Annotated in this window: 48 protein-coding genes, 2 rRNA genes and 1 pseudogene (1 of these 51 running past the window's edge); 21 read left to right on the top strand and 30 right to left on the bottom strand. The window is 62.9% G+C overall.

Annotated features, from left to right (window positions below):
* Position 1 precedes the first annotated feature (1 nt).
* The 8 genes from HU737_RS00265 to radA all read right to left on the bottom strand — a co-directional run bounded on the left by HU737_RS00265 (position 2) and on the right by radA (position 11193).
* On the bottom strand, positions 2-1336 hold the full coding sequence (locus HU737_RS00265) for a TolC family outer membrane protein (protein ID WP_186554247.1): 1335 nt from the start codon (positions 1334-1336) through the stop codon (positions 2-4).
* 4 nt (positions 1337-1340) lie between these two features.
* Positions 1341-2687 (bottom strand): HlyD family type I secretion periplasmic adaptor subunit, encoded by a 1347-nt coding sequence (locus tag HU737_RS00260; protein WP_186554248.1) that lies wholly within the window; start codon positions 2685-2687, stop codon positions 1341-1343.
* A gap of 5 nt (positions 2688-2692) precedes the next feature.
* Complete coding sequence (locus HU737_RS00255) at positions 2693-4456, bottom strand: type I secretion system permease/ATPase (RefSeq protein WP_186554249.1); 1764 nt, start codon at positions 4454-4456, stop codon at positions 2693-2695.
* 169 nt (positions 4457-4625) lie between these two features.
* Positions 4626-5243, bottom strand: a complete 618-nt coding sequence (locus HU737_RS00250; RefSeq protein ID WP_186554250.1) for a heme acquisition protein HasA — start codon at positions 5241-5243, stop codon at positions 4626-4628.
* Positions 5244-5326: 83 nt separating this feature from the next.
* Positions 5327-7996, bottom strand: coding sequence for a TonB-dependent receptor (locus HU737_RS00245; protein WP_186554251.1), 2670 nt, complete (start codon positions 7994-7996; stop codon positions 5327-5329).
* A gap of 207 nt (positions 7997-8203) precedes the next feature.
* Entirely contained in the window at positions 8204-9181 is a 978-nt protein-coding gene (locus HU737_RS00240) for a FecR family protein (protein ID WP_186554252.1), read from the bottom strand.
* 68 nt (positions 9182-9249) lie between these two features.
* Positions 9250-9753, bottom strand: a complete 504-nt coding sequence (locus HU737_RS00235) for an RNA polymerase sigma factor (RefSeq protein ID WP_186554253.1) — start codon at positions 9751-9753, stop codon at positions 9250-9252.
* Between the two features lie 72 nt (positions 9754-9825).
* Positions 9826-11193 (bottom strand): DNA repair protein RadA, encoded by a 1368-nt coding sequence (gene radA / locus HU737_RS00230; protein WP_186554254.1) that lies wholly within the window; start codon positions 11191-11193, stop codon positions 9826-9828.
* Between the two features lie 178 nt (positions 11194-11371).
* Between radA and mscL the strand changes: the two genes are divergently transcribed.
* Positions 11372-11791: a large-conductance mechanosensitive channel protein MscL gene (mscL, locus tag HU737_RS00225; protein WP_186554255.1), complete on the top strand. Its 420-nt coding sequence runs from the start codon at positions 11372-11374 to the stop codon at positions 11789-11791.
* 88 nt (positions 11792-11879) lie between these two features.
* Here the strand turns inward: mscL and HU737_RS00220 are convergent, their stop codons facing one another.
* Positions 11880-12656 (bottom strand): ferredoxin--NADP reductase, encoded by a 777-nt coding sequence (locus HU737_RS00220; RefSeq protein WP_186554256.1) that lies wholly within the window; start codon positions 12654-12656, stop codon positions 11880-11882.
* A 205-nt stretch (positions 12657-12861) separates the two neighbouring features.
* On the opposite strand from HU737_RS00220, the gene HU737_RS00215 reads away from it, so the two are divergent.
* Positions 12862-13566: an autoinducer binding domain-containing protein gene (locus tag HU737_RS00215; protein WP_186554257.1), complete on the top strand. Its 705-nt coding sequence runs from the start codon at positions 12862-12864 to the stop codon at positions 13564-13566.
* A gap of 98 nt (positions 13567-13664) precedes the next feature.
* Entirely contained in the window at positions 13665-14789 is a 1125-nt protein-coding gene (locus HU737_RS00210) for a methyltransferase (RefSeq protein ID WP_186554258.1), read from the top strand.
* Positions 14790-14834: 45 nt separating this feature from the next.
* Here the strand turns inward: HU737_RS00210 and HU737_RS00205 are convergent, their stop codons facing one another.
* Genes HU737_RS00205 through HU737_RS00195 form a run of 3 tightly spaced genes read right to left on the bottom strand, consistent with a single transcriptional unit; the run spans position 14835 to position 17457 of the window.
* A complete protein-coding gene (locus tag HU737_RS00205) occupies positions 14835-14990 on the bottom strand; it encodes a DUF2474 domain-containing protein (RefSeq protein ID WP_186554259.1) in 156 nt (51 codons plus the stop codon).
* Positions 14991-15003: 13 nt separating this feature from the next.
* A complete protein-coding gene (gene cydB / locus HU737_RS00200; protein WP_186554260.1) occupies positions 15004-16011 on the bottom strand; it encodes a cytochrome d ubiquinol oxidase subunit II in 1008 nt (335 codons plus the stop codon).
* A gap of 3 nt (positions 16012-16014) precedes the next feature.
* Positions 16015-17457, bottom strand: a complete 1443-nt coding sequence (locus HU737_RS00195; RefSeq protein WP_186554261.1) for a cytochrome ubiquinol oxidase subunit I — start codon at positions 17455-17457, stop codon at positions 16015-16017.
* A gap of 417 nt (positions 17458-17874) precedes the next feature.
* Between HU737_RS00195 and HU737_RS00190 the strand changes: the two genes are divergently transcribed.
* From HU737_RS00190 to HU737_RS00170, 5 genes are all read left to right on the top strand, one after another.
* Positions 17875-19095 (top strand): MFS transporter, encoded by a 1221-nt coding sequence (locus HU737_RS00190; RefSeq protein WP_186554262.1) that lies wholly within the window; start codon positions 17875-17877, stop codon positions 19093-19095.
* Between the two features lie 213 nt (positions 19096-19308).
* On the top strand, positions 19309-20604 hold the full coding sequence (locus HU737_RS00185; RefSeq protein ID WP_186554263.1) for an NCS2 family permease: 1296 nt from the start codon (positions 19309-19311) through the stop codon (positions 20602-20604).
* Positions 20601-21686, top strand: coding sequence for a tRNA (uridine(54)-C5)-methyltransferase TrmA (trmA, locus tag HU737_RS00180; protein ID WP_186554264.1), 1086 nt, complete (start codon positions 20601-20603; stop codon positions 21684-21686). The genes HU737_RS00185 and trmA overlap by 4 nt, the downstream gene beginning before the upstream one ends.
* A 59-nt stretch (positions 21687-21745) precedes the next feature.
* Complete coding sequence (locus tag HU737_RS00175) at positions 21746-22651, top strand: LysR family transcriptional regulator (RefSeq protein ID WP_186554265.1); 906 nt, start codon at positions 21746-21748, stop codon at positions 22649-22651.
* Positions 22652-22754: 103 nt separating this feature from the next.
* Complete coding sequence (locus HU737_RS00170; protein WP_186554266.1) at positions 22755-23192, top strand: cupin domain-containing protein; 438 nt, start codon at positions 22755-22757, stop codon at positions 23190-23192.
* Between the two features lie 77 nt (positions 23193-23269).
* Here HU737_RS00170 and pcaG read toward each other — a convergent pair whose 3' ends face one another.
* Positions 23270-23875 carry a protocatechuate 3,4-dioxygenase subunit alpha gene (gene pcaG / locus HU737_RS00165; RefSeq protein WP_186554267.1) on the bottom strand — a complete coding sequence of 202 codons (606 nt, stop codon included), beginning with the start codon at positions 23873-23875 and terminating at the stop codon, positions 23270-23272.
* A gap of 11 nt (positions 23876-23886) precedes the next feature.
* Entirely contained in the window at positions 23887-24606 is a 720-nt protein-coding gene (pcaH, locus tag HU737_RS00160) for a protocatechuate 3,4-dioxygenase subunit beta (RefSeq protein WP_186554268.1), read from the bottom strand.
* 198 nt (positions 24607-24804) lie between these two features.
* Here pcaH and ypfJ point away from each other — a divergent pair, with 198 nt between their 5' ends.
* The 3 genes and pseudogenes from ypfJ to HU737_RS26475 all read left to right on the top strand — a co-directional run bounded on the left by ypfJ (position 24805) and on the right by HU737_RS26475 (position 27821).
* On the top strand, positions 24805-25698 hold the full coding sequence (gene ypfJ, locus HU737_RS00155; protein WP_186554269.1) for a KPN_02809 family neutral zinc metallopeptidase: 894 nt from the start codon (positions 24805-24807) through the stop codon (positions 25696-25698).
* 203 nt (positions 25699-25901) lie between these two features.
* Positions 25902-26966 (top strand): annotated as a pseudogene (locus tag HU737_RS26480) (methyl-accepting chemotaxis protein); the annotation flags it as partial.
* Positions 26958-27821 (top strand): methyl-accepting chemotaxis protein, encoded by an 864-nt coding sequence (locus tag HU737_RS26475; protein ID WP_372353301.1) that lies wholly within the window; start codon positions 26958-26960, stop codon positions 27819-27821. The pseudogene HU737_RS26480 and the gene HU737_RS26475, both read left to right, overlap by 9 nt.
* 98 nt (positions 27822-27919) lie before the next feature.
* Here HU737_RS26475 and ggt read toward each other — a convergent pair whose 3' ends face one another.
* The 3 genes from ggt to mdaB form a co-directional block, all read right to left on the bottom strand.
* Entirely contained in the window at positions 27920-29587 is a 1668-nt protein-coding gene (ggt, locus tag HU737_RS00145) for a gamma-glutamyltransferase (RefSeq protein ID WP_186554271.1), read from the bottom strand.
* Positions 29588-29716: 129 nt separating this feature from the next.
* Positions 29717-30619: a LysR family transcriptional regulator gene (locus tag HU737_RS00140; protein ID WP_186554272.1), complete on the bottom strand. Its 903-nt coding sequence runs from the start codon at positions 30617-30619 to the stop codon at positions 29717-29719.
* A gap of 100 nt (positions 30620-30719) precedes the next feature.
* Positions 30720-31310 carry an NADPH:quinone oxidoreductase MdaB gene (gene mdaB, locus HU737_RS00135; protein ID WP_186554273.1) on the bottom strand — a complete coding sequence of 197 codons (591 nt, stop codon included), beginning with the start codon at positions 31308-31310 and terminating at the stop codon, positions 30720-30722.
* Positions 31311-31489: 179 nt separating this feature from the next.
* Here mdaB and HU737_RS00130 point away from each other — a divergent pair, with 179 nt between their 5' ends.
* Positions 31490-31804: a putative quinol monooxygenase gene (locus tag HU737_RS00130; protein WP_186554274.1), complete on the top strand. Its 315-nt coding sequence runs from the start codon at positions 31490-31492 to the stop codon at positions 31802-31804.
* Here HU737_RS00130 and HU737_RS00125 read toward each other — a convergent pair.
* The gene (locus HU737_RS00125; RefSeq protein WP_186554275.1) at positions 31794-32558 is read right to left on the bottom strand and encodes a sulfite exporter TauE/SafE family protein; all 765 of its coding nucleotides are present in this window, start codon (positions 32556-32558) and stop codon (positions 31794-31796) included. The genes HU737_RS00130 and HU737_RS00125 overlap by 11 nt on opposite strands.
* 77 nt (positions 32559-32635) lie before the next feature.
* Here HU737_RS00125 and HU737_RS00120 point away from each other — a divergent pair, with 77 nt between their 5' ends.
* On the top strand, positions 32636-33520 hold the full coding sequence (locus HU737_RS00120; RefSeq protein ID WP_186554276.1) for a LysR substrate-binding domain-containing protein: 885 nt from the start codon (positions 32636-32638) through the stop codon (positions 33518-33520).
* Between the two features lie 22 nt (positions 33521-33542).
* On the opposite strand, the gene HU737_RS00115 is transcribed toward HU737_RS00120, so the two are convergent.
* Positions 33543-33950: a type II toxin-antitoxin system HicB family antitoxin gene (locus HU737_RS00115; RefSeq protein WP_186554277.1), complete on the bottom strand. Its 408-nt coding sequence runs from the start codon at positions 33948-33950 to the stop codon at positions 33543-33545.
* A 46-nt stretch (positions 33951-33996) separates the two neighbouring features.
* On the bottom strand, positions 33997-34179 hold the full coding sequence (locus HU737_RS00110; RefSeq protein WP_186554278.1) for a type II toxin-antitoxin system HicA family toxin: 183 nt from the start codon (positions 34177-34179) through the stop codon (positions 33997-33999).
* Between the two features lie 224 nt (positions 34180-34403).
* On the opposite strand from HU737_RS00110, the gene HU737_RS00105 reads away from it, so the two are divergent.
* The 7 genes from HU737_RS00105 to HU737_RS00075 all read left to right on the top strand — a co-directional run bounded on the left by HU737_RS00105 (position 34404) and on the right by HU737_RS00075 (position 40682).
* Positions 34404-35009 (top strand): CDP-alcohol phosphatidyltransferase family protein, encoded by a 606-nt coding sequence (locus HU737_RS00105; RefSeq protein WP_186554279.1) that lies wholly within the window; start codon positions 34404-34406, stop codon positions 35007-35009.
* A 43-nt stretch (positions 35010-35052) separates the two neighbouring features.
* Positions 35053-36810: a bifunctional alpha/beta hydrolase/class I SAM-dependent methyltransferase gene (locus HU737_RS00100; RefSeq protein WP_186554280.1), complete on the top strand. Its 1758-nt coding sequence runs from the start codon at positions 35053-35055 to the stop codon at positions 36808-36810.
* On the top strand, positions 36807-38231 hold the full coding sequence (locus HU737_RS00095) for a dual specificity protein phosphatase family protein (RefSeq protein ID WP_186554281.1): 1425 nt from the start codon (positions 36807-36809) through the stop codon (positions 38229-38231). The genes HU737_RS00100 and HU737_RS00095 overlap by 4 nt, the downstream gene beginning before the upstream one ends.
* A complete protein-coding gene (locus tag HU737_RS00090) occupies positions 38228-38659 on the top strand; it encodes a hypothetical protein (protein ID WP_186554282.1) in 432 nt (143 codons plus the stop codon). The genes HU737_RS00095 and HU737_RS00090 overlap by 4 nt, the downstream gene beginning before the upstream one ends.
* 10 nt (positions 38660-38669) lie before the next feature.
* Positions 38670-39293: a lysophospholipid acyltransferase family protein gene (locus HU737_RS00085; RefSeq protein ID WP_186554283.1), complete on the top strand. Its 624-nt coding sequence runs from the start codon at positions 38670-38672 to the stop codon at positions 39291-39293.
* Position 39294: 1 nt separating this feature from the next.
* Positions 39295-40227: a phosphatidate cytidylyltransferase gene (locus HU737_RS00080; protein ID WP_186554284.1), complete on the top strand. Its 933-nt coding sequence runs from the start codon at positions 39295-39297 to the stop codon at positions 40225-40227.
* A 110-nt stretch (positions 40228-40337) separates the two neighbouring features.
* Complete coding sequence (locus HU737_RS00075) at positions 40338-40682, top strand: cupin domain-containing protein (protein WP_003251579.1); 345 nt, start codon at positions 40338-40340, stop codon at positions 40680-40682.
* A 123-nt stretch (positions 40683-40805) separates the two neighbouring features.
* On the opposite strand, the gene mmsB is transcribed toward HU737_RS00075, so the two are convergent.
* Together mmsB and HU737_RS00065 are read right to left on the bottom strand one after the other, a co-directional pair.
* Positions 40806-41693, bottom strand: a complete 888-nt coding sequence (mmsB, locus tag HU737_RS00070; RefSeq protein WP_186554285.1) for a 3-hydroxyisobutyrate dehydrogenase — start codon at positions 41691-41693, stop codon at positions 40806-40808.
* Positions 41694-41703: 10 nt separating this feature from the next.
* Entirely contained in the window at positions 41704-43230 is a 1527-nt protein-coding gene (locus HU737_RS00065; protein WP_186554286.1) for a CoA-acylating methylmalonate-semialdehyde dehydrogenase, read from the bottom strand.
* 120 nt (positions 43231-43350) lie between these two features.
* On the opposite strand from HU737_RS00065, the gene HU737_RS00060 reads away from it, so the two are divergent.
* Complete coding sequence (locus HU737_RS00060) at positions 43351-44301, top strand: LysR family transcriptional regulator (protein WP_186554287.1); 951 nt, start codon at positions 43351-43353, stop codon at positions 44299-44301.
* 113 nt (positions 44302-44414) lie between these two features.
* On the opposite strand, the gene yfiB is transcribed toward HU737_RS00060, so the two are convergent.
* From yfiB to HU737_RS00020, 8 genes are all read right to left on the bottom strand, one after another.
* Positions 44415-44909, bottom strand: coding sequence for an outer membrane lipoprotein YfiB (yfiB, locus tag HU737_RS00055; protein WP_496198505.1), 495 nt, complete (start codon positions 44907-44909; stop codon positions 44415-44417).
* A 24-nt stretch (positions 44910-44933) separates the two neighbouring features.
* Positions 44934-46184, bottom strand: a complete 1251-nt coding sequence (dgcN, locus tag HU737_RS00050; protein ID WP_186554288.1) for a diguanylate cyclase DgcN/YfiN — start codon at positions 46182-46184, stop codon at positions 44934-44936.
* Positions 46181-46756, bottom strand: a complete 576-nt coding sequence (yfiR, locus tag HU737_RS00045) for a regulatory sequestration protein YfiR (RefSeq protein WP_186554289.1) — start codon at positions 46754-46756, stop codon at positions 46181-46183. The genes dgcN and yfiR overlap by 4 nt, the downstream gene beginning before the upstream one ends.
* 91 nt (positions 46757-46847) lie before the next feature.
* Positions 46848-48917 carry an exodeoxyribonuclease V subunit alpha gene (recD, locus tag HU737_RS00040; RefSeq protein WP_186554290.1) on the bottom strand — a complete coding sequence of 690 codons (2070 nt, stop codon included), beginning with the start codon at positions 48915-48917 and terminating at the stop codon, positions 46848-46850.
* The gene (recB, locus tag HU737_RS00035; protein ID WP_186554291.1) at positions 48914-52591 is read right to left on the bottom strand and encodes an exodeoxyribonuclease V subunit beta; all 3678 of its coding nucleotides are present in this window, start codon (positions 52589-52591) and stop codon (positions 48914-48916) included. Before recB ends, recD begins: the two co-directional genes overlap by 4 nt.
* On the bottom strand, positions 52588-56067 hold the full coding sequence (gene recC, locus HU737_RS00030) for an exodeoxyribonuclease V subunit gamma (RefSeq protein WP_186554292.1): 3480 nt from the start codon (positions 56065-56067) through the stop codon (positions 52588-52590). The genes recB and recC overlap by 4 nt, the downstream gene beginning before the upstream one ends.
* Before the next feature lie 148 nt (positions 56068-56215).
* A 5S ribosomal RNA gene (gene rrf / locus HU737_RS00025) occupies positions 56216-56331 on the bottom strand.
* A 129-nt stretch (positions 56332-56460) separates the two neighbouring features.
* A 23S ribosomal RNA gene (locus HU737_RS00020) occupies positions 56461-56893 on the bottom strand (it continues 2460 nt past the right edge of the window).

Below are 56893 nucleotides of genomic sequence, written 5' to 3'. Positions count from 1 at the left end.
GCTACGCAGGCCCGGCGAAATAGCGATTCAACGCACTCAAGTCTCCGGCATCCAGCACGCCTGCCAAATAGCGCAACTGCACCCACGCCCTTAGATAGTCATGCCGCGCCTGCGCCAGGTCGCGCCGGGCGCCATATAGCTGCTGCTCGGCATCCAGCACATCGAGGTTGACCCGCTCACCGCCCTGCACGCTCTTGCGCGTGGCCTCAACCAACGCCGCAGCGGCATTCACCGCCAGGCCATAGGCACGAATCTTCGCCGTGCTACTGGCGCACAGGTTGAATTGCTTGCGCAGCTGGTTAACCGTATCTCGCAACTGCGCATCGAGCTCATAGCCAAGCGCAGCGCGCTGAGCCTTGGCCTGACGCACCGACGCCGACACCCCGCCGCCAGCAAACAGCGGCACACTCAACTGCAAGCCAATACTGTCGGTGTCATAGCGCTGGTTGTAGGTGCTCTCGGAGCTGGAGCTGGAAATCCCCTTGCTGGCATAGGCGCTCAAACTCGGCATATGCCCCGCCCGCTGTTGCTCGACCGTCTGATCGGCCGCATCCAGCGCATGACGCTGACTGGCAAGCTCGGCATTGTGTGCCACGGCCAGATCGCGCCACTGTTCAAAACGCGTCGGCAGCAGTGGCTGCACACGGAAATCACCCAGCATGGGCGCCAGGTCTTCGACCAGTACCGCCTCGCCGATGATCGCCTCCAGTGCCCGCAGGGCCGCATCGAGGTTATCCCCCGCCTCGATCTCCTGGGCCTGGGCCAGCTCCAGCCGGGCACGGGTCTCGAGCAGATCGGTACGGGTGCCTTCACCGCCCTTGAGCAGGCGCTGGTTGAGGGTCAGCTGTTCGGCATAGGTGCGCCGTTGGGCCTGGGCCAGGGCGATCTGCTCGTTGGCGAACAATGCCTCGCTGTAGGCGCCGAACAGGCGCACCACAAGCTCCTGGCTACGGCCACGAAAACGCTCGTCGGCCAGCGCCGCCTGGGCCACACCACGACGGTACTCACTCCAGGCGGCGTAGTCGAACAGCGGCTGTTGCAGGGTCAGGGTCGAGCTGTAGCTGCGATAGTCCCGTTGCACGGTGCTGTCGCCCAGCGGGCTGTACTGGGTGACTTCGGAGTCATTGCGCGCGCGATTGTAGCGGTACGACAGGTTCGGCAGCAGCCGGGCGCGGCCGATGGTCAGGTTCTCCACCCCGGCATCGCGCTCGGCGATGGCCGCGTGCAGCGTGGGGTCGTTACGCAGCGCCAAGGCGTAGGCATCGCCCAGGTCCAAGGCGTGCGCGGATAAGCTCAGGCCCATCAGCAACGGCCCGAAGATCAACAACGAACGCATCGGGTCATTCCTCCGCCAGGGCGATATGCACCCGGTCGGCCAGCGGCTTGAACAGGTAGTTGAGCATCGAGCGCTCACCGGTACGCACGAACGCTTCCACCGGCATGCCGGGGCGAATGTCCAGGCCGGACAGCTGCTGCAAGGCGTGTTCAGTGACCTTGATGCGCACCTGGTAATACGGCTGCTGGGTCTTTTCATCGAGCAAGCGGTCGGCCGATACCAGCGCCACCTCGCCATCCACCCGAGGCGTGCTGCTCTGGTTGAAAGCGGCGAACATCAGCTCGACCGGCAAACCCGGTTGCAGCTTGTCGACCATCTCCACCGGCGCCCGCGCATCCACCAACAACGGCGCATCGCCGGGGACGATCTCCATCAACTGCTGGCCGCGGGCAATCACCCCGCCATTGGTGAAGACGCTAAGCCCCACAACCGTGCCTGCAACCGGCGCGCGCACCAGGCTGTGGGCCAATTCGAATTCGGCGCTGCGCAGGCGATTGCCAAGGTCTTCGGCACTGGCCTGCATCTCGCTCAACTGCTGACGAACGTCGTTCTGGTTTTCCTGGCGGCGTTGGCCAATGCGTAACTTCAACTCTTGCACCTGGCGGCGGGTGCGGCCGATGTTGCCCAGGTCCTCGGCGATCGAGCCGTTGACCTGGGCCAGCAAGCGCTCGCTGTCGAGCAGGCGATTGCGCGGGATGTAGCCATCTTGGGCCAGCTCACGCAGCCCGCGCAGTTGCTCATCGAGCGCATCACGCTGCGCCTGCTTGCTGGCCAGCGAGCCTTGCAAGCCTTGCAGCGAGGCCTCGGCGCCGGCGATCCCCTCGCCCATGCCGGCCAATTCCATCTGCAGTGCCTGGGCGCGACTGGCGCGCAATTGGCGCTGCGCCTCCAGTACGCTAGCCACCCACGGCGTAGCAGCCTGGGCGCGCAGCGATTCAGGAAAATCAACGCTGGAGCGGCCGTCACGCTCAGCCATCAGCCGCGCCTCAGTGGCCCGCGCGTTGACGTATTGCACCTGCAGCGAGCCCTTCTGCGCCTCAGCCTGGGTCGCGTCCATGCGCAGCAGCACCTGGCCGGCGCCGACCCGGTCGCCATCGCGCACCAGCAGTTGCTCGATCACCCCGCCCGCGACGTGCTGCACCGCCTGGCGACTGCCGGCGACCATCACCGTGCCACTTAGCGGCACGCCCTTGTCCAGCGGCGCCAGCGCGGCCCACAGGATAAAACCACCAAAACCGCCCAAGACCAGCCAACGGCCAAGCCTGGCCGGACGACGCTCGTCGAGGCGCAAAACAGTAGCGGACTCGCCAGGTGTCTCGGCTTTGCGGATGAATGCAGCGTGTACCGTCATGGTCTTCAAGATCTCGGCAGGCCGTAGCTCATGCTCAGGCCAACAGGTGGGCGCGGCGCCGGGCTCGATACCCCAGCGACGGTTGGGCGTGAACGCTGGGCATCCTGGAGCACCCGCGCCGTCGGCCCGTAGGCCTGAAGCTGGCCGCTGTTGAGCATCAGCAGGTTATCGAGCCCGGCCAGCAGTGCGGATTTATGGGTGATCAGGATCAGCGTGCGGCGCTGTGCGCGGACTTTGCCGATGGCCTCGAGCAAGGCCCGCTCGCCAGCCTCGTCGAGGTTGGCGTTAGGCTCGTCGAGCACGATCAACGCCGGCAGCCCATACAAGGCCCGGGCAAGGCCGATGCGCTGGCGCTGGCCGCCGGACAGGCCACTGCCGCCCTCGCCCAACTGGGTGTCGTAACCGGCCGGCAGTTTCAGGATCATCTCGTGCACCCCGGCCAGTTGCGCGGCAGCGACCACCTGCTGGGCATCCACCGCGTCCAGCCGGGCGATGTTCTCGGCGATGCTGGCGGCGAACAGTTGCACGTCCTGCGGCAAGTAGCCGATATGCATGCCCAGCGCGTGCTTGTCCCACAGACGCAGATCGGCGCCATCCAGGCGCACCTTGCCCGCAGCCGGCGCCTGGGCACCGATCAACAGGCGGGCCAAGGTCGACTTGCCCGAACCGGATGGGCCGATGATGCCCAGCGACTCTCCGGCCGGCAGCTCGAAGCCCAGGTTGCTCAGGCAGGGCTTGTTGCTGCCGGGTTGCAGTGCGTCGAGCGCCTCGACGGTGAGTTTGCCGCTCGGCGCCGGCAGCGGCATGCCTGCCGGGCGCGGCGGCTGCGCCTGCATCATTCCACTCAGGCGCTGATAGGCCAACCGCGCCGCGCCCCACTGGCGCCAAGCGCCGATCAACTGATCGATCGGTGCCAGCACCCGCGCCATCAGAATGGAACCGGCGATCATCATGCCTGGGGTGATCAGCTGTTCGATCGCCAGCCACGCTCCCAAGCCTAGTACCAAGGATTGCAGGGCCAGCCGCACGCTTTTGGACATGGCGGTGATCGCTGCGGTGCGCTCACTGCCCAGGTTCTGCCGGGCAAGAAAACCATGATGCAGTTGCGCCCAACGCTCGCGTACCGCACCGAGCATGCCCATGGCCTCGATGACCTCGGCATTGTGCAGGTTGGCGCTGGCCTGTTGGCTGGCTTGCTGGGACAGCTGCCCGGCTTCGGCGAACGGCGCCTGGGTCAGCCGCTCATTGACCCAAGCCAACACCATCAGCACAACCGCGCCGACCACGGCCATCAGGCCAAGCCAGGGGCTGAACAGGAACATCACCAGCAGGTACACCAGGAACCACGGCGCATCGAACAAGGCGAACAGCGCCTGCCCGGTGGCGAACTGGCGCAGATGGGTGAGGTCGGCGAGCATCTGCCCGGCCACCCCGCGCTGGCCGGCAAGGCTCGCCTCATAAGCAGCCTCGAACACCCTGGGGTTCAGGCGCAGGTCCATCTGCGTGCCGAGGCGGATCACCACCTGGCTGCGCACCCACTCCAACAGGCCCATGAACGCGAACAGCCCAAGCACCATCAAGCTGAGCATCAACAGGGTCATTTCGTTGCGCGAGGACAACACGCGGTCATACACCTGCAGCATGTACAGCGCTGGCGCCAACATCAGCAGGTTGATCACCGCAGTGAACAGGGCGACGTTGGCCAAGCCGGCGCGACAGGCCTTGAGCGCCTGCAGCACTTGATTGGCTGCGGCGGGAGCGGTTCGCATTTGATGGAAACCTCATGGCAAGCGTCGATCGGCGATTGCTTTCGCCTGGTCGGCGCCACAGAATTCGCACCACCGCAACCTGGGCCCGGCAAAGACACGGGTTGCGGGGTAACTGCAACAGATCAGCGAATGGCAGGGTCACCCTCCATTCGCTTTTTCATGCCTGGGATCAGGCCGCCAGCGCCAGATCTTCTGGCAGCGCCTGGACCCCCACAGCTTCGGCGGCAAGCGCGCTGGACGGGCCAGCAGCCAGGGCCGAGCTGATCGCCGCGAAGGTGCTGTCGGTGGATACGCCGTAGTCGGCCAGCAGGTTGTCGAGCACCGACTCCAGGGCGTCGGTATTGCCTTGCATCAGGCTGTAGATAACGTTGTGCACGTCGTTACCGACACGACCGGCACCTTGCGCGGCGCTCAGGTCCAGGCCTTCGAAGCTGACGGCAAAGGTCGACAGGCTGTAATCGCTGCCACCACCACCTTGCAGGCCATTACCCAGTTGAACGCTATCCAACTCGCCCCACAGGTAATGGTTGAGGTTGTTGCTGGCGGGCAGTGCCGGGTTGAACACGTAGTGCAGGCCATTGGCGGTTTCGCTTTCGGCAATCACCGCATAGTTCGATCCATTGGTCCCGCGGATCGCGTACTGGTCACCGTCGAACGAGCCGTTGTTGAAGCCACCGGTGTTGCTGGCGTTGTGATCGGCAGTCTTGAAGCCGGTCGACCACAGCGTGAAGTACTGATCGACAGTGATGTTGGCGAAGCTGGCGGAATAAGTAACGGAAACGCTCATTTCGATTCCTCATTGCATTGCAGTTGAAAGCGAAGGCTCTTGCCAAGCCCTCGTGTTGCCCTTCATTGGGCGAACCTGATGGATCAGAAGTGGTACTCGAGCATGCCGGTCAAGGTCCGACCGCGTGCCAGCGATAAGTTGTTGGAGTCGCCCATGGCGACGAAGTAGGCCTGGTCGGTGAGGTTTTCCATCGACAGGGCAATGTTCAGCTGTGGGGTCGCCCAATAGCTGGCGTAGAGATCCCAGACCTTGTATTGCGGCCACAGGGCTTGGTCGAGTTGGCTATAGCCATGAGTTTCGAGATTGGCGCCATTGCCTTTGCTGTAGCGCAGTCGAGCCCCGACATCGAGGGTATTGTCGAAAAAGCGCAGCCCGGCGGTGAGCGAGCCACGGTCAGCCGGCATGTAGCTGGCGTTGCCCATGATGTCGCCACAGCGCGTCTGGGCATCCAGGTCGGCATCCGCCACCGCGTCGTAGACCGGCATGGGCACTGGGATCGTCATGCCGCCACCAATGGGCAGCTCGACGATTTCGGTACCGCTGATGTTCTTCTTCTGCGCGCCACCGAGGTAGAGCTGTTTTGAACAGAAGTCGTTGCGGCCAATCATGTGGGTGTAGCTGAGCCGGGTGTAGAAGCGCCCGGTATCGTAGTCCAGGGAGTACTCAAGCCCCCGAAAGCGCGTGTCTTGCAAATTGTTCTGGTAGGCGCTGCGCCCCATCGACACCCCGGTCGCGCCGTCGGTGCCTGGCAAATCGACGTTGGTATCGAGGAAGGAAAAGTTATCGATCCGCGTGTCGAAATAAGCGATCTTGGCGGCGAAGCGGTCACCGCTGCGAAACAGTGATTCCTTGAAGATATTCATGCCCACCTCCCAGTTGTGCGAGGTCTCCGGCTTGAGAAACGGGTTGGGATAAACCAGCTCGTTACCACCGCCGTGCGGCTTGCCGCTCATGAACGCTTCAGTCACCGAAGGCGGGCGCCAGCCTCGGCCCCAGCGGGTGTACAGCTGCAACCAGTCCAGGCCCGGCTTGACGCCAATGCCGAAGGTCGGCGAAAAGCGCCCCTGCTCTTGGTCGACGTCATACAGCAGCTCGGTGCGCTGCTTGAGCAGATCGACCTGGGTGATGCCGGTGGGGTACATGTAGGTGGTCAAGCCCGTCTTGCCGGTCAGGCGGTAGCGGTCATAGCGCAAACCGGCATCCAGGGTCAGCCAATCGTCATGCTCGTAGGTCAGGTCAGCGAACAGGCTGGCCATGATCCGCTTGCCTTCAGGATTGGCCCCGCCAGCAAAGGGATTGCTGCTGTTACTGCGTGCCGGAACCATCTCGCTGCTTGGCTTGAAGGTGTCCTGGAACATCTCGGTGCCATAGTTGACGCTGAGGCTATCGCGCTGCCCCAGGTAGAAGCGCGAGGTGTTTTCCAGCTGCAGCCCCCAGGTGTCGGTCTGGAAACGATCGGTGTAGGGCGCATAGTAGTTGCCACTGCCAATGCTGGCGGTGCTGCCGGCGTTCCAACGGTCTTGGCGGGTGGTGACGTAATACAGCTTGGCCTTGAGATCGATCAGATCGTTGTCTGGCGAATAGCTGTAGTCCAGCGCGACGTTCTTGGCAGTGATGTCATTGCTGGCCGAACGGCGGTAATACCAGGAGTTGCTGTCCGCGCTTTGCCAGGTCCAGGCATCCTTGCTGTCGGTATCGGTTTGCAGGTAACTGAGCTGGACGCGTTGATCCAGCGGCAAATTCAGGCCCAGCTTGATCATCTGCGAACGCGTGACGCTGCTCATGTCACCGACTTCGGAGTCGATCCAGTCCTGCCAGGCTTGAGGAAATTGATCTTTCAGGCGGATCTGGGTCCCAAGATTGTCGGTATCGTTGCTGCCGGCGCGGTAGTCTCCGAAATGGCGCTCGCTGACGCCGAGCAAGACGTCACCGACCTCGTTGCCGAAGGCAAACACCGCACTGCCATTGAAGTAGGTGCCATTGCCCAGTTCACCGATGCCGTGGCCGGCGCGAATGCGCCCGCCATATTCTTTGTCCGGGCCAAGAAACTCGCTGGCCTGCACGGTATTGAAACTGGCGATACCACCGAGCACCCCGGCCCCGCCCATGCCCGATTGGCTGCCTTTGTCGATCTGCACGCTGCTGATGAACTCAGGGTCGATGAACATCACGCCATTGCGCTGCTGGTGGCCGTTGACGTTGAAGTTCTGGCGCATGCCATCGATGTTCATGTTGACCCGGCCGTAGTCCTGCACACCCCGGATGTTCACCGACAGGCCTGGATCGCGTTGATCGACCGCGGTGTAGACCCCGGCCGTTTCTTCGAGCAGGTCCGCGGCATGCCGTGGCGGGCGCTTGTCGATCTGCTCGCGGGTAATCACGCTGGTCGAACGTGGCGTCAGGTAGACCCAATCGCCTTCGCGGTTCGAGTTGACATGGGTAGCGCCCAGCTCCATCACCTCGCCGTTGTCCTCGACCCGCTCAAGGCCAACCTGGCCGGCGGCGCTGAAGCGGTAGCGTACCGGCGCACCGCGCAGCAATTGGCGCAGACCGTCCTCGGCGCTGTAGCCACCGCGCAGCCCCTCACTGCGCAAGCCAGCCAACTTGCGGCTATCGAAGAACACCTGCACCCCGGACTGCTCGGCGTAGGCCAGCACAGCGCTGTCCAATGACTGGGCCGGGATGGCGAATTGAATCAGTTGGCGGCTGGCCGCGCCGCTGTCGCTGGCCGCCTGTGCCAGGCCGATCCCCATCGGCAGGGCACAAGCGCCAAAGACCAAGCTGGTGGCTAAGGCGAGGCGACCGAGGGGTCGCTGAGGGTGTGGTCGTGGCGTGCTCACTGTTGTCGCTCGTCTGTTGTTGGCTGTTTTCTAGTAATGAAAATCAATCTCAACAAACAGACGTGCGGCGTAGGAAAACTCAGTAACGGAAAATCAAAATAATTTCTGTCAGGCGCAATTTCAGTAGATCAGCGTCACCCCCGCCACCTCGAAACGCTTGGCCTTGAGCTCATCGCTGAGCACGCTCGCCGCAGCGTCGAGGTTGTCCAGGCGGAACACCCCGCTCACCTGACGCCGGGCCAACTCGGCATCGGTGACGACCAAGCGGCCACTGCGATAGTGGTTGAGCCGCTCGACCACTTCGCTCAACGGCTGACGCTCGAACACCAGCACGCCACGCTGCCAGTCGGTCGCCCGATGCAGATCGCGCTGCGGCCAAGGCCGAACGCCCTGGGCCTGGTCGTAACGCAAGCTCGCGCCCTCCTCCAGCCGCTGGCTGGCCTGGCCATGGGCGGGCGGCGTTTGCAGATCAACCGCCACGCTGTGCTCGAGCATGCCAACCCAGCCCCCGGCGCCCGCCTCACCGATCACGAAGCGGGTGCCCAGGGCGCGCGTCGTGGCGCCGGCGTATTCGACGACAAATGGCCGCGGCTCGGTTGCGCTGACAGGCGCCGCGGTAAAAACTGCCTCGCCGGCCAACAGCCGAATGCGCCGCTCTTGATCGTTGAATGCGATCTGCACGGCGCTGCGGCTGTCCAGCTCGATCAGGCTGCCATCTGCCAGCGTGACGCGCCGCACTTCACCTGTGGCAGTGGCATAGTCGGCGCGCCAATCGAGCAGCCAGGCAGGCCCCTGATAGACCGTGAACACCGCTAGAAACAGCACCGCCGCACTGGCGACTGCCGCGCGCAAACGCGGGCGCCTGGCGCGCGCAGGCCGGGCGCGCGCCGCAGCAGGCGCCGCCACGCTCGTCAACTGGCCAAGATCAGCCCAGGTCGCCTGGGCAAACGCATAGGCCTGGGCATGCCGCGCATCGCTGGCGCACCACTGCTCAAGTGCCTGTTGCTGGTCCGTGGTCAACGGCCCGGCACTTTGCAGCACCACCCACTCGGCGGCCTGCTCGCGGATGGCTTGCTCTGGCAAGTTCTGGCTGCTCACACGGTTCTCTCGCGATCTGGTTATGTCTTGGCTGACGTCTGAGGGGGCGTTTGTCAGTAAACCGTTGGTCATTCCGCTTCCTGCAAGCACTGCATCACATAGGCCAGGGCCTTGGCCAGATGCTTCTGCACGGAGCTATCGGAAATTTCCAGGTGCCGTGCGACCTCGGCGTGCGTCATGCCTTCCAGGCGGTTCAAGCGAAACACCTGCTGAGTGCGTTCGGGCAGCTCAGCCAGGATCGCCTGCAAACGCTGCAGATGCTGCGCACGCTCGGCCTGTTCGTCGAGGCCGGGGCGTTCCTCGACGATGCCTTCGAGTGCCTCATGCGGGACCAGATCAGTCTTGCGCCGTTGCTGCTGACGCACATGGTCGACCATCAGGTTATGCGCAGTCCGGTACAGGTAGGCCGAAGCGTTGTCGATCTGCTCGAGGCGTTGCTGCTCGGCCAAGCGCAGGAAGCTCTCCTGGACCAGGTCAGCGGCCAACTGCGGATCGCGCACCTTGCGCGAGAGCAGACCCTGCAGGGTTTTCGCATGCTTGAGGAACAGGCGTTTTAAATCGGACTGCGCCACACATACTCCAGAGGCTGGTCGCAAGGTGGCGGTATGCTACTGGCAATTGAGAATCAGTTGCAAGAAGACCGATTACTCGAACAGGGCGTCCAAAGCCTGTTCCAGACGCGTCACGGCAATCACCTGCAAGCCCGCCGGCGACTCCTTGGGCGCATTGCCCTTGGGCACGATGGCGCGTTTGAAGCCGTGCTTGGCGGCCTCTTTGAGGCGTTCCTGGCCACTGGGCACGGGGCGCACCTCACCCGATAGGCCAATCTCGCCGAACACCAGCAGACCGTGGGCCAACGGCCGGTTGCGCAGGCTGGACATGACGGCCGCCAGCAGCGCCAGGTCCGAAGCGGTTTCCAATACCTTCACCCCACCGACCACGTTGAGGAACACGTCCTGGTCATGGGTAGGAATGCCGCCATGGCGATGCAGAACCGCCAGCAACATGGCCAGGCGGTTCTGGTCCAGGCCCAAGGTGACTCGTCGTGGGTTGGCCAGGTGGCTGTCGTCGACCAGCGCCTGCACCTCGACCAACATCGGCCGGGTGCCTTCCCAGGTGGCCATCACCACGCTGCCTGGCACCTCTTCCTGGGTACGGTTGAGGAAGATCGCCGAAGGGTTGGAAACCTCCTTCAGGCCACGATCGGTCATGCCGAACACGCCCAGTTCATTGACCGCGCCAAAGCGGTTCTTCACCGCGCGCAGCAGACGCAGGCGGCCGTCCGACTCGCCCTCGAAATACAGAACGGTATCGACCATGTGCTCCAGCACCCGCGGGCCGGCTAGCGAGCCTTCCTTGGTGACGTGGCCGACCAGGAAAATCGCCGTGCCGCTCTGCTTGGCATAGCGCACCAACAGCGCCGTGCTCTCGCGCACTTGCGCCACCCCGCCAGGCGCCGATTGCAGCTGCTCGGTGAAGATGGTCTGGATCGAGTCGATGACCATCACCCGCGGTTTTTCCACGCGCGCCGTGGCGATGATGGTTTCGATGCAGGTTTCGGTCATGACCTTGAGCTGATCCTGCGGCAACCCCAGGCGCCGTGAGCGCATCGCCACCTGCTGCTGGGATTCCTCGCCCGTCACGTATAGCGCCGGCATGCCGGTGGCGATGTTGCACAGGGTCTGCAACAGGATGGTCGACTTGCCGATACCCGGGTCACCCCCAATCAACACCACCGAGCCGTCGACCAGGCCACCACCGAGCACTCGGTCGAGCTCGGTGCTGCTGGTGGTGAAGCGCGGGATTTCTTCAACGCTGACCTCGGCCAGGGTCTTGATCTGCGCCTGCTGCCCAGTCCAGCCGGCGCGCCCGCTCGGCGCTGCCGCGCCGCCGCTCTCGATCATGGTTTCGGTCAGGGTGTTCCAGGCGCCGCACTCACCGCACTGGCCGGCCCATTTGGGAAAGGTCGCGCCGCACTCGGTGCAGCCATACAAGCGCTTGGCTTTGGCCATGGGGGCAGTCTCCTGGGAAAAAACCGCCATGATAGCCGAGCTGGACGTGTCTCGAACGCCGCGGGGTGCGACAAAACTATTCGATCTAACCGCAGTCTCTAGCTGCAAGCATCACGCATGAAGCGTTTAAGTGGCTTACACTGCGTTTACTTATCCATTTGTTACAAGGAACACAACCATGGGCATGATCAGTGAATTCAAGGCGTTTGCGGTCAAGGGCAATGTCGTCGACATGGCCGTCGGTATCATCATCGGCGCAGCGTTCGGCAAGATCGTTTCGTCGTTCGTCGGTGACGTGGTGATGCCACCGCTGGGCCTGCTGATCGGCGGCGTGGACTTCAGTGACCTGGCAATCACCCTCAAGGCGGCCGAAGGCGATGTTCCGGCAGTGATGCTGGCCTACGGCAAGTTCATCCAGACCGTAATCGACTTCCTCATCGTCGCCTTCGCCATCTTCATGGGGGTCAAGGTGATCAACCGCCTCAAGCGCGAAGAGGCCGTGGCGCCGAGCGTACCGCCAGCGCCTACCCCGCAGGAAACCCTGCTGACCGAGATTCGCGACCTGCTCAAGACGCAGAATCAGAATCGTCTGCCCTGAACGCAGCTACGAGCCGAAACGAAACACCAGGGCCGAGCTCGGCCCTGGCTTTTCTAACAGCTTGAGGCTTGTCGCTTGTAGCTGATTCTCACCAGTAGTTTTCTACCGCCACCTGCCCCGGCCGCTTGCTCAAGCTCAGTTGCAGATCGCGTGCCTTGAGCACCTTGCGCGTGTCATCGATCATTTGCGGGTTACCGCAGAGCATGATGCGGGAATGTTCAGGGGAAAACTCAAGCCCTGCCGCCCGCTCCAATTCGCCATTTTCGATCAGTGTGGTAATGCGTGCATCCAATGCGCCAGGGTGCTTCTCGCGGGTTACCACCGGAATGAACTGCAACTTGCCAGCGAACTCAGCCAGGTAGTCACGCTGTTCCAGGCCAGCGATCTCCTCTAGATAAGCCAGCTCATTGGCTTCGCGTACCGAATACACCAGCTTGATGTTGTCGAAACGCTCCCAGGCCTCGAAGTCCTGCAGGATCGACATGAACGGTGCAATGCCGGTACCGGTCGCCAGCAGCCATAGATCGCGACCGCCAATGAAGCGATCGAGGGTCAGAAAACCAAACGCCTGACGGTCGATCAACAGCGTATCGCCTTCGCCCAGACGGCTCAGCTCGCTGGTGAATTCGCCCCCTGGGACTACAATCGAGAAAAAATCCAAGTGCTCATCATGTGGCGCGCTGACCATCGAATAGGCCCGCCAAACCACGCTGCCATCGGCCTTGGTCACACCCAGGCGGGCGAACTGGCCGGAGCGAAAGCGAAAGCCTGCGTCGCGGGTGACTCGCAAGGAGAACAAGCTGGGCGTCAGCGGTTGCACGTCGAGCAAGGTCTGGCGAGTGAATTTGTCGGCGCTGGCGGTCATGACGGGCTCCATAAATCAAGTGTGCACAGTTTCGCCCAAAGCGGCGGCGATGAACACCGACGGTTTGCAGGGGCAAGCCAAACTGAGCGTCATACAAGGCTTGCATGGCTATAGCGAAAAAATCCCAACGCAACGCTGGGTCTTTTCCTACAATGAGCCGGGTGGTAGTGGAGTTGGATCCAAGGAGCTATCAGGGAGCGTTTCAATGTCGCAATGGAACCCGGAGCAGCTGCAACAGCTGCTAGACGAGCGCGACCCGCAGCAGTTGTTCAAGCGTGCGTTGGCGTTGGTACAGGATATGGGCATGCCCTACATGGGTTTGGCCTTGCACATCCATCTGGCCGCTAACAGACCGCAAATCTTCCTGTACAACAATTTCCCAGCGCAATGGAACGCATTCTATACGCAAGCTGAGTTGATCAAACAGGACCCCATCGTCAAGCGCTGTCATGAATCCACCCTGCCGGTGCTATGGGATGACGAGCTATTTCGCGAAGTGCCAACACTGCGTAGTACGGCGTGCTCCTATGGTTTGCGCCATGGCTGGAGCCAATCGGTGCACGACCAGCGGCATAACGAAACGCAGTTGAGCGTAGCCAGGCCGCAGGGCAAGATCGACACCGCTGAGTTCTATGGCAAGAGCGCGCGTATCGTCTGGCTGTGCCACACCCTGCACGAGCGGCTCAGTGAACACCACCTGGCAGCCCTGGCACCGATCCCCAAACTCAGCGAACGCGAGTTGGAAGTGCTCAAGTGGTCCGCCGACGGCAAGACTGCGGCAGTGATTGCCCGGATCCTGTCGCTGTCGACCAGCACAGTGAACTTCCACATCCGCAGCGTGATCACCAAGACCAACGCCTCCAACAAGGCCGGTGCCATTGCCATCGCCGCCAGCCGCGGGCTGTTCTGACGCCAGACATCCCACCGTTTGGGCAAAGCCCTGTAGAATTGCGCGCTTCAAGCTCGTCGTGGTCTGCGCCGGGCAGATTCGCACCTGAGCCCCATGCCATGCCCTTGTTGACCAGCCCCTTTGCCGAACTCGACCTGATCCGCCAACCGGAACAGGCCAACGACCCCCTGCAAGCGTTCGACGCTGCCGATGAGTATCTGCTCGAGCACCTGGCCAGCCAGGCGCTGCCGACGGATTGCCGGGTGCTGGTGCTAAACGACAGCTTCGGCGCCCTGGCGGCCAGCCTGTGCGCTGATATGCAGGTGGTCAGCAGCGGTGATTCGCACCTGGCGCGGGTGGCCTTGGAAAAGAACCTGGCGCGTAACGCCAAGCCCTTCGACGCCGTGCCTTTCGTGCCCGCCAACGCGCCCTGGCAAGGGCCGTTTGACCGAGTGCTGGTGCGGGTGCCGAAGACCCTGGCGCTGCTCGAGGAGCAGCTGATTCGCCTGCAAGGCCATCTGGCCCCGGGTGCGCAAGTGATCGCCACCGCCATGATCAAGCACCTGCCGCGAGCAGCGGGCGACCTGATGGAAAAGTACATCGGCCCGGTGCAGGCGTCGCTTGCGCAGAAAAAAGCCCGCCTGCTGACCGCCACCGTGGCCGAACGACCACGGGTTAGCTCGCCTTATCCCACGCGCTACCGCCTGGATGCGCCAGCCCTGGAGCTGGTCAACCATGCCAATGTGTTTTGCCGCGAAGGCTTGGATATCGGCACCCGCGCATTCCTCCCGCACCTGCCGCGTGATCTGGGCCAGGCTCGGGTTGCCGACCTTGGCTGTGGCAATGGCGTGCTGGCGATCGCCAGTGCCCTGGTTAATCCTGAGGCGCAGTACACACTAGTCGACGAGTCGTACATGGCAGTGCAATCAGCGTTGGATAACTGGCAGGCGGTGTTGGCCGATCGGCCGGTGGAGGTGCGCGCAGCCGATGGTCTGGCTGGGCAGGAGAAGCAGTCGCTGGATGTGGTGCTGTGCAACCCGCCGTTCCATCAGCAGCAGGTCGTGGGCGACTTCCTAGCCTGGCGGATGTTCCAGCAGGCGCGCGATGCCTTGGTAGTGGGCGGCGCGCTGTACATCGTGGGTAACCGGCACCTGGGGTACCACAGTAAGCTGGCGCGGCTGTTCCGTGGGGTTGAGCAGGTAGCGGCTACACCCAAGTTCGTCATCCTCAAGGCCCGCAAGTAAGCCCAAAGGCCCTTGGGACCGCGTTGCGGTCCCAAGGGCCTGCATTCAGTGGGTACTCAACCCTGCCGCGGCCATGAACATCCGCATCAACCAGGCCACCACCCCAAGCGCGGCCACACTGCCCGCCCAGATCAGCACCAGCCAACCCAGCCGTTGCCACAGCGGCCTCTTCTGCTCCTCGATGCCATGTTTACCCGTCATCGTGCAGCCCTCCCTAGTGGTAGCCATCTTCGTGGGTCACCTTGCCGCGGAACACGTAGTAGCTCCAGAAGGTGTAACCCAGGATGAACGGCAGGATGAACAGCGTCCCCACCAACATGAAGCCCTGGCTCTGCGGCGGCGCGGCGGCTTCCCAGATCGAGATCGAGGGCGGGATGATGTTCGGCCACAAGCTGATGCCCAGCCCGCTGTAACCGAGGAAGATCAACACCAGGGTCAACAGGAATGGCGTGTAGTTGGCATTGCGCGCCACTGCCTTGAGCAGCCCGTAGAAGGTCACCAGGACCAGGATCGGCACCGGCATGAACCAGATCAAGTTAGGCATGCTGAACCAACGCTCGGCGATCTGTGGATAAGCCAGCGGCGTCCACAGGCTGACAATACCGATCACCACCAGCAGCACCAGCGCCAGCGGGCGCGCCAGGTCATGCATCTGCTTTTGCAGCGGGCCTTCGGTTTTCATGATCAGCCAGGTGCAGCCAAGCAAGGTGTAGGCGACGATCAAACCCAGCCCGGAATACAGGCTGAATGGCGTCAGCCAATCCAGCGAGCCGCCGGCGTAATGGCGGTCGACCACCTTGAAGCCTTCGATGAACGCGCCTAGCGCGACGCCCTGGAAGAAGGTGGCCACCAATGAGCCGCCAATGAACGCCTTGTCCCACAGGTGCCGCTTGTCATCCTTGGCCTTGAAACGAAACTCGAAGGCCACTCCACGGAAGATCAAGCCCACCAGCATCAGGATCAGCGGCAGGTACAACGCTTCCAGCACTACCGCATAAGCCATCGGGAAGGCGCCGAACAAGCCCGCGCCCCCCAGCACCAGCCAGGTTTCGTTGCCGTCCCATACCGGGGCGACGGTGTTCATCATCACATCGCGGTCACGCTCGGCCTTGACGAACGGGAAGAGCATGCCGATGCCCAGGTCGAAGCCGTCCATCACCACGTACATCATGACGCCGAAGATGATGATCACAGCCCAGATCAGCGGAAGATCGATACCCATGACTCAGCTCTCCTTGTTCAGGCGGACGGCGTCGGTGTTGGCGTCGGCGCTATCGTCGGCGGCAGACAATGGCCGCGCGGGTGTGCGCTGCTGGCCAGGGCCGCCCGGTGGCTGCGCATCGCCTTCGCCGGTGTGCGGGCCTTTGCGCACCAGGCGCATCATGTAGCCAAGGCCGGTACCGAACAGGGCGAAGTAGACCACCACGAAGATCACCAGGGTCACGCCGAGCTGGGTGTAGCTATGGTTGGACACCCCTTCGGAGGTGCGCATCAGTCCGTAGACCACCCACGGCTGACGGCCGATCTCGGTGGTGAACCAACCGGCCAGGATGGCAATCAGACCGGACGGCCCCATCCACAGAGTGAGGTAGAGGAAGGGTTTGCTGCTGTACAAGGTGCCGCGTTTACGCAGCCACAAGCTCCACAGGCCCACGAAGATCATCAGCAAGCCCAAGCCCACCATGACCCGGAACGACCAGAACACGATGGTCGAATTGGGTCGATCCTCGGCTGGGAACTCTTTCATCGCCGGCACTTGCTTATCCAGGCTGTGGGTCAGGATCAGGCTGCCCAGGGCCGGAATTTCGATCTTGTAGCGGGTCGTTTCAGCCTGCATGTCGGGGATACCGAACAGGATCAGCGGCGTAGGCTCACCGGGGACGTTCTCCCAGTGTCCTTCGATCGCGGCGATCTTCACCGGCTGGTGCTTCAAGGTGTTCAAACCATGGAAGTCGCCAATCACCGCCTGGATCGGCGCGACGATCAGCGCCATCCACATGGCCATCGAGAGCATCTTGCGCACCGCCGGGTTGTCACGCCCGCGCAGCAAGTGCCAGGCCGCCGAAGCGCCGACGAAGAACGCTGTGGCGACAAAGGCCGCGGTGGCCATGTGCATCAGTCGATAGGGGAACGAGGGGTTGAAGATCACTGCCAGCCAGTCCACCGGCACCACGCGACCGTCGATGATTTCGTGGCCTTGCGGGGTCTGCATCCAGCTGTTCGAGGCCAGGATCCAAAAGGTCGAAACCAAGGTGCCCAGGGCCACCATCACTGTCGAGAAAAAGTGCAGCCCCCGGCCGACGCGGTTCCAGCCGAACAGCATGACCCCGAGGAAACCGGCCTCGAGGAAGAACGCGGTGAGTACTTCATAGGTCAGCAACGGTCCGGTAACAGCCCCGGCGAAGTCAGAGAAGCGGCTCCAGTTGGTGCCGAACTGATAGGCCATGACCAAACCGGAGACCACCCCCATGCCGAAGTTGACGGCGAAGATCTTCGACCAGAAGTGATAGAGGTCGCGGTAGACCTGCTCGTGGGTTCTCAGCCAAAGGCCTTCGAGAACCGCCAGGTAGCTCGCCAGGCCAATGGTGATGGCTGGGAACAAGATGTGAAAGGACACGGTAAAGGCAAACTGGATTCGGGCGAGCTCTAGGGCTTCTAATCCGAACATGGTGCTTCCTCTTCAGATAATCCGGCGTCCGGGCTCATGGCCCTGTCGCCCACTGCCCCCACGGTTATCGAGTGCGGCGCGTTGGAATTGTTCTGTTCGATCGCAGGGATTGAGGCCTGATGGCCAAACCGTTGCTTGTGGAACGATTGATCCAGGTCAACGGTTGCCAGTGAGCATAGCCCCGAATGGCCGCCCTAGCCGTGTGGTTGAATGCCGCGTGACCCGTTGTCTCACCCGCCTTTAGTTGAATAGGCAAGGCAGCTGTTGGGAGCTGGGCTGATCATTTCTGCACGCTGAAGCCGTGACGCAATGAGATGTGCAAACTCAGCTCGCCTCTAATCCAACCCCCGCAACTATTTGTTACAAACAGATGATACGCTCTGGCCCTCCCCTATCGCCGAGGCCACAGGTTTCCCGATGTCTGATTCCGCCCCGCTGTTGCTCCGGCAACACCGCCCCTTCCTCGCCTTCTGGCTAGCCCGCGTATTCACCGCCAGCGGCTTTCAGATGCTCACCGTGGCCATCGGCTGGCACCTCTACCAACTGACCGGCAACGTGCTCGATCTGGGTCTGGTCGGCCTGGTCGAGTTCGCCCCACGGGTGCTGTTCATGCTCCACACCGGCCATGTGGCGGACCGCTTCGATCGGCGCCGGGTCGCCGCCCTGTGCCAAAGCCTGCAAGCACTGATCGCCCTGGCCCTGGTGGTGGGCAGCGCGACTGACAACGTCAGCCGCGAGATGATCTTCATCCTGGCCTTCCTGCTCGGTGCGACCCGCTCGTTCGAAATGCCAGCGACCCAGGCACTGCTGCCCAATGTCGTGCCACCGGGGCTGTTTCCACGGGCGGTGGCCGCCTCGGCCTCGGCGACACAGGCAGCGACCATCGTCGCCCCGGCAGTTGGCGGCTTGCTGTACGCCTTTGGCAGCATCTGGGTATACGGCCCGACCGTGGCGCTGTATGCGATTGCCTGCCTGCTCACCCTGAGCCTCGACGCCCGCCAACAGCTGCCTCAGCGTGGCCGCGCCAGCCTCGAGTCGCTGCTGGCCGGGATCCGTTTCATTCGCAGTCGCCCGGACATCCTCGGCGCTATCTCCCTGGACCTGTTCGCGGTACTGCTCGGCGGCGCCACCGCCCTGCTCCCAGTGTTCGCCAAGGACATCCTGCTCACCGGCCCATGGGGCCTGGGCCTGCTGCGCTCGGCACCTGCGGTGGGGGCGCTGCTGATGTCGATCTGGCTGGCGCGCTTCCCGTTCGAGCGCAAGGTCGGCCGGACCATGTTCACCGCGGTCGGGGTGTTTGGCGTGGCGACCATTGCCTTTGGCTTGTCGACCTCGTTCTGGTTCTCGCTGGCGGTGCTGGTGGTGCTGGGCGCGGCGGACATGATCAGCATGGTCATCCGCAGTTCGTTCGTGCAGTTGGAGACGCCCGATGAGATGCGCGGGCGGGTGAGCGCGGTGAACGGGTTGTTCATCGGTGCCTCGAATCAGCTCGGCGAGTTCGAATCTGGGGTGACTGCGCACTGGTTTGGCACAGTGCCGGCGGTGGTGCTTGGCGGGGTGGGCACATTGCTGGTGACCGGGGTGTGGATAAAACTGTTCCCGACCCTGGCCAATCGGGATCGGTTGCACAACTCCTGATCAGCTCGCGCAAAGAACCAGTAAAGGTGTGGGAGCGGGCTGCTCGGCCGGTCCGCCAGGTGACCTGCCAACGGCCATAGGCCCCCGCCATCCATGCTGGTATGATGCGCGGCTTTTTTCCGCCCCACATAAACCACGGCATCCGGTACGGTCTGTGCTTTGCTGATGGGGTCGATATATTCACGGCGCCTGGGGGCGCCTTGGGGAGCGGGCATGCTGGAAAGGCTGTTTCAACTAAAAGCACACAACACCAATGTGCGCACCGAGATTCTTGCGGGCGTCACTACCTTCCTGGCCATGGCCTACATTCTGTTCGTCAACCCGAGCATCCTCGGCGAGACCGGCATGGACAAGGGTGCGATCTTCGTCGCCACCTGCCTGGCCGCAGCGATCGGCTCGGCAACCATGGGCCTGATCGCCAACTACCCGATCGCCCTGGCGCCGGGGATGGGCCTGAACGCCTTCTTCACCTACACCGTCGTGCTGCACATGGGCCATACCTGGCAAGTGGCGCTGGGTGCGGTATTCCTCTCGGCGGTGCTGTTCTTCCTGCTGTCGATCTTCCGCATCCGTGAGTGGATCGTGAACAGCATTCCGCTGCCGCTGCGCTCGGCGATCGCCGCCGGCATCGGCCTGTTCCTGGCACTGATCGCCCTGCATAACGCAGGCATCGTCGTCGATAACCCGGCTACCTTGGTGGGTCTGGGCGACCTGAAGAATCCGGCCCCCGTGCTGGCAACGCTGGGCTTCTTCCTGATCGTCGCCCTGGAAGCAATGAAAGTGCGCGGCGCGGTGCTGATCGGCATTCTCGCGGTCACCCTGGCCTCGATCCTGATGGGCGTGACGCCCTTTGCCGGCGTGGTGTCGATGCCGCCATCGCTGGCGCCGACCTTCCTGCAACTGGACATCGCCGGCGCCCTCGATGTGGGCCTGATCAGCGTGATCTTCGCCTTCCTGTTCGTCGACCTGTTCGATAACTCCGGCACCCTGATCGCCGTCGCCAAGCGCGCCGGCCTGATGGGCAAGGACGGCCACATGCCGAAGATGGGCCGTGCCCTGATCGCCGACAGCACCGCGGCCATGGCCGGCTCGCTGCTTGGCACCTCGACCACCACCAGCTACATCGAGTCGGCTGCGGGCGTGAGCGCCGGTGGCCGTACTGGCCTGACCGCCATCGTGGTCGCGATCCTGTTCCTCCTGGCGCTGTTCTTCGCGCCCCTGGCTGGCAGCGTTCCGGCCTTCGCCACTGCGCCGGCGCTGCTGTTCGTCGCCGTGCTGATGGCCTCGGGGCTGGCGGAAATAAACTGGGATGACGTCACCGAAGCCGCGCCAGTGATGGTCACTGCCCTGGCCATGCCGCTGACCTACTCGATCGCCAACGGCATCGCCTTCGGCTTCATTACCTGGACCGCCATCAAACTGCTCTCGGGCCGCCGCCACGAGCTCAACCCGGCATTGGTGATCCTCTCCATCCTGTTCGTCATCAAGCTGGGCTGGTTAAACGCATGAGTGCTGTCTTCGATCCGTCGTCCTATGAAAGCCTGCTGACGCCCAAGGTCGAGCGCCTGCGAGAGTTGCTGGCGCCGTTCGATGCGCCAGAGCCTGCGGTGTTCGATTCGCCGCGCGAGCACTATCGCCTGCGTGCCGAGTTCCGCCTGTGGCGTGAGGAAGGCCAGCGCCACTACGCGATGTTCGCCCCAGGCGAGAAGCACAAGGCGATCCTGATCGACGACTTCCCGATTGCCAGTGAGCGCATCAACGCGCTGATGCCGCGCCTGAAAGCGGCCTGGCAGGCCAGCGAGGCGCTGAGCAATCGGCTGTTCCAGGTGGAGTTTCTGACCACCCTGGCAGGCGATGCGATGGTCACCCTGTGCTACCACCGTCCACTCGACGAGGCCTGGGAAACCGCTGCCCGCGTGCTTGCCGAACAACTCGGCGTCAGCCTGATCGGCCGCTCCAAGGGCAAGCGCCTGGTGATTGGCCGCGACTACGCGGTCGAGCAATTGCAAGTCGCTGGCCGCACCTTCAGCTACCGCCAACCCGAAGGCGCGTTCACCCAGCCTAACGGCGCAGTGAACCAGAAGATGCTCAACTGGGCCTTCGACGCCATGGGCGAGCGCGACGACGATCTGCTCGAGCTGTACTGTGGCAATGGCAACTTCACCCTGCCCCTGGCCACCCGCGCACGTAAGGTGCTGGCCACCGAAATCAGCAAGACCTCGGTCAACGCCGCACTGCATAACCTCGACGAGAACGGCGTGGACAACGTGCGCCTGGTGCGCTTGTCGGCTGAAGAGCTGACCCAGGCGCTGAACGAGGTCCGCCCGTTCCGCCGCCTGGAAGGCATCGAGCTGAAAAGCTACGACTTCGGCACGGTGTTCGTCGACCCGCCACGCGCCGGCATGGACCCGGACACCTGCGAGCTGACCCGTCGCTTCGAGCGCATCCTGTACATCTCTTGCAACCCGCAAACCCTGGCGCAGAACATCGCCCAGCTGCACGATACCCACCGTATCGAACGCTGTGCGCTGTTCGACCAGTTCCCCTATACCCATCATATGGAAAGCGGGGTGTTGCTGGTTCGGCGCTGACCCGCAACCGGCGAGGCCGCAATGGCCTCGCCGCGAACGCTGCAAGGAGTGCTGTGCCGATGGATCAACTAAGCGCCATGCAGACCTTTCGCCGGGTGGTCGATCTCGGCAGTTTCAGTGCCGCCGCCGTTCAGGCCGGGGTGTCCCATACCGTGCTGTCGCGCCAGGTGAAAAACCTTGAGCGCCAACTCGGCACGCAACTGCTCAACCGCACCACCCGGCGCTTGCAGATGACCGAAGCAGGGGCGCTGTTCTATCGCCACTGCGTGCAGATCCTCGAACAAATGCAGGCGATGACCCTCGAGCTGTCCGAGCACCAGCAGCAACCTAGCGGCACCTTGCGCCTAAGCGTTGCAACGGCCTTTGGTGAACTGGAGCTGGGCCGTTGGCTGCCCGACTTCGTCGAGCGCCATGAGCGCCTGCAGATCGAACTCAACTGCACCGACCGCTTCGTCGACCTTCTGGAAGAGGAGATCGATGTCTGCCTGCGCGTGACCGATCACCTGCCAGATTCAAGCCTGGTGGCGCGACGCCTGGCCGCGAGTGAAGTGCTACTGGTAGCAGCGCCAAGCTACCTTGAGCGCCATGGCCGCCCGACCTCACCTGAGCAGTTGGCCAACCATCCACTGCTGGGCTATAGCCGGCTGACACACCCACAGCGCCTGCAACTAAGTGACCCACAAGGCGAGCAACGCGAAGTGCTGATGCCCAGGCGGCTGAGCGCCAACTCCCCCATGGCGCTGCGCGCGGCGGCAATTGGTGGGCTGGGGATCGCCAGCTTCGACCGCTTCATCGTCCACGATGCCCTGCGCGACGGTCGCCTGGTGCCAGTACTGGACGGCTGGCAACTGCCGGCGCGCACGCTGTATGCGGTGTATCCGCAGAGCCGCTACCTGGCGCCTAAGGTTCGGGCATTTCTCGATTACGTGCAGGCCTACTACGCGCATGCACGTTGGGCTGATTAATCAGTGCAATAAATGCACAAATCCTGGCTGCCTGGCGCCGTATTTGTGCGACTACTGATCAATTAACCTGCGCCTCTCATTCAATGTGCGTAGGAGCTCCACCATGAAAGCACTGCATGCCATTCTCGCTGGCCTGACCCTTGCCACCTTCGTCACCACCGCTCACGCAGCCGAGGAAAAACTTATCTCGGTACCAAACAGCGCTGCGCTGACTTGGAAAGACGTCGACGGCACTAAAGGGGCAGTCAGCTACGCCAACGTCGAAGGCGATCTGTTCGGCAAAGGCCCATACTCTGCGTTCGTGAAATTCAACAAAGGCGTGGATAACGGTCTGCACACCCACAGTCAGACGCTGCCGACCGTGGTCCTGAAGGGGACGTTCTATGCGGTGATCGATGGCAAGCGCACCGAGTATCCGGCTGGCTCGTATTACAAGCTGCCGGCCAATCTGGTGCATGAGAGTGGTTGTACTGCCGCAGCCGATTGCCTGCTGTTCCAGTACCAAGCGGATGCGTTCGATCTCAATCCGGTCAAGGGTTGAACCATCAGATTCTGACGCGGCGGGGCGCCGAAGCGCTGTGATGGACAGCGCAGCGGCCCCCTCTGATCCAATGCGGATCAGAAATCGAAGAACACCGTCTCCCCTTCCCCCTGAATACGGATATCGAAGCGATACGCCGTCTTGCCATCAACCTCACAGCGCTTGGCAATCAACGTCTCACGTCGCTGTGGCTGTTCGATCAAATTCAGCACCGGGCACTTGGCGTTAGCCTCGCCTTCGTCATCGAAATACAGCCGCGTATGCAACTGGATGTTGATCCCCCGGGCAAACAGGCTGATGTTGATGTGCGGCGCCATCGGCACACCTGCAGCGTTGTTGACCACGCCCGGCTTGACCGTGTGCAAGGTCCAGTCACCCGAGTCGAAGGTGGTGGCGGTTCGACCAAAGCTGTTGAAGGGGTTCTCCAGGTTGTATTCGTCCTGGTAATGACCCTCGGCATCGGCCTGCCAGATCTCCAGGAACGAATCACGCACCAGATGGCCGTTGCCGTCATACACCTGGCCGATCAACAGGATGTGCTCGCCCGGCGCTTCAGGGCGGGCCAGGCGGTTCCAGATTTCCTCTGGGCGGGTCGGGTTACCGGCCGCTTCCAGGGCCAGGCCGATGTGTACGTAGGGGCCGGCAGTCTGCGAGGGCGTTTCCGGCAGCAGTTCGATTGGCATGTCGGCGCTCCTCAGCGGTTTTCGAAGTGGGTCTGGCGCTGACCGCGCAGGACGATGTCAAAGCGGTAGGCCAGGCAATCCATCGGGTTGGCGTTGCTCATGTCGAGCTTGGCGATCAACTGCTGCACCGCTGCCGGGTTGGCGATGGATTTGACGATCGGGCACATCGGGATCAGCGGATCACCTTCGAAATACAGCTGGGTGATCAACTTGGTCGAAATCGACGGGCCACTGACCGAAAAGTGAATGTGCGCCGGGCGCCAGTCATTCGGGCCGTTGCGCCATGGGTACGGGCCGGGCTTGATGGTACGGAAGCTGTAGTAGCCGTCGCTGTCGGTCAGGGCGCGGCCGACGCCACCGAAGTTGGGGTCCAGCGGGGCCAGGTAGCGATCGTTCTTGTGTCGATAGCGACCGCCAGCGTTGGCCTGCCACATTTCCACCAAGGTGTTGGGCACGGGCTTGCCATACTGGTCGATGACCCGGCCGGCCACGATGATGCGCTCGCCGATTGGCAGGCCACCGTTGTCGAAGTTCAGCAGCAGGTCGTTGTCGTGTTGACCAAAGCGCAGATGAGAGAAGTCGGGACCGGTGGTCTCGCTGATCGACTGCGGGATGCTCACCAGCGCCTGGCGCGGGGAACGGGCAATCGAGGTCTTGTAGTCAGGCGTAAAGGCTTTTGGGTGCCAGTTGCGATCACGGATCACGAAGCGGCTGGTGTCCTGGGCGGGCATGCCGTTTTCCTCTTATTGGACTTGTGCGAGCGCCTGTGCGTGGCAGGCGGACTTGCAGTTTCCGGCAGGTCGCGGGGGATGAATATTGAAATCAACGGCCCATAACATAACCATTTGGTTATGGATGCAGCATTAGCTGTCAGAGCGCCGTCCCCTGAACTAATCTTTAACCTCATGTTTCAAGCTGGAGCACACTTCATGGAATGGCGAAAAGGCCGGCGTAGCGACAACGTGGTCGATGCCCGCGGCGAAGGCGGTGGTGGCGGCGGTATGCGCTTTGGTGGCGGTAAAGGGCTTGGCCTCGGCGCGATCTTGCTGATTGTCGGTATCGGCTGGCTGACTGGACAAGACCCGTTGCAGATCCTCGGCCAGATCGCCGGACAGATGGACCAACAACAAACCCAGACCGCCCCGGCTGGTGTGGAAGGCAAGGCGCCGCCGGCCAATGATGAGCAGGCCGAGTTCGTCGCCTCGATCCTGGGCGACACCGAAGACACCTGGAAGGCGCTGTTTGCCCAGGCTGGCAAACAGTATCGCGACCCCAAGCTGGTGCTGTTCAGCGGCCAGGTCAATTCTGCCTGCGGCTTCGCCTCGTCGGCAGTCGGGCCGTTCTACTGCCCGGGCGATCAGCGGGTATACCTGGACATGAGCTTCTTCCGCGAGATGGAAAGCCGCTTTGCCGCAGCCGGTGATTTTGCCCAGGCCTATGTGATTGCCCATGAGATCGGCCACCACGTGCAGACCCTGCTGGGCGTCTCTTCGCAGGTACAGGCCGCGCGCCAGCGCGGACAGAAAATGGAGGGTGACAATGGCTTGCTGGTCCGCCAGGAGCTGCAAGCTGACTGCCTGGCGGGGGTGTGGGCCTACCAGGCGCAGAAGCGCTTGAACTGGCTCGAACCTGGCGACATCGAAGAGGCGCTGAACGCCGCCAATGCCATTGGCGATGACCGCCTGCAACAGCAGGGCCAAGGCCGCGTGGTGCCGGACTCCTTCACCCATGGCACCTCGGCGCAGCGCGTACGCTGGTTCAAGACCGGCTTTGCCAATGGCGATGTGAACCGCTGCGATACCTTTACCGCGCGTAGCCTCTAACGCCTGCACACCGCTTCGCGGGAAAACCCGCGAAGTTGCCGATGAAAACGCAAACGTTTTCATAGGGTTACAATTCTGCGGAAAAAGCGTTTCAGCTCCAGCCAATCTTGCCGATAACTCCTGCACGAATCAGCGGGCACTCAGGAAGAATAACGCCCAGCGATTCAGATCAAGTGAGCGAAATCATTTTCTGGAGAGCGTGCATGAACAGCTGGTTTGCCAACATCAGCGTCAACCTCAAACTCGGACTGGGCTTTGGCCTGGTCTTGCTGCTGACCGGCCTCTTGGCCCTGACGGGCTGGAACAGCCTGGGCAGCCTGATCGACCGCAGTAACTGGATGGGCGACATCGGTCAGCTCAATAAAGACCTGACCGACCTGCGCGTGGCGCGCCTGCAGTACATGATCGCCAACGGCGACGATACCGCTGCGGCCAACACCCAGGCCAAGCTGGATGCCTTCAGCGCCCAGCAGCAGCACCTGGCGACTACCTTCAAGAGCCCCGAGAACGTCAAGCTGCTCAATGAGCTGGGCGCGATCATCAGCGACTACAAGACCTCGCTGAGCAAGATGCGGGCTGGCTACAAGACCACCCTGGCCAATCGCGAGAACATGAACAAGGCGGCAAGCAAGGCCGATGAAATCCTTGAAAGCATCAGCCGTGACGTGCTCGCCCAAGGTGAAAACGACAGCGTGCGCTTTGCCCAGTACCAGGTCATCAGCAAAACCCGCCAGCAACTGGCCCAGGTCCGAGTAGACGTGCGCGGCTACATTGCCGACAGCGATGCCGCCAGCGAACAGGCTGCCCTGCGTCAGCTCGATGCGGCCCTGGTAGAAGTCGACAACCTCAAGCGCCAACTGCCTAACGAAAGCGCCCGCGTGCAACAGTTCGAAGACAGTGTGCAGGCCTACCGGACCGCTGTGCGCGAGTACCGCGACGCCGTCGCCGCGATCGCCGTGGCGCGTGCCGAAATGACTGTACAGGGTGCCGACATCGTCAAGCGCAGCGACGCGTTGTACAAGATCCAGATCGAGCGCCGCGACATCGAAAGCGCCCAAGCCCGCAGCATGCAGATCATCGCCACCTTGCTGGCGCTGCTGGTGGGTGTCTTGGCAGCAGTCATCATTACCCGGCAGATCACCCGCCCTCTGCGCGAGACCATGGCAGCCGTGGAGCGCATCGCCGGTGGCGACCTGACCCACGATCTGCGCGTCACCCGCCGTGACGAGCTGGGCGTGCTGCAACAGAGCATCGGCCGCATGGGCACCACGCTGCGCGAGCTGATCGGTGGTATTCGCGATGGCGTTACCCAGATTGCCAGCGCCGCTGAAGAGCTGTCGGCGGTGACCGAGCAGACCAGCGCCGGCGCCAACAGCCAGAAAGTCGAAACCGACCAGGTAGCAACCGCCATGCATGAAATGGCCGCGACCGTGCAGGAAGTGGCACGTAACGCCGAGCAAGCCTCGCACGCCGCCACCGGTGCCGACGACGAAGCGCGCGCGGGCGATCGGGTGGTGGGCGAAGCCATCAGCCAGATCGAGCGCCTGGCCGAAGAAGTGCACCGCTCCACCGAAGCGATGAACCTGCTGCAGCAGGAAAGCCAGAAGATCGGCAGCGTCATGGACGTGATCAAGTCGGTCGCCGAGCAGACCAACCTGCTCGCCCTCAACGCGGCCATCGAGGCAGCACGCGCGGGTGAGGCGGGTCGTGGTTTTGCCGTGGTCGCGGACGAAGTGCGCGGCCTGGCGCAGCGCACCCAGAAGTCTACCGAAGAGATCGAGGAGCTGGTCGCCAGCCTACAGAACGGCACCCAGCAGGTGGCCAATGCCATGCTCGGCAGCCGCAACCTGACTGAAAGCAGTGTCGAGTTGGCGCGCAAAGCCGGTGGTTCGTTGGAGAACATCACGCGCACGGTGTCGAACATCCAGTCGATGAACCAACAGATCGCCGCCGCTGCCGAGCAGCAGAGCGCCGTGGCTGAAGAGATCAGCCGCAGCATTCTCAACGTGCGCGATGTGTCGGAACAGACCGCTTCGGCCAGTGATGAAACCGCGGCCTCCAGCGTTGAGCTGGCGCGTCTGGGCGGTCACTTGCAGATGCTGGTCAGCCAGTTCCGCGTCTGACGTCGAACCCATCGCGGGACAAGCCCGCACCTACAGGGTCGTGTGACCCTGTAGGTGGGGGCTTGTCCCGCGATAGCGTCAGCCCTGCCTAAAGGGCTCTATTTGACCACCCGACCCTCGCCGCGCCCACGCGGATCCGAAGCGGTCTCGATCTTCTCGCCCGTCACCCGGATCGCCTGGATATCGCCCATTTCCCAGCCCTGATCCTCCAGCACATAGCCCATCTTCTTCAGCTCCTCAGCCACCGCACCAGTGAGCGGCGCGTAGCTGTCGAAGTAGATAGTGTCCTTGGGCAGCAACTGGTGATGCACGCGCTGCGCGGCCACGGCCTTGTCCAGCGGCATGTTGTAGTCATACAGGTTGTTCATCACTTGGAAGATCGAGGTAAAGATCCGCGATCCCCCCGGGGTGCCGATCACCAGGGTCACCTTGCCGTCGCGCGTCACCAGGCTTGGGCTCATCGACGACAGCATGCGTTTGCCCGGAGCGATCGCGTTGGCCTCGCCGCCGACCACGCCAAAGGCATTGGCTGCACCCGGCTTGGCGCTGAAGTCGTCCATCTCGTCGTTGAGTAGAAAGCCTGCCCCCTTGACCACTACACCGCTGCCGTAGTCGAGGTTGAGGGTGTAGGTGTTGCTCACCGCGTTGCCCTGTTTATCGACGATCGAGAAGTGGGTGGTCTGGTGCGGCTCCAGCCCTGGACGCACCTTGTCGGTCGCCGATATGGCAGTGGGGTTGACCTGTTCGGCGCGCTTGGCCAGGTAGTCCTTGGCGATCAGCTTGTCCACTGGCACCTTGGTAAAGGCCGGGTCGCCCAGGTAGTCGGCGCGGTCGGCGAAGACGCGCTTCTCGATCTCGGCCAGCAAGTGGATGTAGCGCGCCGAGTTCTGCTCCACGCCCTTGAAATCGGCGGCGCGGTTTTCCTTGATCCCCAGCAGTTGGGCCAGGGCTACGCCGCCAGAGCTTGGCGGCGGTGCGGTATAGACCACATTACCGCGCCAGTCGATGGCCATTGGATCGCGCCACAGCGCCTTGTAGTCCTTCAAATCGTCCTTGGTGATCAGGCCCTTGTCGGCCTGCATCTGCGCCACCAGCAGGTCGGCGGTCTTGCCTTGGTAGAACTCGCTGACGCCCTTATCGGCGATGCGTTCGAGGGTCTGTGCCAGTTCTGGCTGCTTGAACAGCTCGCCGACCTTCATGTTGCCGAAATAGTCATTGAAGTTGGTCGCGGTCTTGAACATGCCCTGGGCATCGTCGCGGTACTGGTACTGCTTCTGGGCGATCTTGAAGCCGTTTTGGGCATAACCGATGGCGGGGGTGAGCAGTTCGCTCCACTTGAGCTTGCCGAACTTCTGATGCGCTTCCCACAGGCCCATCACCGTGCCGGGCACGCCAGCTGCGCGGGCGCCGACCAGGCTGAGGTTTTCGATCACCTCGCCCTTGTCGTCCAGGTACATGTTGCGTGTCGCCGCCTTGGGCGCCACTTCGCGGTAGTCGAGGAAGTACGGTTTGCCATCGACGAACAGGGTCATGAAGCCACCGCCGCCGATGTTGCCGGCCTCGGGGTAGGTCACCGCCAGGGTAAAGGCCGTGGCTACCGCGGCATCCACGGCGTTACCGCCTTTTTTCAGGATATCGGCGGCCACCTGTGCGCCATATTGATCGGGGGCAGCCACCGCGCCGCCCTCCAGGGTGACGGCGAAGGCCGACGAACAGCTCAGGATCGCGGCCCCGAGGGCCATGGACTGGAACATGACAAGACGCATGTGCGCTTCCTTGGTGTTGTTTTTGTTGATCAGTCATTAAGGCCGAAGCGTTTCGACTAAGCAAACAACCCAGGAGCATTACGACGCCAATCAGCCAAAACTGTCGCGTTCAGAACACTGTTTTTTCCATTACGCAGAGCAGGCGTACCCCGCCAGCTTGTGCTGGATGAAGTCGAGGAAGCACTGAATGCGCAGCGCCAGCTGGGTGTTGCGGTAGTACACCGCGTGGATCGGCTGGCGATAGCCGTTGTTGGCCTCGTTCAGCAGCACCTGCAAGCGCCCGGCGCGGATGTCTTCATGGGTCATGAAGTGCGACAGGCTGACGATGCCATTGCCTGATAGCGCCAGCTGGCGCAGGGTCTCCCCACTGGAGGCGATCAGGCTGGGGCGGATCGTCCAGCGATCGCCTTCGGCATGGCGTAGCGGCCATTGATTGAGCACCTCAGGCTGGCTGAAGCCGAGCAGGCAATGCTGGTGCAGATCCTCGACCTTGAGCGGCGTGCCATGGCGCTCGAGATACGCCGGGCTTGCCAGGATCTGCATCGGGCTGCAGCCGAGCGAGCGTGCATGCAGGCTGGAGTCGGCCAGCTCGCCAATGCGAATGGCCACGTCGGTGCTTTGCTCCAGCAGGTCGATGATCAAATCGTCGGTATTCAACTCAAGCTCAATACCCGGGTACTGCTCACGGAACTCGCCGATCCACGGCACGATGGCATGCAGCATGAACGGTGCTGCGGCATTGATGCGTAGCCGGCCCGAGGGGGTTTGCCGGTTCATCGACAGGCGCTCTTCCATCTCGTCCATCTGCTCGAGGATGGTCCGCGAGCGTTCGAGGAAGAAACGGCCCTCTTCGGTCAGGTCCATGCGCCGGGTGGTGCGGTTGACCAAGGTGGTGCCAAGTTTGCCTTCCAGGCGCGACAGGGTGCGACTGACCGCCGACGGCGTCTGGCCCATCTGCTCGGCGGCGGCGGAGATCGAACCACAATCGATGACGGTGACGAATACCTGGAGTTCTTCTGAACGGGTTTTCACTTGGCGGCCTGCACTTGAATGACGCGATGATAGATAGCCGGTTGAGCCTCCCCCTGCAAGCGATCTGAAGGCCCGTGCAGCCCCCTCAGCAATCAGCGCATCAGTTGGCCTTGCCGAACACCTTGGCCAGATGCGCCTCGTAGGCTGCCATGGTCGCCGGCACATCGGGACGTTTCATCACATCCACTGCCAGGAAGGTCGGCAGGCCGGTCATGCCGAGGAACTGGTTGGCCTTGTGGAACGGGAAGTACACCGCATCCACGCCCTTGCCTTCGAAGAAGTCGCTCGGATCGTCAAAAGCCTGCTGCGGAGCGTTCCAGGTGACCGAGAGCATGTACTGCTTGCCGTGGATCAGACCACCACTGCCGTACTTTTGCGAAGCATCGGAGCGGGTGCGGCCATCACTGGCGTACAGGCTGCCGTGACCTGCGGTGAACACCTCATCGATGTACTGCTTGACGGTAAACGGCGCGCCCATCCACCAGCCTGGCATCTGATAGATCACCACATCGGCCCACAGGTACTTCTCGACTTCTTCCTGGATGTCATAGCCGCCATCGATGAAGGTCTGCTTGACGTCGTAACCGGCGCGGTCCAGGTAGGCCAGCGCCAGGTCGTGCAGGGTTTCGTTCAGACGGCCATCGGAATGGGCAAAGCGTTTACCGCCATTGAGCAGGAGAATCTTTTTCATGGTGGGCCTCTAAATGTGTCTGGCTCGATCCGGGGACCGAATGGGATGACGGCAGATTAGAGGCTCGCGAGCGGGGGAAACAGCAGGGGCGGAGCAAAATACATTTGCCTGCAATTCACAAATTGAACTCTGATTGTTGCTTTAAAATCGGCGTACCACTTCCTTCAGAGGCCCAACCCATGAGTGAGCAATACGCCTTTATCCTCAAAGCCAAGACCCGCCCAGAGAAGGCCGAAGCCTTCGAGCAACTGTTCCGTGGCTATGTCGAACCGAGCCGCCAGGAGCCTGGTTGCATCGAGTACCACATGCTGCGTGACCAGCAAGACCCGAGCCTGTTCGTGTTCTTCGAGGTGTGGGCCGACAAGGCTGCGCTGGATGTGCACTCGGCCCTGCCGCACATGCAGCAGTTCTTCGCCCAGCGCATGGACTACCTGGAGCGCGACTTCGATATCCAAATGATCGAAATGCTCAGCCCGTCGTCGGCTAGCCGTTAACCAGCAGATGCCCGCCCAGCACTGACAGGCCAATGAAAAAACAGCGCCTGAATAGCTGGGCGCTGATCCGCTGGCGCAGCCACTGGCCAGCGAACATACCCAGCAAGGCGGGCGCCAGCATCACCAGCGAAGCGCCCAACGCCTGCCCACCCAGGGCATCCTGTCCGCTCAGGCCCACTGCCAGGGCGAGGGTCGAGACGCTGAACGACAGGCCCAGGGCCTGGATCATTTCTTCTCGCGACAAGCCCAGGCCTTGCAGATACGGTACTGCGGGCATGACGAAGACGCCGGTGGCGGCCGTCAGCACACCGGTCAGCAACCCACACAATGGCCCCAGCCAGCGCTCACGTGGCGCTGCGATGCGAAAGCCCGGCCCTACCAGGCCATACAGCGCATACACCAGTAGCGCCCCACCCAAGGCATGCGCCGCCCACGGCCCACTGTTTATGCCCAACCAGACACTGCCCAGCAGCGTGCCCAGCACGATCATCAGCAGCATGCCCGCCAGCCGCCGTGATAGCGCCCGCAGGTGCCCGCCGGTTGCCAGCTGCCAGAGATTGGTCAAGGTCGACGGCACGATCAACAGCGCCGCAGCCTGCGCCGGCGGCATAGCCAGACCCAAAAGGCCCATGGCGACCGTTGGCAGGCCAAGGCCGATCACGCCCTTCACCGTACCAGCCAGAAGAAAAGTCACCAGCACCAGTAGCGACAGTGCCGGGCCTATGTCGTTGTAGAACGCGAGCAAAGTATCCATGGGCGAATACTGCCGCGGCGGCCAGTGCCTGAAAATCTGCCATATACTCAGCCAGGCTCTTGCCAGGACAGAGGCACATGCATTTCGATCTGACTGACCTCAAGCTGTTCCAGCACACCTTGGAGTGCGGCAATATCACCGCTGGCGCGCAGCGCAGCCACCTGTCGCTGCCTGCGGCCAGCGCGCGCATTCGAGCGATGGAGGCGTCGCTCGGTATCGCGCTGCTGGAGCGCAACCGCCGTGGCGTGCAAGCGACCCCAGCGGGCCAGGCCTTGTTCCAGCATGCGCGGCTGATCGCCCAGCAGGTCGAGCGCCTGCAGTACGACCTGGCGCAATACGCTCACGGCCAGCAAGGCCAGGTGCGCCTGCTGTGCAATACCGCAGCGCTCACCGAGTACCTGCCCGAACTGCTCGCCGCCTACCTGGTGGACTGCCCCGCTGTCAGTGTCGACGTCCAGGAGCTGCCTAGCCTGCGCATCGTCCAGGCGATCACTCAGGGCATGGCCGAGCTGGGTATCATCTCCACCGCCGCGCCCTGCGCGCATCTGCAAACCCGCCCTTTTCGCGACGACCCGCTGGTGTTGATCATGCCACTCGGACATCCCCTGGCCGAGCAGCACGCCCCCAGCTTCAGCGACAGCCTCGCCCACGGCTATGTGGCCCTTGGCAGCCAAAGCGCGTTGGCCTTGCACCTGGAGGAGCAGGCCCTGCGTCAGGGCCTGCGCATGCAGGTACGCGTCCGCGCCGAGGGCTTCGACGGGGTCATTCGCATGGTCGCTGGGGGCGCAGGGGTGAGCGTGGTACCGCTGGCTTCGGTGCGCCGCTGGGAGGCCGTATTGCCACTTCGCTGGGTGGCGCTAGGCGAAGATTGGGCCAATCGCCGGTTGCAGCTGTGCGCGCGAGATTTCGCTGCCTTACCGGGGTTTGCCACAAAGCTGGTTGAACGCCTGGTGAAGCGGTAAGCAGCGTTGCAATCGTTGCAAATCAATGGGCCAGTGCCAGCTCGCGCAATGCGGCCGAAGCCAAAAAGCCAGAACGTGAAGCATAGCGATGATCACGTTTTACTTTCTCATCAATACGCTGCAAGAGGTTTTCCGGCAACGTGGCGTTAAACCGTACAGCCCTACCGAGATACGGTGTGACATCGAAATCCACTACCGCCCACACCCCGCCGGCATAATCTGGATTTGCGACATGTACATCGATTTCCTGCGCTTGCGGCAATGCCTCCCCATCGGCCACCAGCCCTTCAAAATGCAGTGCGAGGGCCTCCTGAACATTCTCCAGCGCTTGTGCAACGCTCGCACCTGCTGAAAAACAGCCAGGTACATCGGGCACGATCACACCGTAGTCCGACTCAACGTCTTTGTGCATCACAACCGGAAATTTCATTGCGCCTCTCCGTAAATTTTCGAGCCTGCAGACCTTGGGCCTGCCCCTACTTCAAACCTGCTTGTTTCAAGATGCTGTGCACTGTGCCTTTGGGTAGCTCACTTTTAGGATGGGGAACCGTAACCCTGCCTCGCTTCACGGGGTGTCTGAATTGATGATGACTGCCCTTCACCTCGACCTGATACCACCCGTGCGCCTCAATAAGTTCGATCACATCCCTACTGCGCATTGATTCTTCCTTGGGCAGTTAGTGTGTATGGTACACACCTAAATTAACAAGAACAAAGCGCAGTACACACCATGCATACTCAAGACGACGAGCGGCGGGCTCGGCATTACGCATAGATCTATACCTCAGGGCTTGTAAGAAAAATCAAACTTGCTGTTAATAGGCCGATTTCTCACAATCCCTACTGCTTCGTCTTCGATGAGCACCCCGAAAAGGAATTTCAAGTGCCCTCCATCTATCAACTAAAACCGCGCTTTCAGGCCTTGCTGCGCCCTTCGGTGCAGCGCCTGTACGAGCGCGGCGTCACTGCCAACCAGGTCACCGTCTGTGCTGCAGTGGTTTCAGTGTTGCTGGGCGTGCTGTTGGCCTGGCTCGCGCACGTCACCTGGTTATTCGTCCTGATTCCGCTATGGATGCTGCTGCGCATGGCACTGAACGCCGTGGACGGCATGCTCGCCCGTGAGTTCGGCCAGCAATCCAAGCTCGGCGCCTACCTCAACGAGCTCAGCGACGTGATCGCCGATGCCGCCCTGTACCTGCCCTTCGCGCTGTTGGCTGGCGTGTCGCCAACCCTGGTGGTGCTGGTGGTGATCAGCGCGCTGATCTGCGAATACGCCGGGGTGATGGGGCCGCTGGCCGGCGCTTCGCGGCGCTATGACGGGCCGATGGGCAAGAGCGATCGGGCGTTTGCCTTCGGCGTTTTGGGTGCTGGGGTGGCCTTCGGCCTGCTCAGCCCGACCTGGATCAACGGCCTGCTGCTGGTCATTGCGCTGCTGTCGCTCTATACCCTCTACAACCGGGTACGTCGCGGGTTGGCTGAAGCCCGCTGAGCCCCCTCGCTGCCCTCATTGCTGCCGGACAAGGATTTTCGCCATGCGCCAAGCGCAATCGCTGCACTTCACTACCCATGACGGCGTCGAGCTGCATTACCGTTACTGGCCCGCCACGCGTAACGAGCATCAGCCACGACGCGCCGTGGTGATGTTCCATCGCGGCCACGAACACGGTGGGCGCCTGGCCCACCTGGTCGATGAGCTGGACATGCCGGGCTACGACTTCTTCGCCTGGGACGCCCGTGGCCATGGCCAGTCGCCCGGGGCGCGTGGCGACAGCCCGGGCTTTGCCTGCAGCGTGCGCGACGTGCAGACCTTCATCGAGCATATTCACGCCAGCCACGGCATCGAAGAGCAAGACATGGTGGTGCTGGCGCAGAGTGTCGGGGCAGTCCTGATCGCCACCTGGGCCCACGACTACGCACCCAAGGTCCGCTGCCTGGTGCTCGCCTCGCCAGCGTTCAAGGTCAAGCTCTACGTGCCCTTCGCCCGGCCTGGCCTGAAACTGCTGAAAGCGCTGCGCGGCAACTTCTTCGTCAACAGCTACGTCAAGCCACGCCTGCTCACCCACGACCCGGAGCGAGTCGCCTCGTATGTGGCCGACCCACTGATCAGCCGGCCGATCTCAGTGACCATGCTGCTGGGTCTCTATGAGGCGGCCGACCGCGTGGTGGCCGACGCCCAGGCGATCCAGCTACCGACCCAGCTGCTGGTCTCCGGCGCTGATCTGGTGGTTGAGCGCAAGCCTCAAGAGCTGTTCTTCCAACGCCTGGGCAGCGCGCGTAAAGAGCTGCATGTGCTGCCCGGCTTTTTCCATGACACCCTCGGCGAGCGGGATCGCGCCCATGCCCTGGCGCGGATCAGCCGCTTCGTCGAGCACTGCTTTGCCTCGCCAGTGGCGGCGCCCTCGTTGCTCGATGCCGACAAGACCGGCGCCAGCTGCGCCGAAGCCGAAAGCCTGGCGGCGCCATTGCCGCGCAACTCGCCTCGCGATCTGTACTGGCGCGCCACCCGCGCTGGCCTGCGTCTAGGTCAGGGCTTGTCCGAAGGGGTGAAGCTGGGTTTCGACACAGGCTTCGACTCCGGCAGCACGCTTGATTACGTCTACCGCAACCAAGCCACCGGCAAGGGCAAGCTCGGCGAACTGATCGATCGTAACTACCTCGATGCCATCGGCTGGCGTGGCATTCGCCAACGCAAGCTGCATGTCGAAGAGCTGCTGCGCCAAGCCATCGGCCACCTGCATGAACAGGGTAAGCCGGTGAACATCGTCGACATCGCCGCCGGCCATGGTCGCTACATCCTCGAAGCCCTGCAGGAGCTGGAGCAACTGCCAGACTCGATCCTGCTGCGTGACTACAGCAAGCTGAATGTCGAGCAAGGCACGGCATTGATCGCCGAAAAAGGCCTCGGCGAGATTGCTCGTTTTGTCCAGGGCGATGCCTTCGACCGCCAGAGCCTGGCGGCGCTCGACCCTCGCCCGACGTTGGCGGTGGTGTCCGGGCTGTATGAGCTGTTCGCCAGCAACCAGCTAGTTGGCAACTCCCTGTCAGGCCTGGCCGATGCGGTCGAGCCGGGCGGTTATCTGGTCTACACCGGGCAACCCTGGCACCCGCAACTGGAGATGATCGCCCGCGCCCTGACCAGCCACCGAGGCGGCCAGGCGTGGGTGATGCGCCGGCGCAGCCAGGCGGAGATGGACCAATTGGTGGCGGCGGCAGGTTTTCGCAAGATCACCCAGCGCATCGATGAGTGGGGCATCTTCAGTGTCAGCCTGGCGCAGCGGGTCAATGGATGAGTCGTGAGCCTGGGCTGATCCGCCGTGGCGTGTTGTGGCTGTTGCTGCTCGGCCCGTTTTTCTTCCTCAGCTATGGCCTGGCCAACACCTACACCGCAAGCCGAGACGATGTCGGCAGCCTGGTGTTCGCCTGGGAAACGCAGATGCCATTGTGGCCGTGGACGATCATTCCCTATTGGTCGATCGACCTGCTTTACGGGCTGTCGTTTTTGTTGCCGCGCAGTCGCCGCGAAATGGACCGGCATGCCCTGGCGCTGCTCACCGCGCAGCTGATCTGCGTCGCGAGTTTCCTGCTCTGGCCGCTGCGTTTCACCTTCGAGCGTCCGGAGTTGGGCGGCCTGTTTGGCTGGCTGTTCGATGTGCTGATGGGCTTCGACAAACCCTTCAACCAAGCGCCCTCGTTGCACATCGCGCTGCTGGTGATCATCTGGACGATGTTTGCCCGGCATGTACGCCATCCTATCGGGCGCATCGTGCTGCATGGCTGGATGGGGCTGATCGGGGTATCGGTGCTGACTACCTGGCAGCACCACTTCATCGACTTACCCACAGGGGCATTGGTTGGTGTTCTATGCGTCTGGTTGTGGCCCGGCGAGGGCAGATTACCGCTGCGGCAAGCCCGCCTTGCAGGCGATCGCAAACGCTGGCGGCTGGCCTTGCGCTATGCCCTGGGCGCGGCGCTGTGCGCTTGGCCAGGGTTGGCGATGGGCGGTGCTTGGCTGTGGTTGCTATGGCCGGCCGTATCGCTGTTGCTGGTGGCCTTGAACTACGCGCTGCTGGGTGCTGACGGATTTCAGAAAGGCGCCGATGGGCGGCTGTCGGTAGCAGCGGGTTGGTTGCTGGCGCCCTATCTGTTGGGGGCGTGGCTCAACTGCAGGCTGTGGACTCGGCGCCATCCGCAGGCCGATGAGGTGTGTGACGGGGTTTACCTGGGGCGCATTCCGGGGCGGGGTGAGGCCAATGAGTTTGTAGCGATTGTGGATCTGTGTGCAGAGCTACCCTGCAGAGCTGTAGTTGCCTGTGCCGGCCCCTTCGCGGGCAAGCCCGCTCCCACAGAGATCTCGGTGGATGCGGCGGCCCCTGTGGGAGCGCGCTTGCCCGCGAAGGTACCGGCACAGGCAACAACGACCTCTCAGCCGAGCTACAAGAGCTTGCCTACCCTGGATTTGGTCATCCCCGACGCCGCCCTTCTGCGAAAGGCCGCCGAGACCATCGAGCAGCTCCATCATCGGGGCCCCGTACTGGTCTGCTGCGCCTTGGGCTATTCACGCAGCGCCAGCGCCGTGGCCGCCTGGTTACTGCACAGCGGCCGCTGCGCGGATATCAGCGAGGCTGAAGCGCGCATCCGCCAGGCCCGCCCAGGCGTGGTGTTGCACCCCGGCCATCGCTTGGCGTTGCAACAGCTAGGAGCCCAAGCATGAACCTGCATCTGGTCGCCACCCTGCTCGCCCGCGGTCAGCAGTTGGAGCGCGTCGCTGACGGCATCAGCCTGCTGGCCTTGGCCTATGCCCTGGCGCCGCTGCTGGGGCTGGCGTTGCCGGCACTGGCCAGTGCGCTGTGCATCCTGCTGGTTTGCCTGGGCCTGCTGCACAAGTACTGGGCGATCCGTGTAGCACTGGACGCCGAGCTATTCGCTTACCTCGCCAACAGCACCGACCTGACGACGGCCACCCAACAACTCGACCGCGCCCTGTTCGACCTCAACTTGAAAGCTAACGCCAGCGACCCGCGCGACTGGCCCAGTCGCAGCCAGGCCGCGCTCGCCCTGTTGCGCCGTCAGGCGCTGTGCCTGGGCCTGCAGGTCGCGCTAGTACTGACTACCCTGCTGACACTCCCATTTATCGGATAAGAACCGTGCCATGCTCGCCGCCCTGACTGCCTTTGCCATCACCTCCGCCGCCCGCCTGATCACGGGCGCCCGCGCCCTGTGGCTGGGCTGCACACCACAACCGGTGCAGCGCCTGTACTTCGCCAACCACAGCAGCCATGGCGACTTCGTCCTGCTGTGGGCTTCGCTGCCAGCCCCTTTGCGCCAGCGAACCCGGCCGGTGGCTGGCGCCGACTACTGGGCCAAGCCTGGGCTGCGCGATTTCGTCATTCGCAAGGTGTTCAATGGCGTGCTGATCGATCGCCAGCAGAGCGAGCCGCACGACAATCCCTTGCAGCCGGTGCTGGACGCCCTGGCCGCCGGTGATTCGCTGATCTTCTTCCCCGAGGGCACGCGCAACCTCACTGATGAGCCGTTGCTGCCGTTCAAAAGCGGCCTGTTCCACCTCGCCGCTGGCAATCCGAGTATCGAACTGGTGCCGGTGTGGATCGCCAACCTCAACCGAGTCATGCCCAAGGGCCGCGCCCTGCCGCTGCCACTGTTGTGCACCCTGAGCTTTGGCGAGCCACTGCACCTGGACGCCGCTGAAGGCAAGCACGCATTTCTCGAGCGGGCCCGCCAGGCTCTGCTGAACCTGGCCCCCAAGGAAGCCTGAGATGGACCACAACACCTATGCCCTGTTCGCCGGTATCGGCGCCCTGCTGCTGCTCGCCAGCGTCATCGGCCGCCTGCTCAAGTGGCGCGCGGGCCCGGCGCCGCACGCAGTCATCGACAACCTCAACGCGCGGATCAACGCCTGGTGGGTGATGGTGCTGGTGATCGGCATCGCCTTCCTGTTCGGCAAGTACGGCGTCATCGTGCTGTTCTACTGCGTGTCGTTCTATGCGCTGCGCGAGTTCATGACCCTGACCCCGACCCGACGCGGCGACTACCCGGCCTTGGTGGCGGCGTTCTACGTGGCACTGCCGGTGCAGTACCTGCTGATCGCGATGGACTGGTATGGGCTGTTCAGCATTTTCATTCCGGTCTATCTGTTCCTGTTCCTGCCGATCCTGGCCAGCTTCGGCGGTGATACCACGCGCTTTCTCGAGCGCGCCTCGAAGGTGCAGTGGGGCCTGATGATCGCGGTCTATTGCTTGTCCTCGGTGCCTGCGCTGTTGACCCTGGATATTCCCGGTTTCGAGGGCCGCAACCTGCTGCTAATCGCCTGGCTGATCCTGGTGGTGCAGATCAGCGACGTGCTGCAGTACGTGTGCGGCAAATTGTTCGGCAAGCGCAAGGTGGCGCCCAACCTGTCGCCGTCCAAGACCCTCGAAGGCCTGCTCGGCGGCGTGGCCCTGGCCACCCTGGTCGGCGCGGCGCTGTGCTGGATCACCCCGTTCAGCTTCTGGCAGGCGGCGCTGATGGCACTGACGGTCAATGCCATGGGTTTCTTCGGCGGCCTGGTGATGTCGGCGATCAAGCGTGATCGCGGGGTCAAAGACTGGGGCCACATGATCGAAGGCCATGGCGGCATGCTCGACCGGATGGATTCAGTGTGCTTCGCAGCGCCGGTGTTCTTTCACTTCGTGCGCTACTGGTGGGCCTGATCAGCCGGGCATAGCGCGACCAGGCAGGTGGACGTCGAGCCCAGGCAACTGGGCCGAGGTCGATAGCCCTATGGTGATGAGTCTTCGAACCCACCAACAGGAAACCTGCCATGTCCGATTTCATCACCGTCCTGCGCGAAACCTGCCCGACTCCGGTGGTCGACGCCACCAAGTGGAAGCGCATTGGCGGCGATCCGCACACCGTCAACCTCAACGCCTACCTGTCGGCTGACGGCAGCAAGATCATGGGCACCTGGATCTGCACCCCAGGCAAGTTCGAGGTCAATTACGACAAATGGGAGTTCTGCCACTTCCTCGACGGCTACTGCATCATCACCCCCGAAGGTGAAGAGCCAAAGCACCTGAAAGCGGGTGATGTCTTTGTCATCGAACCCGGGATGAAGGGCACCTGGGAAGTGGTCGAGACGGTACGCAAATACTTCGTCTTCGCCTGATTAGCGCTCCCAAGCTGCTCAACCAAGCGAAAAAAATCGCAGCTCAAACGCCCCTCCCCCAGGTGCGCAGTTACAGGGGGAGAGTCGTTCGAGCCGCGATCAAGATGAAGCCCACCTCGTTGCTCAGTCTTTCTTGCGATAACCCTCGACGATGGCCGAGAAGTCTTTGCCGCCTTCACCGCGCAGGCTCATGGCCTGATACAGCTGCTGTGCCACCGCACCGAGAATTACCGGCTGGTGCGCCTGACGCGCCGCCTCGGTGGCCAGCCCCAGGTCCTTGAGCATCAACTCAGCGCCAAAGCCGCCGGTATAGCCACGGGCCGCCGGGGCACTGTCGATCACCCCCGGCCACGGGTTATAGGTATCCGAACTCCAGCAACGCCCAGTCGAGCTGTTGATGATGCCGGCCAGCACCTTGGTATCGATCCCCAGCGCGTTGCCCAAGGCCATGGCCTCGGACACGCCGATCATCGAGATGCCCAGCAGCAGGTTGTTGCAGATCTTGGCGATCTGCCCGGTACCCACCTCGCCGCAATGGACGATATTGCGCCCCATCTGCTTGAGCACCGGCTCCAGCGTGGCGAACAGCTCGGCACTGGCGCCGACCATGAAGGTCAGGGTGCCTGCTGCTGCGCCACCGGTGCCGCCTGATACCGGCGCATCGCCCATGTCCACGCCCTTGGCGGCGGCCGCCTTGGAAACATCACGCGCGGTCTGCGGATCGATGGTGCTGCAATCGACTGTCGGCGTGCCCGGTTTTACCCCGGCCAATACCCCGTCTTCGTTCAAATACACGCTGCGCACATGGGCGGCAGCCGGGAGCATGGTGATGACCAGCTCGCTGGCGGCGGCAGCGTCCTTGGGCGAGGCGCTGATCTGCCCGCCCAGTTCGGCAAGCTCAGCCAGCACGGTCTTGTTCAAATCGAACAGGTTCAGCTGATGGCCGGCCTTGATCAGGTTGCGCGCCATAGGCGCGCCCATGTTGCCCAGACCGATGAATGCAATGCGCATGGGGGCCTCCTTAGCGCAGGCTGATGGTGGTGTTCACGCCGTCGTTGACGCTGTCGTCGTCGAACCAGCGTGCGGTGACCGTCTTGGTCTGCGTGTAGAACTGCACCACCTGCTTGCCGTACGGGCCGAGGTCGCCGAGCTTGGAGCCACGCGATCCGGTGAAGCTGAAGTACGGCACGGGCACCGGAATCGGGATGTTGATACCGACCTGGCCGATGTCGATCTCGCTCTGGAATTTGCGCGCCGCAGCGCCGCTCTGGGTGAACAGGCCAGTGCCATTGCCGAACGGGTTGGCGTTGACCAGGGCGATAGCCTCATCGAGGGTATCGACCTCCAGGGTCACCAGCACCGGGCCAAAGATTTCCTGGGTGTAGACCTGCATGTCGGTAGTCACCCCGGAGAACAGGGTTGGGCCGACGAAGTTGCCTTGTTCATAGCCCGGCACCGTCACGCCGCGGCCGTCCAGCTCAAGCTTGGCGCCTTCCTGGATGCCGCTCTCGATCAGGCCCAGCACACGCTCCTTGGCGCGCTTGGAAACCACCGGACCGACATCGGTGCCCGGCTCGCAACCGGCGTTGACCTTGAGCTGGCTCGCCGCAGCCTTGATGTCTGGCAGCCATTCACGGGCCTTGCCGACCAGCACGGCCACCGAGGTTGCCATGCAGCGCTGGCCGGCAGCGCCAAAGGCAGCTCCCACCAGGGCGTTGACAGTTTGCGTGCGGTTGGCGTCAGGCAATACCACGGCGTGGTTCTTGGCGCCCATCATCGATTGCACGCGCTTGCCGTGCTGGCTGCCCAGGTTGTACACGTGGGTGCCGACTTCGGTGGAGCCGACGAACGAGATCGCCTTGATGTCCTTGTGCGTGCAGATCGCATCGACCACCTGCTTGCCGCCATGCACCACGTTCAGCACACCAGCAGGAACGCCAGCCTCCAGCGCCAGCTCGACCAGCAGCATGGTCGACAGCGGGTCCTGCTCGGACGGCTTGAGGACGAAGGTGTTGCCACACACGATAGCCATCGGGAACATCCACAGCGGAATCATCGCCGGGAAGTTGAATGGCGTAATACCGGCGCATACACCGATCGGCTGGCGCAAGGTGTAGGTATCGACGCCGCCTGCGACGTTCTCGGCGAACTCGCCCATTTGCAGGGTGCCGATGGACGCGGCGTGCTCGACCACTTCCAGGCCACGGAAGATATCGCCCTCAGCGTCAGCCAGGGTCTTGCCCTGCTCGGCGCTGAGGGTTTGGGCGATGCGCTTGGTGTGTTCGCGGATCAGCGCTTGCAGCTTGAGCATGATGCGCATGCGTGCGCCGATCGGGGTGTCGCGCCAGCTGACGAAAGCGCGCTGGGCAGCGGCTACGGCGGCGTCGACTTCCTCCACGGTGGCGAACGGCACACGCGCCAGCACTTGCTGGGTGGCCGGGTTGACGATATCGCGCCACTCGCTGGTTTTAGATTCGACCCATTGCCCGTCGATCAGCAGTTTGACCTGCTCGACTGTGGCCTGGGTGGGGGTTTGAGGTGCGTTCATCTGCGCTCTCCTTGGAATTATTGTGGGACGAGATCGCCAACGCGAGGTGGCGTCTAGGCGCTGATTTCGAGTATAGATGTGCAAACATCCAACAAGAACGCACAAAAAAACCGGATCATCATGCAAAAAGACCTCACCTCCCTCGGGTCGCTGAACTGGGACGACCTGAAGTTCTTTCTTGAAGTGGCGCGCACCCGCAAGGCCAGCAGCGCGGCCAAACGCTTGAGCGTCGACTACACCACGGTGTCGCGACGGATCAGCTCGCTGGAGGGCGCGTTGGGCACCTTGCTGTTCGAAAAGTCGCGGACCAACGGCTTCGTCCTGACGGCCGAGGGCCAGCGCTTGCTGGGCTATGCCGAGTCGATCGAAAGCACGCTGCACATGGCGTGCGAGCAGGTGTCAGGGTCGGGCGTGGCGTTGTCCGGGCATGTGCGCATGGGCTGCACCGAGGGCTTCGGCAGCTTTTTCGTCACCCCGCAGCTGAGCCACTTCGTCGATGCGTGGCCGGCGATCTCGGTGGATATCCTGCCGCTGCCGCACTTCATCAGCCTGTCCAAGCGCGAGGCGGACATTGTCATCGCCCTGGAGCGGCCCGAGCATGGGCCATACGTGTGCTGCAAGTTGTGTGACTACCGCTTGCGGCTCTATGCAACGCAGGACTACCTCGACAGCCACGAGCCGATCCGCCAAGTCAGCGACCTGGCCGCTCATCCGTTCATCAGCTACGTCGACGATCTGGCCTTCAGCTCGGAGCTGTTGTACCTGGCCAACTTGATCCCCAACGCCCATGCGCATTTGCGCAGCACCAGTGTCATTGCCCAATACACGGCGGCGCTGCAAGGGCGTGGGCTGGCGATTCTGCCGTGCTTCCTGGCGGCGCAGGATCCGCGTTTGATTACCGTTTTGCCTGGGGAAGTGGACATTACCCGGCAGTTTTGGATGTATTGCCGGGAGGATCTGCGCAAGCTCAAGCGCATTACCTTGCTGTGGGATTACATCCGCGAAGTGACCGAGGCGAATGCGCCGTTGTTGATGGGCGATACGCGTGAAATGCGTTTTGCTCGCGAGTGAATATTCCACTGCCTTGCACTTAAGATTCTGGGGCTGCTTCGCAGCCCTTCGCTTCGGTTAGGCGCCCCGAAGGGCCGCAAAGCGGGCCCCAATGATTTAAGCGACAACTTGACTCAATCAGACGCCACCACGATCGACACCCGCCGGTTCTCGGTCCGCCCACTGCTGGTGCTGTTATCCGCCACCGGCTGGCTACTCCCCATACCCCGGGTCTGGATGTTCTGTGGCTGCATGCCGATGCCCACCAAAGCCTTGGCCACGCTCTGCGCACGGCGCTCGGACAGTTGCTGGTTGTAGGCGGCCTTACCCGATGCATCGGTGTGACCGTCAACGCGCACGCGCTGGATATCAACGCTCAACAAGGCCTTGCCAATGCGTTCGACGATGTCCTGACTCTGGCTATTGAGGCTGTCCAGGTCACTGCCGAACAGCACCTTGCCAGACAGATCGAACGCCCAGCCCTCCTCGGTCGGGGCGAACCCCTCGCGCTTGAGCACGGCCACCTGCTCGGCCGTCAGGCCCTGAGGCACGCTCTGGCAACCCCCCAGGGTCAATAGCGCCAGCAGCATGGCCAGCAAAGGAAAACGCAGTTGGGAAAACGGGTGAATCACGGCTAGCTCCTTTTTTTCACGTCAAGCGCCACGTTCCGTATGCGCCACTTGCCAATGGCCACGGCGCTTGCGCTTGGCCTGGTACATCGCCGCGTCAGCGGCGTTGAGTAGACTGGCCGGGTCTTGGCCATCGTCCGGGTAGTAGGCGATGCCTACGCTGAGCGAGGTGGTGAGGCTGTCGCCATCGTCGAGTTGAATTGGCAGCTTCATGCTGGTGACGATTTTTTCCGCGATGCGCTCGGCATCTTCGCGCGAGTGCAGCGGGGTCAGCAGTACCGCGAACTCATCGCCACCGAGCCGTGCGACCAGGTCGTGCTCGCGCAGTTGCGCGCGGATGCGGTTGGCCACACTGATCAGCACTTCATCGCCCACCGCGTGGCCGAGGCTGTCGTTGATCTGCTTGAAGTGATCGCTGTCGAGGAACAGCAGCGCCAGATGCTCCTGCTCCCGGGCCGCGTTGCGCAGGCTGCGACTGACCCGGCCTTCGAAGAAGGCGCGGTTGGGCAGGCCGGTCAAGCTGTCGTGGCTGGCCAGATGAGCCAAGGTCTCGTTCTCGCTCTGCAGATGGCTCTGCCAGGTTTCCAGCTCGTCGAGCAAGGCGTTGAAGTCGTTGCCCAGCTCGTTCAGCTCAGCAATCTGCGCCTCGGGGACGCGCCGGTCGAAGCTGCGCTCGCGACGTGCGGCATGGGCCACGCTAGCCAGGCTGCGCAACGGGCGGATGATGTCGCCCAGCAAGCGCCGCGACAGGTAGCTGGCAACCAGTGCGCTGAGCATGGTGCACAGCACCACCCCGGCCAGACCACTGAGCAGGAAACGCAGCAGGCTGCGGCCCTGGCCGATCAACTCGATATGCCCGACCTTTTGCTGCTGATGCATGATCGGCAGATTGATCGGCTGCTCGAGCAAGGTGCTGGCGACCATGGCTTCAAGCGGCGCGAGCACGCCGTCATCCTCACGCTGCCAGTGGGCCAACTCCTCACCGTCGTTGTTGAACACCTTGGCATCGGCGACCTCTTCGGTGCCGGCGATCGTCACTAGGGCCTCGTTGGCTGCAGCGCGGTCATCGAACACCACTGCGGCTTCCACCGTGTAATTGATCGAGCGGGCGATCAGGTGCAGGTTGTGGTCGGCATAGACGCGCAGAGCCAAGACGCCTAGCAAGGTTACCGAAACGCCCGCCAGACCTACCGCCAACAGTGCGGCGCTTAGATGCCCACGACCGAGCACGGCGCGCAGGGTCGGGCGGATAACCCGCTTGGCTGAGGCGATCATGGCTGCGCCGCTCGCCGACGGGACAGCTGCAACACGCTGGGGTGGATGCGCACGCCGCTACGCGCTACCGAGTCCAGGTTCACCTCGAAGGTCACCTGACGGTCACCCACCCGCAGGCAGAACAAGCTGCCGACCGTGCACGGGTCATCGGCCTCGCTGATGCTAAGTACCGGTTGGCCGCTGAGGGCCTGAAACAGATGATCGCGCTCGCCCTGATCGAGCTTGCCGATATACACCGCATCGCAAGCCCCGGCGATGCGCCGGTCGTTGGCCAACAGGCGGCGGACTTGCAGGGGCTGGCCAGAGTTCTGCACGTTGCCCTTGATCAGGTCGTCGGCGTATTCGGTAGGCCCCACCAGGCACAATCGCAACGGCACAGGCTCTGTCGGCCAACGGGCATAGCTGAGAATACCCAGCACCACCTGGGTAACAGCCTTGGCCCGTTGTTGCACCTGGGCGGTGGTCGCGCCAGTGTCTGCCTGGCTGGGGCTGGCGAAAAGCATCAAGGCCGCCAGCAGCAGCGATAAGGCACAGCCAGTCACTCGACCCCAGGGCGAGACAGCCACCATCATGTGGGAAAACTCTCAAAATAAGGTCAGATAATGCCGCAAAGATAGCATATCGCCGCCAGGCAGCGTGTACGTCCGTCCCAACCCCAGCGCCTCAGACCTGTTCCAGCATCAGCCCGGAAATCCGCCGCACCTTGCGCTTGACCGCCTCCTCAAAGATACCTGCGCGTGGCTCGATCAGGCTGAAACAGTGTTTGGCCCGGGTAATGCCGGTATACACCAGCTCTTTGGTCAGCACCGGATTGAGCGCATCGGGCAGCACCAACGCGGTGTGGCTGAACTCCGAGCCCTGCGACTTGTGCACCGTCATGGCAAACACCGTTTCCACTTCATTGAGCCGGCTGGGCAGGACGAAACGCACACCGCCACTGCCATCGTTACGCGGGAAGGCTACGCGCAGCAGCGATACGCCCTGCTCGTCAGGCAGGCGCAGGGCGATGCCGATATCGCCGTTCATCAGCCCCAAGCCATAGTCGTTGCGGGTGACCAATACCGGACGGCCTTCGTACCAGGGCTGTTGGCTGTCGATCAGCCCGGCGTTGTGCAGCACTCGGCTCACGCGCTCGTTCAACCCTTGCACCCCCCAAGGCCCCTTGCGCACTGCGCAAAGCAGCTGGAAGTCTTCAAAGCTTTGCAGGACCTGGCTTGCCCACACCTCCCAACGAGGATCCGTGAGCGGCGTGCCGGGTTGCGGCCGCTGGCGGCCAATGGTGCGCAGGTAATGGCGATAGCCTTGTGGCCCGTCGTTGCCCAGGCCGTCGAGCAGTAGCCGGTCGAACCGGCGGTCATGCTCGCCCTGCAGTGAAAGACCATGGACATCGGCAGGTGTGTGCGTCAGCAACTCGCGCGCCTCTTGTGCCTGCTGGCGATTGACCAGGCGTGCCAGCTGGCCGATACCACTGCCTTCGCCAAAACGCCGCGAGTGACGCAGCATCACCACCTGCTGGGCCAGCGGGTTGCGCTGGGCATCGCCGGTCTTGAGGCCGCTAGCGCCCAGCGCCTGGCCACCGACCTGCTCCAGCCAGGCCTGGGTCGCCGATGAGTAACAGCCGTCCTCGGCATCCCGGCATAGATCACCGAGTACCGCCCCGGCTTCCACCGAGGCTAATTGGTCCTTGTCCCCCAGCAGCACCAAGCGTGCCTTGGGCGGCAGAGCGTCAAGCAGCACCGCCATCATTTCCAGGTCGATCATCGACGCTTCATCGATCACCAGCACATCCAGCGGCAACGGGTTGGCCGCATGGTGGCGAAAGTGCCGCGAGCCGGGGCGACTCCCCAGCAGGCGGTGAACGGTACTGACGTCGGTAGGGATCTGCGCACGAATCTCAGCGCTCACCTGCAAGCGCTCGACCTGCTGGCCAATCGATTCGGTCAGACGCGCCGCAGCCTTGCCCGTGGGCGCAGCCAGGCGAATCCGCAGGGGCCGGCCCTGCTCCACCGCAGGGGCTTGCAGCAGCGCCAGCAGGCGCACCACGGTAGTGGTCTTGCCGGTGCCTGGGCCGCCGGTGATGATGCTGAACGCGGCGCGGGTCGCCAAGGCGCAGGCCAGTTTCTGCCAGTCCACCTGGCCGGCCGGCGCGCCACCTTCGAACAGCTGGGCAAGACGCGCCGGCAGATCCGCCGGAATCGACTCATCCGCCGCCAACCGCTGGCGTAGCGCATCGTCGATCTGGCGCTCATAACTCCAGTAGCGCCGCAGATACAGGCGCAGGCCGCTGAGCACCAAAGGTCGCGAGCTCTGATCGGGCGTGTTACCGGCAGCGACCAGTGAACTGGCCGCGATGCGTTGGCGCCAGGTGTCTTGATCAAGGTTGGCCAGCAGTTGCGAGGGCAGCAGCAGCGGCCCCGTCAGGGCGTCACCTTCTGGCGGCAGGGACAAGGCGAAATCCGGTTCGGCCAGGGTTTGCGCCAGATCCAGGCAGACATGCCCGTGCCCCAGTTGATGGCTGGCCAAGGCCGCCGCCAGCAACAGCAGCGGATCGCTGCCAGGTGCCCGCTCTTCGAGAAAACCCACGAAGGCCCGGTCCAGTGCACGCAGCCAACCGCGCTCAACCCAACGGTCGAGCAGGATCAGCAGATCCTTGCTGTCCCTCAGCGGCGTCAGGGCCGCCAGTTGCTCAGCTTCCAGCGGCGTTGGCAATAGGTCGTCGAGACGTCGGCTCATGGCGCGGCTCCGGCAAACAGGTCCTGCTGTTCAGGCGCAAGGGCGCCGCGGAACAATGCGTCGAGGGATTCGATCAGCTCACGCGGCGGCTTGGCGAAATACAGGCCATGACCTGCGCGGTTGGCGCCGCGCAGGAAGATGAACAAGGCACCGCCAACATCGCGGTCGTAATCGTAATCGGGCAGGCGCGCGCGTAATTGCCGGTGCAGGGCGAGTAAATAGAGCACGTACTGCAGGTCGTAGCGGTGTTCGAGGATCGCCTGTTCCATCGCCAGCGCGTTGTAAGACTGGGTATCCGGGCCGAGCCAGTTGGACTTGTAGTCGGTCACGTAATAGCGGCCGTCCAGCTCGAACGCCAGGTCGATGAAGCCCTTGAACATGCCATTGAGCTGGGACGCCTGCGCCGCTGGCCGAGCGGCGCCAGCGTGGGTGTGACGGGTCACCAGCTGGTCAAGGCGCAGCACATCGACCTGATGGCTGGCGAACCAGAACTCCATCTCGATCTGGTACTGCCGCAACTGCGCGAGGGTCAGCTGCGCGCCTGGCGCCTGTAAAGGCAGCGGCTCGTTGAGCATGTGCCCAAGCCATTGGCTCAAGGCGGGGATCCAGCCGGTCCAGTCACGCCGATTGCAGCGCTGGCCAACCGTGCGCTCGATCAATTCGGGGTTGGCGCTGATTTCGGCAAAGCCTTCGCGCCCAGCCCACTCCAACAGCCCATGGAGGAAGGTGCCTGGGCCTGGGCCACGGGGGAAGCGATGAATGTCGCCGCTCTCGGCAGGAATTTCACGCAACTGTTGGGCATCGACTCGCTCATCATCCATCAACTGCTGGGCTTGCGAGCTGTCGGCGCCCAGGGTCTGGTCGCCGACGCGCAGGGCGCTGTAGGAGGCAATCCACCAGTTCTCTGCGGCAGACCGACGCGGCTTGCGTGCGGGCATCAATTCGCGGGCGTCGTCAGGGAGCAAATAGCGCACCTCATCCGGCGCGGGCACGCTGGCGCAGGCGATATGGGTACTGCCCGCTTGCAAGGCGTGTAGCCAGTCCGTGAGCTGCGGCGAGGCGGCCAGGGGCTGACCGCCGCCAAGCAGATAGCCCAGGGCCGAACGATGCAGCTGCGAGTGCTTCTGGTTGCCACGCTTGAGGTCGGCGACGCCGAGCCAGCAGGCATGCTGGGCGCGGGTCAGGGCGACGTAGAGCAGGCGCAGGTCTTCAGCCAGGCGCTCATCGTCGGCGCGGGCGATCTGCTGCTCATCAGGGGTCAGCGTCAGGTGGGCATTGCCCTGTTCGTCGTGCCAGGTCAGCGGCAGGCGCTGGCCATCGACTGGCTTGCTGGTGCAGATGAACGGTAGGTAGACCAACGGATATTCAAGGCCCTTGGACTTGTGGATGGTCACCACCTTGACCAGCTGTTCGTCGCTTTCCAGACGCAGGATTTGCTCTTCGCCGGCCTGACCAGCACCGGCCAGGTTCTCCGCAAGATGACGAATCAGTGCCTGCTCGCCATCCAGCTCGCCAGCGGCTTGTTGCAGCAGCTCGGCCAGGTGCAGCAGGTTGGTCAGCACCCGCTCGCCATCACTGCGGGCGATCAGCGTGCGTGGCAGTTTGAAGTCGTGCAGCAAGCGGCGCAGCATCGGCAGCACGCCCTGGCGTTGCCAGGTCTCGCGGTACAGGCGAAAACGCATGACCCAGTCTTCCCAGATCCGCTCGTCCTGGTTCAGGCGCTCAAGCTCGGCCAGCGACTGGTCGAGGGTCAGGCTCGCCAGCGCAGCCTTGAGCAAGCGCTCTGAGTCCGGCTCGGCGCAGGCCTTCAGCCAGGCCAGCAGGTCATGGGCCTCCTGGGCGGCGAACACCGAGTCCTTGTCCGACAGGTACACGCTACGCACATCGCGGGCAGCCAGCTCGCTGCGGATCAACTGCGCCTCGCGGCCATCACGCACGAGGATGGCGATGTCCGAAGGCAGGCAGGGCCGCAGCAGGCCGTCAGCGTTGCTGAAACCGGTTACGCCGCGTTGTCCGCCATTGAGCAGGGCGACGATCTGGCTGGCGCAGCTGGCGGCCAACTGTTGCCGGTACAGGGTGCTGGACACCGGCTCTTCGCTTTCCAGCCGCCAGCAGTGCAAGGCAGCGGTCGGTTGGCCCTCGATCAGCAACCGCTCGCCGCGTCCCTTGGCGTTCACTTCAATGAAAGGCAAGGGGTTGTCCTGCCCCTCGCGGAACAGGAACGCACCGCGTCCTTGCTCACGTGCCTCCGCCTGGAGGAACACGCGGTTGACCGCGCCGACCATGGCCTGGCTGGAGCGGAAGTTGGTATCCAGGCTGTGCAGCCGGCCTGCGGTGGCGCGCCGGGCAGCGAGGTAGGTGAAGATGTCGGCACCGCGGAAGGCGTAGATCGCCTGTTTGGGGTCGCCGATCATGAACAAGCCGGTTTCCGTGCGATTCTCGCTGATCCGGTAGATGCGCTCGAAGATGCCGTACTGGACCGGATCGGTGTCCTGGAATTCGTCAATCATCGCCACCGGGAACTGCTCGCGGATCAATCCGGCCAGGCGTTCGCCAGCCTCTTGCCCAAGGGCGTGCTGCAGACGCAGGAGCATGTCGTCGAAGCCCATTTCAGCGCGGCGGCGCTTTTCCACTTCGAAACGTGCAGATACCCAGTTGGCAGCATGCTCGAGCAAGCGTACATCGGGGCTAGGCAGCGCCTGTAGCTGCTGAGGCAGGCTTTGCATGGCGTGCAGCGCTGGGTGCTGCGGCGGCTCGCCAACCTTCCAGGCCTCGGCCATACCCGCCGGGGTGAGACGGGTGAAGCCCGTGCCCAGGTCCAGTTCCAGCGCCTGCTCATCAGTGGCCCAGCTGCGCAGCTTGTCAAACCAGGGCTCGAAGAAACGCGCCTGCATTTTGCGGCCATCGACCTGCTTGGCTGCCACGGCATCGCGGCAGATCTGCTGCAACTGCTCGGCCCACTCTGCCCACGGCGCCTTCAGTTGGCTAAGCTGCTCGCTGCGCTGTTGCAGGGTGGCCTCGATCAACGCCTGCGGCTCGACCTCTTCCTGCTCGGCTGTAGCACGGGCGAACAGCGGGCGGATGCGCGGCAACAACGCATCGGGGCTGATCCAGTGAGCGCGGACCCAGGCCAGGGCTTCGCCACGCATGCTGTAGCAGTAGCGGCGCCAGTAATCACGCATGACCTGGCCGAGCAGTTCGCTGTGATCGGTTTCCAGGCTTTGGGTAAACAGGCTGCCGCTGTCGAAGGCATGCTCTCGAAGCATGCGCTGGCACCAGCCGTGAATGGTCGACACCGCCGCCTCGTCCATCCACTGCACGGCCACCTCCAGGCGACTGGCACAGCGTGGCCAAAGCGCTTCGGGATAGTCGTCGCGCAGTAGCTGCAGCAGTGGATCGGCGTCGGCCAGCTCGCCACGGAAGAAGCGCGCAGCTTCTGCCAGGCGGGTGCGGATACGCTCGCGCAACTCTTTGGTGGCGGCGTCGGTGAAGGTCACTACGAGGATCTGCGGCGGCAACAGTTCGCGGCCAAAGCCCTGCTCGTCGCCATGCCCGAGGATCAGGCGCAGGTACAGCGCCGAGATAGTGAAGGTTTTACCGGTACCGGCGCTGGCTTCGATCAGTTGGCTGCCATGCAGCGGAAAGCTCAAGGCCAAAGGGCGGGCCTGGGTCATGCGGCACTCTCCGGATTGCCCAGGGTCTGCCAGGGCGCGGCGAACAGGGGGCGGTACAGGGCTTCACACCAGCCTTCGAATGTTTCATCAGCCGTAAGCGCGGCAAAGTCGCGAAACTGCCGGGCCAGGGCCAGGCTTTCGCTGCGCTCGCCAAAGCTGTTCTGGCCGTCGCCTTCGTAGGCGCGGGCAGCGGCAGCCAAGGCTTTGTCGGCATCATCCTGGGCCAGCCAAGCGAATGCGGTCTTGGCCGCCACTGGCAGCGGCGCGTTCATTGCGGCTTGGCGCGAGATCAGCAGATCGCCCAGCAGATCGGCGGCCTGTGCCTGTGGTAGCGGCTCAAGCAGCAGGGTCAGGTCACTGGCAACCAGGGCGCTGTGCAGCGGGTAGCCGGCGGCGCAGGCCGCCAGGTGCATCACCCAGGTGGGGATCAGGCGATGTCGCTTGAGGTTGTTGCGCCCTGCACTGATGGTGTTGGGCACGGTGGTGATGCTCAACAAGCTCTGGTCATCGGCCTGATAAACCCGGCCCAGCCAGCCCTGGAGGCGATCGCTACCGCGTTCGAAGTGAATCGGCAGGGCGCCCTCGACCAGGGTCGGCCAGCGCTGCAGCAGTTGCCGATGGCGTTGCAGCAGGTCCGGCAGCGGCTGAATCAGCTCGGCCTGGAGGATCTCGCCAAACCCCGCCAGTGGCAGCAGGCCACATGCCTGTAGGCGACGCGCCTGGGTGTGCAAGGCGCGTTCGGCGTTGTCTGGATCGGCCAGCGCTGCGCCCAGCAATGTCTCGCTAAGGCCGTATCGCTGTAGCGCATCGAGGACGAAAGGCTCTTCGTCCGGAGTCGGCGCTTCAAGTGCCTCGAAGAACACCTTCAAGCGTTGACTGAAGAAATGCCGAACCGGGTGGCGCAAGAAGTCCTGCAGTTGCACCAGGTTCAGTGGCTCGTCACTCACATACGGCGGCAATGGTTGATCAGCCGGAAGCGGCGAGTCGTCGGTCTGGTGCAATACCTGCCACTCATGGGCATAACTGAACAGCGGGCTGCCCTTCTGGAAATAGCGCTGGCTGAAGGGCTGCAAGGGGTGCTCCTGGGTCAGCGCGTGCAGCAGTTGCTGGCCAGGGTCGTCACGCAGCCCTTGCTTGGCTCCGGCCAGTCGCCATCCTGCTGCGAGGTGATCCCGCAACTGGCCAATCAGCACCGATGCCGGACGCTCACTGTTGTCGCGGATGCTGCGACCGACCCAGCTGACGTACAACTGGTCCCGGGCCGAGAGCAGTGCTTCGAGCAGCAGGTAGCGGTCATCCTCGCGCCGCGAACGGTCACCTGGGCGATAGTCGCTGGCCATCAGGTCGAAGTCCAGGGGTTGCTGGGCGCGCGGATAATCGCCGTCGTTCATGCCCAGCAGACAGACCACCCGGAAGGGGATCGCGCGCATGGGCATCAGGGTGCAGAAGTTCACCGAGCCCGCAAGAAAGCGCTGCGACAGCTTGCCCTGATCCAGGCCGGACAACCAGGCTTCGCGCACCACCGTCAGCGGCAAGGGGTCTTGCAGGCCGACGGTGTCGCAGGTTTGCAGCCAGGTGTCTTGCAGGTCTTGCAGCTGCACCAGAAGAAACTCGTCGTGTTCGTTTTCAGCCAGGAAGAACACCTGCAGCAAGGCGTTCAGGCGCTCGCCCCACTGCGCTGCGGTGGCGGGTTGCGACAATGCCAGGCAGGCCACATCGAGGGCATCGAGCAAGGCTACTAGCGGGCCGATCAAGGCTGCGTCCAGGCCGCCAATTTCGTCATAAGGTTCGATGCCATCACAGCCCTCGCCCACCCCAACGGCGTAGCCAAGCAGCATGCGTCGCAGGCCGAAGCGCCAACTGTTCTGCTCCAGGCCTTGCGGCAAACCAAGGGTAGCGCGCTGTTCGGCATTCAGGCCCCAGCGGATACCGGCGCCCTCGATCCAGCGGTGCAGGGTTGGCAAATCGCTTTCCTGGATGGCGAAGCGAGCACGTAGCGCAGGAACATCGAGCAGGTCGAGGACTTCACTCACCGCGAAGCGGCTTTCCGGCAACTTGAGCAAGTGCTCCAGGGCAATCAGCAGTGGGTCGCGACCGCGCTGGCCCTGGTCGGTCAGGGTGAAGGGGATATAGCGCGGATCATGGCGATCCAACTGGCCAAACACCGCGCGGATGTGGGGGGCATAGTCATCGATCGCTGGCAGCATGACGATAACGTCGCGCGGGCGCAGGGTTGGGTCGGCGCTGAAACGGGCTAGCAATTGGTCATGAAGGATTTCAACTTCACGCTGGGCACTGTGCGCGACGTGGAAGCGTATCGAGCGATCCTTGCCGGGATCGACTGGCGGCCACACGTCGCGGGTCTCGGCCAAAGGCCGCAACTCAAGGATGTCATCCTGCAGCTGGTTGAGCAGGTTGGTCGGCTGGCCCTCGCTGAACAGGTCGATACGACCGTCGCTGAACACCCCTTGGTAGCTGGCGGGGTCGTCATAGCTGTCGAGCAAGTTGATGTAGTCACGGCCCTGCTTACCCCAGGCGGCCAGCAGTGGATGGGCATGCTGGTGCAGCGAGTCGTCGTCCAATTGCAGCGGCATGCCCTGCTTGCGTTGTTGACGCTTGTACTGGTGCCGAAGCAGATCTTTGTCGGCAACGATATCGGCCCAATGGTGGCGACAGGGGTTATGCACGCATAACAGCACCTGGCTGAAACGGGCCAGGCCAGCAAGGGCTTCGAGGGCTTGCGCGGGCAAGGAAGAGATGCCGAATACGATCGCTCTGCCGGGGAGACCGCTGGGCGCTTGCGCCAGGCTGTGCATGCGCTCGATAAAGCGTTGGTGCACCCCGGCACGGCTCTGGGCCATGCCTTCCAGGCCGACATCTTCGAGTAATGCGCGCCACAACTCGGCCTGCCAGCGATTACCGGGAGCCAAAGGCTTGCGCTCGCCGCGAGCGCTGTTAAGCACATGCTCACCGCCAGCCCAGTCCTTGAGCCAGTCGGCGCGGTAGACCTGGTATTGGTCGAACAGATCGGCCAATCGCTCGGCCAGCTGATAGCGCTTGCGCAGGTCGCTGTCGTCGGTCAGAAAGCGTCGCAGCGGTTCGAAATGCGGGCGCTCGATCAACTCGGGGAGCAGGCGCATCAGCCGCCAGGTCAGCGGCGCCTTGTCGAGCAAGGACACTTCTGGGATTTCATCACGGCCCAGGACCTTGCGGTACAGCTGCCACATGAAGCTACCCGGCAATTGCACATCGATGGCAGCGGCAATGCCACAGCCACCTTGGTCGTCGTCCTGTGGGTCTTCGGCCAGGGCCAGCTTGAGCCATTGGGCGATGCCATTGCTCTGTACCAAGGCGACTTCGTTCTCCAGGGGCGCGAGCGGGTAACGACGCATCCAGCTCACAACCAGGCTACGCAGGTCATCCAGGCGGTTGCCGTGAACGATCATGAAGCCGGGGTGCAAGGGGGTATTTGCCATTGGGCACTCTCTGGAGGGCAGTCGGTCCTGGGGAGGAACCATATCATGGGGATGGGCTGCGAACTGAAACCCACACAGCCACATTTCTTTTCAGCCAGAAAGACAAAACCCCTACCTGCTCGCGCAGATAGGGGTTTTGCGAAATGAATCTTGACGATGACCTACTCTCACATGGGGAAACCCCACACTACCATCGGCGATGCATCGTTTCACTGCTGAGTTCGGGATGGGATCAGGTGGTTCCAATGCTCTATGGTCGTCAAGAAATTCTGTAGCCAGAATGTCCAGATGGACAGCCCAGCGAATTCGGATATGCGATAGTTGTGAGTACGAACTTTCGGGTCTTTCGTCTTCACCACCGCAATTCGCGCTAGCAAATTGCTTGGGTGTTATATGGTCAAGCCTCACGGGCAATTAGTATTGGTTAGCTCAACGCCTCACAGCGCTTACACACCCAACCTATCAACGTCGTAGTCTTCGACGGCCCTTTAGGGGATTCAAGATCCCAGTGAGATCTCATCTTGAGGCAAGTTTCCCGCTTAGATGCTTTCAGCGGTTATCTCTTCCGAACATAGCTACCCGGCAATGCCACTGGCGTGACAACCGGAACACCAGAGGTTCGTCCACTCCGGTCCTCTCGTACTAGGAGCAGCCCCTCTCAAATCTCAAACGTCCACGGCAGATAGGGACCGAACTGTCTCACGACGTTCTAAACCCAGCTCGCGTACCACTTTAAATGGCGAACAGCCATACCCTTGGGACCGGCTTCAGCCCCAGGATGTGATGAGCCGACATCGAGGTGCCAAACACCGCCGTCGATATGAAC

The organism is Pseudomonas urmiensis, from assembly GCF_014268815.2.
GTDB classification, from domain to species: domain Bacteria; phylum Pseudomonadota; class Gammaproteobacteria; order Pseudomonadales; family Pseudomonadaceae; genus Aquipseudomonas; species Aquipseudomonas urmiensis.
This window is presented reverse-complemented; position numbering and strand designations above follow the sequence as displayed.

What these genes read in the sequence shown, in the direction of transcription:
- HU737_RS00265 (WP_186554247.1), bottom strand. Translation starts at nt 1,336, where the DNA reads ATGCGTTCGTTGTTGATCTTCGGGCCGTTGCTGATGGGCCTGAGCTTA.
- HU737_RS00260 (WP_186554248.1), bottom strand. Translation starts at nt 2,687, where the DNA reads ATGACGGTACACGCTGCATTCATCCGCAAAGCCGAGACACCTGGCGAG.
- HU737_RS00255 (WP_186554249.1), bottom strand. Translation starts at nt 4,456, where the DNA reads ATGCGAACCGCTCCCGCCGCAGCCAATCAAGTGCTGCAGGCGCTCAAG.
- HU737_RS00250 (WP_186554250.1), bottom strand. Translation starts at nt 5,243, where the DNA reads ATGAGCGTTTCCGTTACTTATTCCGCCAGCTTCGCCAACATCACTGTC.
- HU737_RS00245 (WP_186554251.1), bottom strand. Translation starts at nt 7,996, where the DNA reads ATGGGGATCGGCCTGGCACAGGCGGCCAGCGACAGCGGCGCGGCCAGC.
- radA (WP_186554254.1), bottom strand. Translation starts at nt 11,193, where the DNA reads ATGGCCAAAGCCAAGCGCTTGTATGGCTGCACCGAGTGCGGCGCGACC.
- mscL (WP_186554255.1), top strand. Translation starts at nt 11,372, where the DNA reads ATGGGCATGATCAGTGAATTCAAGGCGTTTGCGGTCAAGGGCAATGTC.
- HU737_RS00220 (WP_186554256.1), bottom strand. Translation starts at nt 12,656, where the DNA reads ATGACCGCCAGCGCCGACAAATTCACTCGCCAGACCTTGCTCGACGTG.
- HU737_RS00215 (WP_186554257.1), top strand. Translation starts at nt 12,862, where the DNA reads ATGTCGCAATGGAACCCGGAGCAGCTGCAACAGCTGCTAGACGAGCGC.
- HU737_RS00210 (WP_186554258.1), top strand. Translation starts at nt 13,665, where the DNA reads ATGCCCTTGTTGACCAGCCCCTTTGCCGAACTCGACCTGATCCGCCAA.
- HU737_RS00205 (WP_186554259.1), bottom strand. Translation starts at nt 14,990, where the DNA reads ATGACGGGTAAACATGGCATCGAGGAGCAGAAGAGGCCGCTGTGGCAA.
- cydB (WP_186554260.1), bottom strand. Translation starts at nt 16,011, where the DNA reads ATGGGTATCGATCTTCCGCTGATCTGGGCTGTGATCATCATCTTCGGC.
- HU737_RS00195 (WP_186554261.1), bottom strand. Translation starts at nt 17,457, where the DNA reads ATGTTCGGATTAGAAGCCCTAGAGCTCGCCCGAATCCAGTTTGCCTTT.
- HU737_RS00190 (WP_186554262.1), top strand. Translation starts at nt 17,875, where the DNA reads ATGTCTGATTCCGCCCCGCTGTTGCTCCGGCAACACCGCCCCTTCCTC.
- HU737_RS00185 (WP_186554263.1), top strand. Translation starts at nt 19,309, where the DNA reads ATGCTGGAAAGGCTGTTTCAACTAAAAGCACACAACACCAATGTGCGC.
- trmA (WP_186554264.1), top strand. Translation starts at nt 20,601, where the DNA reads ATGAGTGCTGTCTTCGATCCGTCGTCCTATGAAAGCCTGCTGACGCCC.
- HU737_RS00175 (WP_186554265.1), top strand. Translation starts at nt 21,746, where the DNA reads ATGGATCAACTAAGCGCCATGCAGACCTTTCGCCGGGTGGTCGATCTC.
- HU737_RS00170 (WP_186554266.1), top strand. Translation starts at nt 22,755, where the DNA reads ATGAAAGCACTGCATGCCATTCTCGCTGGCCTGACCCTTGCCACCTTC.
- pcaG (WP_186554267.1), bottom strand. Translation starts at nt 23,875, where the DNA reads ATGCCAATCGAACTGCTGCCGGAAACGCCCTCGCAGACTGCCGGCCCC.
- pcaH (WP_186554268.1), bottom strand. Translation starts at nt 24,606, where the DNA reads ATGCCCGCCCAGGACACCAGCCGCTTCGTGATCCGTGATCGCAACTGG.
- ypfJ (WP_186554269.1), top strand. Translation starts at nt 24,805, where the DNA reads ATGGAATGGCGAAAAGGCCGGCGTAGCGACAACGTGGTCGATGCCCGC.
- HU737_RS26475 (WP_372353301.1), top strand. Translation starts at nt 26,958, where the DNA reads ATGGGCACCACGCTGCGCGAGCTGATCGGTGGTATTCGCGATGGCGTT.
- ggt (WP_186554271.1), bottom strand. Translation starts at nt 29,587, where the DNA reads ATGCGTCTTGTCATGTTCCAGTCCATGGCCCTCGGGGCCGCGATCCTG.
- mdaB (WP_186554273.1), bottom strand. Translation starts at nt 31,310, where the DNA reads ATGAAAAAGATTCTCCTGCTCAATGGCGGTAAACGCTTTGCCCATTCC.
- HU737_RS00130 (WP_186554274.1), top strand. Translation starts at nt 31,490, where the DNA reads ATGAGTGAGCAATACGCCTTTATCCTCAAAGCCAAGACCCGCCCAGAG.
- HU737_RS00125 (WP_186554275.1), bottom strand. Translation starts at nt 32,558, where the DNA reads ATGGATACTTTGCTCGCGTTCTACAACGACATAGGCCCGGCACTGTCG.
- HU737_RS00120 (WP_186554276.1), top strand. Translation starts at nt 32,636, where the DNA reads ATGCATTTCGATCTGACTGACCTCAAGCTGTTCCAGCACACCTTGGAG.
- HU737_RS00115 (WP_186554277.1), bottom strand. Translation starts at nt 33,950, where the DNA reads ATGAAATTTCCGGTTGTGATGCACAAAGACGTTGAGTCGGACTACGGT.
- HU737_RS00110 (WP_186554278.1), bottom strand. Translation starts at nt 34,179, where the DNA reads ATGCGCAGTAGGGATGTGATCGAACTTATTGAGGCGCACGGGTGGTAT.
- HU737_RS00100 (WP_186554280.1), top strand. Translation starts at nt 35,053, where the DNA reads ATGCGCCAAGCGCAATCGCTGCACTTCACTACCCATGACGGCGTCGAG.
- HU737_RS00095 (WP_186554281.1), top strand. Translation starts at nt 36,807, where the DNA reads ATGAGTCGTGAGCCTGGGCTGATCCGCCGTGGCGTGTTGTGGCTGTTG.
- HU737_RS00090 (WP_186554282.1), top strand. Translation starts at nt 38,228, where the DNA reads ATGAACCTGCATCTGGTCGCCACCCTGCTCGCCCGCGGTCAGCAGTTG.
- HU737_RS00085 (WP_186554283.1), top strand. Translation starts at nt 38,670, where the DNA reads ATGCTCGCCGCCCTGACTGCCTTTGCCATCACCTCCGCCGCCCGCCTG.
- HU737_RS00080 (WP_186554284.1), top strand. Translation starts at nt 39,295, where the DNA reads ATGGACCACAACACCTATGCCCTGTTCGCCGGTATCGGCGCCCTGCTG.
- HU737_RS00075 (WP_003251579.1), top strand. Translation starts at nt 40,338, where the DNA reads ATGTCCGATTTCATCACCGTCCTGCGCGAAACCTGCCCGACTCCGGTG.
- mmsB (WP_186554285.1), bottom strand. Translation starts at nt 41,693, where the DNA reads ATGCGCATTGCATTCATCGGTCTGGGCAACATGGGCGCGCCTATGGCG.
- HU737_RS00065 (WP_186554286.1), bottom strand. Translation starts at nt 43,230, where the DNA reads ATGAACGCACCTCAAACCCCCACCCAGGCCACAGTCGAGCAGGTCAAA.
- HU737_RS00060 (WP_186554287.1), top strand. Translation starts at nt 43,351, where the DNA reads ATGCAAAAAGACCTCACCTCCCTCGGGTCGCTGAACTGGGACGACCTG.
- dgcN (WP_186554288.1), bottom strand. Translation starts at nt 46,184, where the DNA reads ATGATCGCCTCAGCCAAGCGGGTTATCCGCCCGACCCTGCGCGCCGTG.
- yfiR (WP_186554289.1), bottom strand. Translation starts at nt 46,756, where the DNA reads ATGATGGTGGCTGTCTCGCCCTGGGGTCGAGTGACTGGCTGTGCCTTA.
- recD (WP_186554290.1), bottom strand. Translation starts at nt 48,917, where the DNA reads ATGAGCCGACGTCTCGACGACCTATTGCCAACGCCGCTGGAAGCTGAG.
- recB (WP_186554291.1), bottom strand. Translation starts at nt 52,591, where the DNA reads ATGACCCAGGCCCGCCCTTTGGCCTTGAGCTTTCCGCTGCATGGCAGC.
- recC (WP_186554292.1), bottom strand. Translation starts at nt 56,067, where the DNA reads ATGGCAAATACCCCCTTGCACCCCGGCTTCATGATCGTTCACGGCAAC.